Source organism: Shewanella sp. 10N.286.51.B8 (assembly GCF_041469325.1).
Classification (GTDB): Bacteria; Pseudomonadota; Gammaproteobacteria; order Enterobacterales; family Shewanellaceae; genus Shewanella.
On sequence record NZ_JBFRKG010000035.1, the window covers coordinates 115,343 to 173,013 of the forward strand.

General features: G+C 41.9%; 55 protein-coding genes (2 of these 55 running past the window's edge). 31 read left to right on the forward strand and 24 right to left on the reverse strand.

Translation table 11 applies throughout. The features are described 5' to 3' along the window. Nucleotides 1-164 carry the start of a TetR/AcrR family transcriptional regulator gene (locus AB4160_RS14105; RefSeq protein ID WP_102439372.1) on the reverse strand. The gene continues 478 nt to the left of window position 1, outside the view, so the window shows 164 of its 642 coding nt (coding positions 1-164); its start codon is at nucleotides 162-164; its stop codon lies beyond the left edge, outside the window. A 121-nt stretch (nucleotides 165-285) separates the two neighbouring features. On the opposite strand from AB4160_RS14105, the gene AB4160_RS14110 reads away from it, so the two are divergent. Beyond that, nucleotides 286-1,152: a LysR family transcriptional regulator gene (locus tag AB4160_RS14110; RefSeq protein WP_102439371.1), complete on the forward strand. Its 867-nt coding sequence runs from the start codon at nucleotides 286-288 to the stop codon at nucleotides 1,150-1,152. Nucleotides 1,153-1,255: 103 nt separating this feature from the next. Here AB4160_RS14110 and AB4160_RS14115 read toward each other — a convergent pair whose 3' ends face one another. Then, a complete protein-coding gene (locus AB4160_RS14115; protein WP_372005143.1) occupies nucleotides 1,256-1,609 on the reverse strand; it encodes a cytochrome c3 family protein in 354 nt (117 codons plus the stop codon). 28 nt (nucleotides 1,610-1,637) lie between these two features. Beyond that, complete coding sequence (locus AB4160_RS14120; RefSeq protein WP_372005145.1) at nucleotides 1,638-3,158, reverse strand: flavocytochrome c; 1,521 nt, start codon at nucleotides 3,156-3,158, stop codon at nucleotides 1,638-1,640. 349 nt (nucleotides 3,159-3,507) lie between these two features. Here AB4160_RS14120 and AB4160_RS14125 point away from each other — a divergent pair, with 349 nt between their 5' ends. Together AB4160_RS14125 and AB4160_RS14130 are read left to right on the forward strand one after the other, a co-directional pair. Beyond that, nucleotides 3,508-4,245 carry a hypothetical protein gene (locus tag AB4160_RS14125; RefSeq protein WP_102520416.1) on the forward strand — a complete coding sequence of 246 codons (738 nt, stop codon included), beginning with the start codon at nucleotides 3,508-3,510 and terminating at the stop codon, nucleotides 4,243-4,245. After that, on the forward strand, nucleotides 4,245-4,925 hold the full coding sequence (locus AB4160_RS14130; protein WP_372005147.1) for a type 1 glutamine amidotransferase: 681 nt from the start codon (nucleotides 4,245-4,247) through the stop codon (nucleotides 4,923-4,925). The genes AB4160_RS14125 and AB4160_RS14130 overlap by 1 nt, the downstream gene beginning before the upstream one ends. 31 nt (nucleotides 4,926-4,956) lie before the next feature. Here AB4160_RS14130 and AB4160_RS14135 read toward each other — a convergent pair whose 3' ends face one another. Then, nucleotides 4,957-6,684, reverse strand: a complete 1,728-nt coding sequence (locus AB4160_RS14135; RefSeq protein WP_372005150.1) for a diguanylate cyclase — start codon at nucleotides 6,682-6,684, stop codon at nucleotides 4,957-4,959. A gap of 418 nt (nucleotides 6,685-7,102) precedes the next feature. On the opposite strand from AB4160_RS14135, the gene AB4160_RS14140 reads away from it, so the two are divergent. Then, the gene (locus tag AB4160_RS14140) at nucleotides 7,103-7,528 is read left to right on the forward strand and encodes a hypothetical protein (RefSeq protein WP_372005152.1); all 426 of its coding nucleotides are present in this window, start codon (nucleotides 7,103-7,105) and stop codon (nucleotides 7,526-7,528) included. 109 nt (nucleotides 7,529-7,637) lie between these two features. Here the strand turns inward: AB4160_RS14140 and AB4160_RS14145 are convergent, their stop codons facing one another. The 3 genes from AB4160_RS14145 to AB4160_RS14155 all read right to left on the reverse strand — a co-directional run bounded on the left by AB4160_RS14145 (nucleotide 7,638) and on the right by AB4160_RS14155 (nucleotide 11,943). Then, nucleotides 7,638-9,416: a flotillin family protein gene (locus AB4160_RS14145; RefSeq protein ID WP_372005155.1), complete on the reverse strand. Its 1,779-nt coding sequence runs from the start codon at nucleotides 9,414-9,416 to the stop codon at nucleotides 7,638-7,640. Nucleotides 9,417-9,504: 88 nt separating this feature from the next. After that, a complete protein-coding gene (locus AB4160_RS14150) occupies nucleotides 9,505-10,149 on the reverse strand; it encodes an OB-fold-containig protein (RefSeq protein ID WP_102475978.1) in 645 nt (214 codons plus the stop codon). Between the two features lie 261 nt (nucleotides 10,150-10,410). Then, complete coding sequence (locus AB4160_RS14155) at nucleotides 10,411-11,943, reverse strand: DUF3612 domain-containing protein (protein WP_102475979.1); 1,533 nt, start codon at nucleotides 11,941-11,943, stop codon at nucleotides 10,411-10,413. Between the two features lie 196 nt (nucleotides 11,944-12,139). On the opposite strand from AB4160_RS14155, the gene AB4160_RS14160 reads away from it, so the two are divergent. Beyond that, complete coding sequence (locus AB4160_RS14160) at nucleotides 12,140-12,658, forward strand: malate synthase (RefSeq protein ID WP_102439356.1); 519 nt, start codon at nucleotides 12,140-12,142, stop codon at nucleotides 12,656-12,658. Between the two features lie 173 nt (nucleotides 12,659-12,831). Here the strand turns inward: AB4160_RS14160 and AB4160_RS14165 are convergent, their stop codons facing one another. Further along, complete coding sequence (locus tag AB4160_RS14165; protein ID WP_102439355.1) at nucleotides 12,832-13,248, reverse strand: MarR family winged helix-turn-helix transcriptional regulator; 417 nt, start codon at nucleotides 13,246-13,248, stop codon at nucleotides 12,832-12,834. Then, nucleotides 13,248-14,228 (reverse strand): CDF family Co(II)/Ni(II) efflux transporter DmeF, encoded by a 981-nt coding sequence (gene dmeF / locus AB4160_RS14170; RefSeq protein WP_372005157.1) that lies wholly within the window; start codon nucleotides 14,226-14,228, stop codon nucleotides 13,248-13,250. The genes AB4160_RS14165 and dmeF overlap by 1 nt, the downstream gene beginning before the upstream one ends. Nucleotides 14,229-14,514: 286 nt before the next feature. On the opposite strand from dmeF, the gene AB4160_RS14175 reads away from it, so the two are divergent. Beyond that, nucleotides 14,515-15,456, forward strand: a complete 942-nt coding sequence (locus AB4160_RS14175) for a YeiH family protein (RefSeq protein WP_102475981.1) — start codon at nucleotides 14,515-14,517, stop codon at nucleotides 15,454-15,456. Nucleotides 15,457-15,495: 39 nt separating this feature from the next. On the opposite strand, the gene AB4160_RS14180 is transcribed toward AB4160_RS14175, so the two are convergent. From AB4160_RS14180 to AB4160_RS14190, 3 genes are all read right to left on the reverse strand, one after another. Further along, on the reverse strand, nucleotides 15,496-15,714 hold the full coding sequence (locus AB4160_RS14180; RefSeq protein WP_102439350.1) for a hypothetical protein: 219 nt from the start codon (nucleotides 15,712-15,714) through the stop codon (nucleotides 15,496-15,498). 92 nt (nucleotides 15,715-15,806) lie between these two features. Continuing rightward, nucleotides 15,807-16,448: a paraquat-inducible protein A gene (locus tag AB4160_RS14185; RefSeq protein ID WP_102520420.1), complete on the reverse strand. Its 642-nt coding sequence runs from the start codon at nucleotides 16,446-16,448 to the stop codon at nucleotides 15,807-15,809. Nucleotides 16,449-16,480: 32 nt separating this feature from the next. Next, nucleotides 16,481-17,659 carry an HD-GYP domain-containing protein gene (locus AB4160_RS14190; protein ID WP_102530642.1) on the reverse strand — a complete coding sequence of 393 codons (1,179 nt, stop codon included), beginning with the start codon at nucleotides 17,657-17,659 and terminating at the stop codon, nucleotides 16,481-16,483. 401 nt (nucleotides 17,660-18,060) lie between these two features. Here AB4160_RS14190 and AB4160_RS14195 point away from each other — a divergent pair, with 401 nt between their 5' ends. The 3 genes from AB4160_RS14195 to AB4160_RS14205 all read left to right on the forward strand — a co-directional run bounded on the left by AB4160_RS14195 (nucleotide 18,061) and on the right by AB4160_RS14205 (nucleotide 20,947). Next, on the forward strand, nucleotides 18,061-19,362 hold the full coding sequence (locus AB4160_RS14195) for an isochorismate synthase MenF (protein ID WP_372005210.1): 1,302 nt from the start codon (nucleotides 18,061-18,063) through the stop codon (nucleotides 19,360-19,362). A 282-nt stretch (nucleotides 19,363-19,644) separates the two neighbouring features. Then, on the forward strand, nucleotides 19,645-20,310 hold the full coding sequence (locus tag AB4160_RS14200; protein WP_102475983.1) for a 7-cyano-7-deazaguanine/7-aminomethyl-7-deazaguanine transporter: 666 nt from the start codon (nucleotides 19,645-19,647) through the stop codon (nucleotides 20,308-20,310). Nucleotides 20,311-20,488: 178 nt separating this feature from the next. Continuing rightward, a complete protein-coding gene (locus tag AB4160_RS14205) occupies nucleotides 20,489-20,947 on the forward strand; it encodes a GNAT family N-acetyltransferase (protein WP_102475984.1) in 459 nt (152 codons plus the stop codon). Nucleotides 20,948-21,348: 401 nt separating this feature from the next. Here the strand turns inward: AB4160_RS14205 and AB4160_RS14210 are convergent, their stop codons facing one another. Continuing rightward, a complete protein-coding gene (locus AB4160_RS14210) occupies nucleotides 21,349-23,448 on the reverse strand; it encodes a cache domain-containing protein (RefSeq protein ID WP_372005212.1) in 2,100 nt (699 codons plus the stop codon). 45 nt (nucleotides 23,449-23,493) lie between these two features. Beyond that, nucleotides 23,494-24,876, reverse strand: coding sequence for a sigma-54-dependent transcriptional regulator (locus AB4160_RS14215; protein ID WP_372005160.1), 1,383 nt, complete (start codon nucleotides 24,874-24,876; stop codon nucleotides 23,494-23,496). A gap of 354 nt (nucleotides 24,877-25,230) precedes the next feature. Between AB4160_RS14215 and AB4160_RS14220 the strand changes: the two genes are divergently transcribed. The 8 genes from AB4160_RS14220 to mutM all read left to right on the forward strand — a co-directional run bounded on the left by AB4160_RS14220 (nucleotide 25,231) and on the right by mutM (nucleotide 32,251). Next, the gene (locus AB4160_RS14220) at nucleotides 25,231-25,992 is read left to right on the forward strand and encodes a substrate-binding domain-containing protein (RefSeq protein ID WP_241903543.1); all 762 of its coding nucleotides are present in this window, start codon (nucleotides 25,231-25,233) and stop codon (nucleotides 25,990-25,992) included. Then, a complete protein-coding gene (locus tag AB4160_RS14225; RefSeq protein ID WP_076542090.1) occupies nucleotides 25,992-26,699 on the forward strand; it encodes an ABC transporter permease in 708 nt (235 codons plus the stop codon). The genes AB4160_RS14220 and AB4160_RS14225 overlap by 1 nt, the downstream gene beginning before the upstream one ends. A gap of 2 nt (nucleotides 26,700-26,701) precedes the next feature. Further along, nucleotides 26,702-27,406, forward strand: a complete 705-nt coding sequence (locus tag AB4160_RS14230; protein WP_102475987.1) for an energy-coupling factor ABC transporter ATP-binding protein — start codon at nucleotides 26,702-26,704, stop codon at nucleotides 27,404-27,406. Further along, nucleotides 27,390-27,974 carry a molybdenum cofactor guanylyltransferase MobA gene (gene mobA / locus AB4160_RS14235; protein ID WP_102530644.1) on the forward strand — a complete coding sequence of 195 codons (585 nt, stop codon included), beginning with the start codon at nucleotides 27,390-27,392 and terminating at the stop codon, nucleotides 27,972-27,974. Before AB4160_RS14230 ends, mobA begins: the two co-directional genes overlap by 17 nt. 39 nt (nucleotides 27,975-28,013) lie before the next feature. Further along, nucleotides 28,014-29,828 carry a bifunctional molybdopterin-guanine dinucleotide biosynthesis adaptor protein MobB/molybdopterin molybdotransferase MoeA gene (locus tag AB4160_RS14240; RefSeq protein WP_102475989.1) on the forward strand — a complete coding sequence of 605 codons (1,815 nt, stop codon included), beginning with the start codon at nucleotides 28,014-28,016 and terminating at the stop codon, nucleotides 29,826-29,828. Nucleotides 29,829-29,851: 23 nt separating this feature from the next. Further along, nucleotides 29,852-30,838 (forward strand): GTP 3',8-cyclase MoaA, encoded by a 987-nt coding sequence (gene moaA, locus AB4160_RS14245; protein ID WP_102520422.1) that lies wholly within the window; start codon nucleotides 29,852-29,854, stop codon nucleotides 30,836-30,838. 124 nt (nucleotides 30,839-30,962) lie between these two features. Then, nucleotides 30,963-31,427 carry a hypothetical protein gene (locus tag AB4160_RS14250; RefSeq protein ID WP_102475990.1) on the forward strand — a complete coding sequence of 155 codons (465 nt, stop codon included), beginning with the start codon at nucleotides 30,963-30,965 and terminating at the stop codon, nucleotides 31,425-31,427. A gap of 11 nt (nucleotides 31,428-31,438) precedes the next feature. Further along, nucleotides 31,439-32,251 (forward strand): bifunctional DNA-formamidopyrimidine glycosylase/DNA-(apurinic or apyrimidinic site) lyase, encoded by an 813-nt coding sequence (mutM, locus tag AB4160_RS14255; protein WP_102439335.1) that lies wholly within the window; start codon nucleotides 31,439-31,441, stop codon nucleotides 32,249-32,251. Between the two features lie 140 nt (nucleotides 32,252-32,391). Here mutM and AB4160_RS14260 read toward each other — a convergent pair whose 3' ends face one another. After that, entirely contained in the window at nucleotides 32,392-33,861 is a 1,470-nt protein-coding gene (locus AB4160_RS14260; protein ID WP_102476014.1) for a capsule assembly Wzi family protein, read from the reverse strand. 88 nt (nucleotides 33,862-33,949) lie between these two features. Next, entirely contained in the window at nucleotides 33,950-34,453 is a 504-nt protein-coding gene (gene coaD, locus AB4160_RS14265) for a pantetheine-phosphate adenylyltransferase (RefSeq protein ID WP_372005164.1), read from the reverse strand. A 109-nt stretch (nucleotides 34,454-34,562) separates the two neighbouring features. On the opposite strand from coaD, the gene AB4160_RS14270 reads away from it, so the two are divergent. After that, nucleotides 34,563-34,853, forward strand: a complete 291-nt coding sequence (locus tag AB4160_RS14270; RefSeq protein WP_372005214.1) for a glycosyltransferase — start codon at nucleotides 34,563-34,565, stop codon at nucleotides 34,851-34,853. Nucleotides 34,854-34,948: 95 nt separating this feature from the next. After that, entirely contained in the window at nucleotides 34,949-35,263 is a 315-nt protein-coding gene (locus AB4160_RS14275; RefSeq protein WP_372005166.1) for a galactosyltransferase-related protein, read from the forward strand. 13 nt (nucleotides 35,264-35,276) lie between these two features. Here AB4160_RS14275 and AB4160_RS14280 read toward each other — a convergent pair whose 3' ends face one another. The 5 genes from AB4160_RS14280 to AB4160_RS14300 all read right to left on the reverse strand — a co-directional run bounded on the left by AB4160_RS14280 (nucleotide 35,277) and on the right by AB4160_RS14300 (nucleotide 40,826). Continuing rightward, nucleotides 35,277-36,026 carry a glycosyltransferase family 25 protein gene (locus AB4160_RS14280; protein ID WP_372005168.1) on the reverse strand — a complete coding sequence of 250 codons (750 nt, stop codon included), beginning with the start codon at nucleotides 36,024-36,026 and terminating at the stop codon, nucleotides 35,277-35,279. A 123-nt stretch (nucleotides 36,027-36,149) separates the two neighbouring features. Beyond that, the gene (locus AB4160_RS14285) at nucleotides 36,150-37,049 is read right to left on the reverse strand and encodes an adenylyltransferase/cytidyltransferase family protein (RefSeq protein ID WP_372005170.1); all 900 of its coding nucleotides are present in this window, start codon (nucleotides 37,047-37,049) and stop codon (nucleotides 36,150-36,152) included. Nucleotides 37,050-37,228: 179 nt separating this feature from the next. Continuing rightward, nucleotides 37,229-38,110 carry a hypothetical protein gene (locus AB4160_RS14290; RefSeq protein WP_372005172.1) on the reverse strand — a complete coding sequence of 294 codons (882 nt, stop codon included), beginning with the start codon at nucleotides 38,108-38,110 and terminating at the stop codon, nucleotides 37,229-37,231. 547 nt (nucleotides 38,111-38,657) lie between these two features. Continuing rightward, nucleotides 38,658-39,686 carry a CDP-glycerol glycerophosphotransferase family protein gene (locus AB4160_RS14295; RefSeq protein ID WP_372005174.1) on the reverse strand — a complete coding sequence of 343 codons (1,029 nt, stop codon included), beginning with the start codon at nucleotides 39,684-39,686 and terminating at the stop codon, nucleotides 38,658-38,660. Between the two features lie 111 nt (nucleotides 39,687-39,797). Next, on the reverse strand, nucleotides 39,798-40,826 hold the full coding sequence (locus tag AB4160_RS14300; protein ID WP_372005177.1) for a glycosyltransferase family 9 protein: 1,029 nt from the start codon (nucleotides 40,824-40,826) through the stop codon (nucleotides 39,798-39,800). A gap of 104 nt (nucleotides 40,827-40,930) precedes the next feature. Here AB4160_RS14300 and AB4160_RS14305 point away from each other — a divergent pair, with 104 nt between their 5' ends. Beyond that, nucleotides 40,931-41,644, forward strand: coding sequence for a 3-deoxy-D-manno-octulosonic acid kinase (locus AB4160_RS14305; protein WP_372005179.1), 714 nt, complete (start codon nucleotides 40,931-40,933; stop codon nucleotides 41,642-41,644). A 13-nt stretch (nucleotides 41,645-41,657) separates the two neighbouring features. Here the strand turns inward: AB4160_RS14305 and waaA are convergent, their stop codons facing one another. Continuing rightward, nucleotides 41,658-42,938, reverse strand: a complete 1,281-nt coding sequence (waaA, locus tag AB4160_RS14310; RefSeq protein WP_372005181.1) for a lipid IV(A) 3-deoxy-D-manno-octulosonic acid transferase — start codon at nucleotides 42,936-42,938, stop codon at nucleotides 41,658-41,660. Nucleotides 42,939-43,070: 132 nt separating this feature from the next. Here waaA and AB4160_RS14315 point away from each other — a divergent pair, with 132 nt between their 5' ends. The 5 genes from AB4160_RS14315 to glpG all read left to right on the forward strand — a co-directional run bounded on the left by AB4160_RS14315 (nucleotide 43,071) and on the right by glpG (nucleotide 47,556). After that, entirely contained in the window at nucleotides 43,071-43,727 is a 657-nt protein-coding gene (locus AB4160_RS14315) for a TetR/AcrR family transcriptional regulator (protein ID WP_102435876.1), read from the forward strand. 333 nt (nucleotides 43,728-44,060) lie between these two features. After that, on the forward strand, nucleotides 44,061-45,254 hold the full coding sequence (locus AB4160_RS14320; protein ID WP_102475999.1) for a glycine C-acetyltransferase: 1,194 nt from the start codon (nucleotides 44,061-44,063) through the stop codon (nucleotides 45,252-45,254). 12 nt (nucleotides 45,255-45,266) lie between these two features. Continuing rightward, nucleotides 45,267-46,292 (forward strand): L-threonine 3-dehydrogenase, encoded by a 1,026-nt coding sequence (gene tdh / locus AB4160_RS14325; protein ID WP_372005183.1) that lies wholly within the window; start codon nucleotides 45,267-45,269, stop codon nucleotides 46,290-46,292. A gap of 116 nt (nucleotides 46,293-46,408) precedes the next feature. Next, a complete protein-coding gene (gene glpE / locus AB4160_RS14330) occupies nucleotides 46,409-46,717 on the forward strand; it encodes a thiosulfate sulfurtransferase GlpE (protein WP_372005186.1) in 309 nt (102 codons plus the stop codon). After that, nucleotides 46,714-47,556, forward strand: coding sequence for a rhomboid family intramembrane serine protease GlpG (gene glpG / locus AB4160_RS14335; RefSeq protein WP_372005188.1), 843 nt, complete (start codon nucleotides 46,714-46,716; stop codon nucleotides 47,554-47,556). Before glpE ends, glpG begins: the two co-directional genes overlap by 4 nt. Nucleotides 47,557-47,559: 3 nt before the next feature. Here glpG and elbB read toward each other — a convergent pair whose 3' ends face one another. Next, nucleotides 47,560-48,213 carry an isoprenoid biosynthesis glyoxalase ElbB gene (gene elbB / locus AB4160_RS14340; RefSeq protein ID WP_372005191.1) on the reverse strand — a complete coding sequence of 218 codons (654 nt, stop codon included), beginning with the start codon at nucleotides 48,211-48,213 and terminating at the stop codon, nucleotides 47,560-47,562. A 385-nt stretch (nucleotides 48,214-48,598) separates the two neighbouring features. Between elbB and polA the strand changes: the two genes are divergently transcribed. Continuing rightward, nucleotides 48,599-51,361: a DNA polymerase I gene (gene polA / locus AB4160_RS14345; protein ID WP_372005193.1), complete on the forward strand. Its 2,763-nt coding sequence runs from the start codon at nucleotides 48,599-48,601 to the stop codon at nucleotides 51,359-51,361. A 626-nt stretch (nucleotides 51,362-51,987) separates the two neighbouring features. Here polA and yihA read toward each other — a convergent pair. Continuing rightward, nucleotides 51,988-52,656 (reverse strand): ribosome biogenesis GTP-binding protein YihA/YsxC, encoded by a 669-nt coding sequence (gene yihA, locus AB4160_RS14350; protein WP_372005195.1) that lies wholly within the window; start codon nucleotides 52,654-52,656, stop codon nucleotides 51,988-51,990. A 167-nt stretch (nucleotides 52,657-52,823) separates the two neighbouring features. On the opposite strand from yihA, the gene AB4160_RS14355 reads away from it, so the two are divergent. The 5 genes from AB4160_RS14355 to hemN form a co-directional block, all read left to right on the forward strand. Continuing rightward, on the forward strand, nucleotides 52,824-53,444 hold the full coding sequence (locus AB4160_RS14355) for a cytochrome c (protein WP_102435891.1): 621 nt from the start codon (nucleotides 52,824-52,826) through the stop codon (nucleotides 53,442-53,444). Between the two features lie 834 nt (nucleotides 53,445-54,278). Next, nucleotides 54,279-54,941 (forward strand): methyltransferase domain-containing protein, encoded by a 663-nt coding sequence (locus AB4160_RS14360; protein WP_102436160.1) that lies wholly within the window; start codon nucleotides 54,279-54,281, stop codon nucleotides 54,939-54,941. 55 nt (nucleotides 54,942-54,996) lie between these two features. Further along, nucleotides 54,997-55,554 carry a Der GTPase-activating protein YihI gene (gene yihI / locus AB4160_RS14365; protein ID WP_303445843.1) on the forward strand — a complete coding sequence of 186 codons (558 nt, stop codon included), beginning with the start codon at nucleotides 54,997-54,999 and terminating at the stop codon, nucleotides 55,552-55,554. Between the two features lie 102 nt (nucleotides 55,555-55,656). Beyond that, the gene (locus tag AB4160_RS14370; protein ID WP_372005198.1) at nucleotides 55,657-56,118 is read left to right on the forward strand and encodes a DUF2489 domain-containing protein; all 462 of its coding nucleotides are present in this window, start codon (nucleotides 55,657-55,659) and stop codon (nucleotides 56,116-56,118) included. 225 nt (nucleotides 56,119-56,343) lie between these two features. After that, nucleotides 56,344-57,671, forward strand: the 5' portion of a protein-coding gene (gene hemN, locus AB4160_RS14375; RefSeq protein ID WP_076542040.1) for an oxygen-independent coproporphyrinogen III oxidase. It continues 49 nt past the right edge of the window; only the first 1,328 of its 1,377 coding nucleotides appear in the window; it begins with the start codon at nucleotides 56,344-56,346; its stop codon lies off the right edge, out of view.

A 57,671-nucleotide genomic window follows, 5' to 3' on the forward strand; every position in this document is an offset into this window, starting at 1 on the left:
ACTATCAAATCAGCCTCAGTGGTGAAGTGATTGTAGATTGTCCCTTTGGATATTTGACTTGCTTTCACCAAGTGAGAACGGCATAAATCAAAGATTTTATGTCCTTTTAAGCACCTTTGAGAAACCTCAACTAAATAGTCTCCCCGCTGATCCCAACTGCTCATCCTGACCTCGGTATACTTTATGTAAATTTATTGTTTCAACTTCACATTCAAACAATAACAAGCTTTAAGGAAACCCTATACTGAGTAATACTAATACCACTATGAACAATTGTAATAGCCAATGTTAAAAGTTGAATTGTTAGAAAGTTTTATTGCGGTTGCCGAGTGTGGCAATTTATCTAAAGCTGCAGAAAAAATTTGCCGCACCCAATCAGCTTTAAGCCTACAAATCAAAAAGCTTGAAGAAAGTGTCGGTCAAACTTTGCTACTTAGAGATAACAAAGGGGTGTCACTGACTGAATCCGGTGAAACCCTACTTAATTACGCCTATAAGATGATCCAACTCAATTCACAAATATTGGATGAACTTAAAGATAATTCCAACAAACAAACTATTCGCTTTGGCGTCCCAACTGATTACATTAAACGTTATTTAAATAGTTGTTTATTAGAATTTATTCGTGAATTTACCCGCATTGAATTAGTGATCGATACCGATGTTAGCGGCAACTTATATAAGCGGCTGCAACAGGGTGAATTTGATGTGATTGTGGCCACCCACTGGCAGGCTCCCGTTAATGGTGAGTTGTTATTTGAACGCCAATTTCATTGGGTCGCAGCTAAAAATGGCAATGCCCATTTGCACAGTACCATTCCAATGGCGCTGTATCCTGAAAACTGCCCAATTCGAGCGCAAGTTTTTGCTAATCATCAATTATCGATGCGACCAATCAATGTATTGCTGTCTTCACCCTCACCTAATGCGCTGTGCATGGCGGTGGAAAATGACTTAGCCATTGCCCCTATTGCTGAATTTCGCATTAACGATAAGATGCAAATATTGGATCCTATTGAGCATGGTTTGCCGCCATTGCCGGTATTTAATGAGTCGGTGTACGTTAATCCAGAAACTCAAAGCCCTGTCACGGAGCAATTAGTCAACTTGATCAAAGCCAATGTGGTATCACTGGCATCTGCAAAGGTTTAACCCTCTCTTAAAACGTCTTTTTAAACACCTGCTACCGAAATAAAAACATAAAAAAGGAGCGATAAACGCTCCTTTTGTTTGGGGATAACACTAAGCTGTAAGCTTATTCTTTATGCTTGCCGTACTCAAAAGTATGACAATTACTGCACAGTGGCTTTTTCGCTTTATGCTCACTGTGACACTCTTGGCAAGGTAGCTCTTTGCCATAATGAAGATTATTGTGTGGGTTCTGCCACTTATCTTCTTCACTACGGGCTGTTTGCTCCGCTAAGTCATCAACATTGTGGCAAGATAGACACGATTCATCAGATGGATATTGCTTCATGCCTTGGTCATGGCACGCTTTACAATCTTTACCGATAACGTCTTTATGGTAGTCACGTATTTCTACTGCTTGAGCTGATAAGCTGGCGAAACTAAGCATAGCCAGTGCAAGCATAATCTTTAATGTTTTCATCAATAATTCCTCTTGTTTACTTGCTATGTTAAGCATTCATCATGCTACGAGCGGCAGTCATACCCATCACCATACATTCAGGTATCGAACAACTTCCTAAACGGCTGACCCCATGGATCCCACCACACACTTCACCTGCAGCAAATAAACCTGTTATCGCTTGTCCTGTGAAACTGTCTTTCACTTCAGCTTTAGTAGTAATTTGCACTCCACCTTGGCAGTAATGCACTTTTGGCCATAAACGCACCACGGTAAATGGTGCTTCAATGTACTTACCAGCAGCCTTGGTCATGTTCTTACCAAACTGCTTATCCTCACCAGATTTAACATATTGATTATATTCTTTAATCTGCGCTTTGAGTGCTTTAAGTGGCACATTAAAATGGCTCGCTAATTCATCAACCGACTCAAACTTCCAACCGACGTTATACTTAATCACCTTCTTGGTATTAGGATGCTTCTTAGAATCCTTATAGCTGGTAATAAGCAGTGGCGGATAAGCATTACCTTGCTCGTCACGACAACTTAACTCAGCATCGGCGCGTGTTTTACGGTCCGCAATTTCATTCATGAAACGCTTACCGGTTAAGCGGTTTACCGCCATTGAATGTGGGAAATTATAAATTGAGTAGTTAGACACATAGCCAAAACCCCCTTCATCAGGAGATGCCCATGGGCCAGATTGAATATGAGCTAAATGAACTGGCACCGCGCCTAAGCGGAACATTTCGTACATGCCTTCACCTGTTGCGCCGGGTGCGTTGGTACAACCCACTTCAGCAGTAAGTGTTGGATCTTGCGCCATACGTAAATTAACATTTTGAGCAAAACCACCAGTGGCCATGATCACCCCACGTTTCGCTCTCACATTAATCACTTTGCCTGGTTGGTCTTCTTCAAAGTGATAGTTTTGACGCATTTTAACGCCTAATACTTCACCTTTTTCACCGACTAAGAAGCCTTCAAACTTCGAACGGTTGTGGGTGTTAACACCTAACTCGCGGCATTTTTTAAGTAATGGCTGAGTGATCCCCGCGCCGCAACTTACGGTTGTTTGATAAGTACGAGCTACTGAGTGACCACCAAGTTGTTGTAAATAAGGATGATATTCAGAACCTGCATCTAAGGTCATTTGCAGTGCTTCAACAGCATGCTCTGCTACATGACGTAACAAGGCTTCATCTGCAATACCACGACCTGCTTTCATTTGATCGGCCACCATGCGCTCAACTGAATCGTCAACGCCTTCTTGTTGCTGCATTGGCGTTCCCGGCGCAGCAAACAGACCGCCATTAATGGCGGAGTTACCACCAAAGTAGGACATCTTTTCAAAAATATGCACATCTTTGGCGCCAAGCTTTTTCGCTTCGATTGCTGCTGCTAATCCGGCAAAGCCCGAACCAACAATCACAATTTCAAATTCTTCATCCCACTTAACACCTGCAGCTTTTTCTGATACTGCCATCGCAGGAGCAACCATTGCCGCGCCAGCTGCTACGCCTAAACCCGTGATAAATTTACGGCGTCCCAATAAGTCTATTTTAGTCATCGGTCATCACCCTTTTGTTTTGATTGACACCGATATAATAGAACTGGAATCGATTCCAAAATGGGAACCAATGTTAAATTATGTCGAAAGTGGTTACTTTTATGTCACTAATCAATTGTAGGTAGAGTTTTCAGGAAAAATGTAATGAGTAAATCATTTTGGAATGAGTTCCAAAAAACATAACCTTTATTTCACAGCGTACTGAACTGGGCAGCTTGTAACTAAGCTGTTAATACTAATTGTTTTTAGGTAACATTGTCTTTGAGGACGACCTCAGCAATTGCGCACAAGCCACAATTGATACCATAAGGGGACGGCCCCATCTGATAAACACAGATAGGAGCCCAACATGTTCAAACCTCATTTTATTCTCGCCATCATTACGCTATTAGTCAGTCTATTCAATCCAGCACAAGCTACTGAGCAACCATCATCCCATTATGGCATCCACGGTATGACGTTATTTGGCGGTGAAGATGGCCTGTTTGCCTCACACTTACCCATGTACCACCAACCCCACAACGTGCAGATGATCATGCAGTTTCACTTTGTCGACATTCAAGTTGATAACGCAGTAAAAAAACGGCTGCAACAGCAGGCAACCCAGCCGCAACAACTATGGACTATTGTGCCGCAGCCATTTGATTTGATGACGCTAAAACCCACCATCGATAATGCGTTACCTCAGTTAACCATTGACGTGGTTGAAGGCCACTTTGAACGTGGTGGTGTCAGTCAATTCTTCGAGCAAGCCATTATGATTGATAAAATCATGTTGTTTTCGACCTTAGATATGCAACAAGGCCAACCAAAATCCAGCATTACTGATTATCTTAATATTGCTGCAAGCCCCACTAGCCCCAACCAGTTTTTAATTAAACGCTTAGAAAGTAGGCCTGAAGCCGACCATTTATTGCGGGTAACCAGCCATGACTTATCTGATATATCTCAAATCACTGTAGCAACGAGCTCAATGCATCCATCTGTCACTGAGATTATTGCAGCGCTTAATGAGCAAACAAATCAGCCACAATTACAACAAGGTGATGTTATTGAAGTCTATCTTGAGACTGGCGAGTTACAGTAATGGCCGCATTATCACTAGCGGCGATCAAACACCACAGCGCTGAAGGCCCGGGGCGTATTCAAGATTGGTGTGACAGTCACGGCCATCAGCTAACCTGTTTTATGGCGCCTTTAGGCGCGCTGCCTAAGTTAACTAATTTTGATGGGCTAATTATTTTAGGCGGGCCTACGGATGTGGCAAATAACCCGGCATGGATGCAGGCCGAGCTTGAATTAATAAAGGATGCTATCGACATTGATATGCCGATTTTAGCCATTTGCTTAGGCGCGCAACTATTAGCCACAGCCTTGGGAGCCAGCCTGTATAAATTAGAACAGCCCGAACTCGGCTGGCATGAGGTTAAGCTGTTATCAAACGGATTAGTCGCTGAAACACTAATGGTGCCTCAATGGCATTTTTATGGGTTTGATTTTAATCAGCAAGCCCAAGAAAACAAGCCTATGAAACAAGTCAGTATTGAAGCCAGTTCAGTACTATGTCACCAGCAAGCCTTTCGCCACCAGCGTCAATTAGGGCTGCAGTTTCATCCCGAGTGGCATGAGCTACAAATACACTCCTTAATTGAACACTTTAAAGATGATTGCCCATTCGATACAGAAACTAAGCCACTATTGCAGCAGCAATTAGCGCTGTGGTTTATGTCATTATTGGACTCAATGTTTAAGCCTAATGACCACTAAGATTTTGTCGCTAGATTCTGCATTAACGATACTAGCACTGGCTAATAGTAATGTTGGGTATTAGTGGCTTATCTTTTTTCTTTTCCTGTTTGTGTTTATACATTCGTTGATCCGCTAGTGATAAGCACTCTGATTGATTTGCTGTTTCAAAGCTTGTGGCAATACCAAAACTTAAACCTATATTCTTCCACCTAGTTCGCTGTAATTCCTGCTCTGTTTTGAGCAGTGCTACTGACAATTGCGAAATCACTGAAGCTGTTTGTTGAAGATTTGTAATTTCAGCCACCAAAATAAACTCATCACCTCCAGATCTGAAAATAGTTCCCAAACCTTGAAGTTTTTGTTGAATAAGATTGACTGTGGAAATTAATAATTTATCGCCTTCATCATGGCCAAATGTATCGTTAATCTCTTTAAAACCATCAAGATCAATAAATGTTAGACAATAGCCCCCAGTTAGCTTGGCGAGCTTTTCATTTTGAGCATAGCGATTGCCTATTTTTGTTAATGGGTCTATCCGAGAAATAGTATAACTGCGATGATAGTCCTTCTGTTTTATTTGCAACCATTCAGTCAATGATAACAAAATACAAATACAATCAATTGTTAATGCAACTTGCACAATCAATTCTGTAGAGATATTCCAATCAAGTTTTAGGGCATGAGATAAAACATAAGCAAACAGAGACAAGCCATATAACAGGTTACCTATTAAATAATATTTGGCTTTAAAATCCAAAGTGGTGAGCATAAAGATGCCTGTCCCGATACTTATTGGGATCCATACAGCTGCAATAATATGGGATATTAAGAAGCTGTTATTAAAGGATAGAAAAGGCATCAATAAGCCAAGAGTAACGCTGACTATTGATAATAAATTAAATAGCTTTGCGAATTTACTATGCTCCTGAGGGCAATTAAACAGTAGCTTAGTAAATTGACTTGCAGAAGCGATAGCAAACGGAAATATCATGATGCCAATATAAACAGGGTTAAAAGCGCTGACACTAAACAGCTGCCCGAAACTTCCAGAGGCAACAAGCCAACCTAAACCATGAAAACCAACATATCCGGCGCAGGCTAAGGTCACTAAATATCGGGTTCTGAAATAGATAAAACATGCAATTAAAGCGAGTGTAATCATCACCGAGAAAGCCATAGTATTAATGCTATTGGTAATAAATTGTTTGTTATAGAAAGCCGCTTTACTATAAATATTAACGTCTACCGGTGTGGCGAATTTTTTGGCTTGTATAAAAATCCACAGTACACCACGCTCTTGTTGACTCAATATCAGTGAGAAGGTTTGTGAATGAGCTAATTTAGGGTTTGTACCAGTTATTTGCCCAAAGCTTGCTAAAGCAACAACTTCACCTTGCTCTGACTGCCAATATGCAGTCCCTATGTCTAAGTAATTTGTATATAAATTCACAAACCGAGTGTGCTGAATATCACGACTATTGGCTAGTGGTATCCTTGCCACAAAAGCCCCGTTTCCTCCCAAGGTAGAAGTCACTTGCTTGGCATCGGCATATAAGAGCACTAGATCGGTAAATCGAGGATCTGAAATCAGGGGCGAAGTTTTATACCAGAGATTTTCCTCAACAATTTCAATTTTATCGCGCTCATCTAACGTAACATAAGGGCTAGCACTTACCGTACCAACGGCAAGTGAGATAAGAAAACAAATAAAAAGTGCGGTAATTCTTGCTATATTATTGATAAAATTTAGTCCTTTAAATTTATTTTTATTCCGCATAACATACGTGTTATTAAATTTAATTGTAGCTGCTAATTATATATTTCGTAGCGGAAACCTTTTACTTTGTGAAGCTCTAATAATGGTTTTATTCCTAATCAGTTAACTCTACGCTCTATGCCACCATGAAACGTTAGCCAGCTCAAAAATTAACAGTTAAATAAAACGCTCACAAACCAGACTATTACAACAAGCTCATCCCAAACAAAATTTGCGGTAGATCTTCACTTTCTATTATCTATTACGCTAAGCTAACTACCAACAAAATACTGAATTATAATGGAATAATATAAAAAGCTATTTTAGATGAGTACGGCTCAGTTGCCAGTTGATTACTCTTCATAACAATAATAAAAGTAAGGGCACATAGAACATTTACCAGAATAAACAAGCTATCGCATTAGGAACTCTAGTATTTATGACCTTCACAGGGGTCATCATATTGATCTTAGCCTTGTGGGCTTGGCCAAAATACAACGTCTACAAAATGGAACTCAATGGACAGGCAGCGTTAAAAGAAGCCCAATGGTCAAAACAGATCCTTATTGAAGAATCCAAAGCCAGAGAACAAGCAGCTTTAATGCAAGCTAAAGCGAGAGTCACACTTGCCGAAGCAGAAGGTAAGGCGCTAATTGTTCGAGCAAAATCTGAGGGCGCAGCTGATATCGAACTTGCCAAGGCTGCAGCAGAAGCCAACAAGATCATTGGTGAATCATTAAAAGATAATGAAGCTTACTTACGTTATATCTGGATAAAAGGCTTACAAGACGGCAGTGGCGAGCGGATTTATATTCCTACCGAAGCGGGAATGCCAATTTTAGAAGCTGGCAAAGCTGGAAGCTAAATAATTTGCTGTAATTTCAGTGTTCAATATACTCAATAGAAAACAAAAAAGAGGATTATTAATCCTCTTTTTTAGGTTTAGATGCTAGCCCAAGTCTGAGCTAGTACAGTTAATTAGCCTTCGGCGCTAAAGCCTCTGAATTTTTACTAACATTTGCTGTTACTGGAGGCATATTACTTTGCTTAATTGCGCTGCGAGTTGCATCAGTTAAGAAGTTTTCACCACTCACTAAGTCATTTAACGTGCCAGATTTTGAGTCTACCAACCCAAGCTCTTGCAGCATTGAGTCTACCAGTGGTGCATTGGCACGATAATTAAGCGCTGCCGAGGTAATTTGCTCCGCCATACCTGACGTTCCTGTTGCTACGCTAGCATCGTTACCAGGCCCAGCACCATGGTAGCCTTGAAGAATCTTAATACCATCTATATTTTCTAAAGGTTTAACGGCATTAGCCACGATTTCAGGCAGTACTTTTAATATCGCGAGGGCTTTTTGCAGCTCAATTTGCTCATCTTTCAAGGTGTTTTCAGCTTCATACAAAGCTTGTTTACCAGCAGCTTCTACAGCAAACACTTTTTCATCTGCTTCTGCTCGCAGTTTCTTTGAATCTGAATCTGCTCTTGCTTCAGTTAATATCGCAATGGCTCTATCTTCAGCAGCTTGTTTCTCTGCCGCAGCTTGAACTGTCACCCCGACAGCTTCTCGCTCAGCTTCTTTCTTAGCGTCAATCACTTCAATTTCTTTACGACGGTTTGCTTCAGCAACCTGTCTTGCAGTAATAACCGCTTCTTCTTTTTCCACTTTGTCTTTTTCAGCACCTGCAGCTTTGGTTCTTGCTGCTGACTCTTCTTCTGACTTCACTGCGACAGCAATTTGCTTATCTTGTTCAGACACTTCAATGTCGCGCTGTTGTTGAATTTGCGCCTGAGCAAGAGCCCTTTTCTTATCAATTTGACGAGTTTCAATGTCTTTTGATTTCTCAATTTCAGCGGCTTCAATGGCTTGTTCTTTTGCAATTTCAGCTTCACGCTCTTCACGCTCATTACTCTCACGGGTTTTGGCAATTTCAGCTTTTTGATCCGCACGTTTAAAAGCAATTATTTGCTCTTGGTTTAGGCGTGCTTCCTCTTCTTCTTTTTTTATTTCTAGAGATTGGCGCTCAGCTTCTAAGTTTCTGCGCTGGATTTTTACGCGGTTTTCTTGTTCAATATCATTGGTTTCTTTACGTTTTTCTTCAATAATTTTAGCCAGTCTTGCGCGGCCTTCAGCATCAAAGGCATTATTTTCATTAAAGAATTGCAGGTCAGTTTGGTCAAATCCTGTTAGTGATACTGACTCCAGTTCTAAACCATTTTTCTCTAGATCATTAGCAACACTTTGTTGTACTTTTTGCACAAAATCAGTTCGTTGTTCATGCATTTCGGTCATGGTCATTTCAGCAGCAACGGCGCGTAGTACATCAACGAATTTGGACTCCATTAGCTTCTTAAGCTCTTCCACACGCATGGTTCTTGTACCCAGCGTTTGCGCTGCCATAGAAATGCCTTCTTGGCTTGGGGCCACACGCAAATAAAAATCTGCTTTAACGTCCACTCGCATTCTGTCTTTGGTGATCAACGCATCTTTTTGGGTTTTCTCGACTTCAATACGTAAGGTATTCATATTGACTGGAATGGTTTCATGCAACACAGGTAGGCAAATAGTACCGCCGTCTTTTACGACTTTTTCGCCACCAAAACCGGTACGTACAAAGGCAATTTCTTTTGAGGCGCGAATGTATAATTTAGCGAAGATTAATCCGATGGTGATAAAAGCAAGGACTGCTATACCGGCCATGATTAAGATAAACATGGTATTTGAACTTGAAGATATTTCTAGGGCGTCCATTTCTATTCCTTTAATAATTACAAATGATGGTTCTATCCGTGATTTAATTTTTGAAGCTTATTGATATTTCAGTGTTGAAACTTATTGCTTAAAACGGCTCAAGCCTAGCGACTAGCCAAATACTGCCAGACTTACGTAGCAATACGACCTGTTCATTTTGACTAAAGCTTTCTTCTGCGAATTCTGGCGCCACCATCACATAATGTTTCTGAGAATGTTGATCTACCAGTACCGCTTCTGCAGGACTATTTAGTTTGGCGGTGCCGACTGTAATTTTGGCTGACAGACCACTAAAACTGTCTGTAGATACCGCTAGTGACTCATTTTTAGGGAGAATTCTTGCCAAAGGTCGCCCAAGTATTGAGGTACTAAAAAGACTCGCGATTAGCACTATAGGCGTACTGATTATTGGGGAGGTTAAGTGGCCAGCATAAACGTAGCTCAAGAAATTTAAACTGTAGCCTAGGAGCGTAAAGCTGGTTAACAACAGCACTAACCAAATAAGTAATGGCAACTTATTAAGGCAAAGCCAACCCAGTAACGGCGTTAACCCTGTTTGAGCAACATCAATGCCTGCATCAAAATCTAAATCGATTGGGGATATGTGATCTAACAGGCTGGAAATACTGAAACCAATGACTAAGCCAACTCCCTCTAAAACAGCTAGGGTCAGCACTAAAGTCAATGCTATCGCATAGGGTGTATTGGCATTGATTAATAAAAATTCGAGCATAACTGTATTCCTTTACAGCAAACACCAAGCATCTAAATAGCGAATAGATGGTGTTAAATGAGGGTTTAAAGTCGTTTTGCATTAAAACGCTATTAACTCTCCAAAATTCAAGGTTAACAACAATATCAGAACAAAAGTATCAGAACAAAAGTATTTGTAAACAGTCACCTAATTGATTTATCACTCAAGTGAATCTGCAAGTTCTAGCTAAAGCGGTCAAATTGCCCTTTGCAGAGAATTTGACGCCTATTAACAACAGCGCTAGCTTTCTTCACACAAGGCTTTACCCGCAGCGTAGCAGCTTGGCTGGCGTGGACACACGGCGCCGCGAGAGCAAATCACCCGAGCATCATTGTCTATGCCGCGCTCAATCCAATTGATATTCAGAATTTTAGCCACACTGGTTAAATCAGCTTTGATGTGTTTTGGAATGGCCACCAAACCGCCATTATCAACACAGGCTTTCTTTAAATCGGCGGTAATGGATTTTGCATCCTTGCCTTGGGCTTCAATGGCAGGGTTGAGATCAATGCCCGCACATAGCACATGTGGATTGCCTGCAGAATCATCAACTTTGATTGATTCGCAACAGTAAATTCGCGGCTCGTTACCGACATTTAAAATCGAGATCTGCGCCGAGGTGCCATCAGTGCTAGGTTCATTAATTTTTCTAAACACTGCCCAGTGATGACATGGATCTTCAACAATGCGCATATTGCCCCACGGCAGTGGAATACCATTGCCACGATAAACCGCTTTTAGCTTTCCTGGCGCATAGGCATCAAAGTAATGCCAGTGTGGATAAGGTGACACTACCGTCATGCGGCGCATTGCCACTGATGCTGACACTTGCAGTTGTTTATGTACCGCAATTTCATAGCCATGACGGTCGAGTAATTGTCTAAATGGCACCTTGGGACATAATAAAGCGCCAGCAAAAAAGCTCGATTCAAAATCACGCCATGCATGCAAAATATCTTGAGCATTAAGGGTATTTGATTGCATTGAGCTGTCATCATCAATTTCTACCCGACGCCCTGAGGTCATCACACTTTTAAGGCCATCTTTATTGTGTAAAACACAATGGCCAATATGCACCGCCAAGTCATATTTTAATCGCGGTACATTGGCTTTCAGGGCTTTATTAATATAAATCGTCGCTGGCGGCTCAAAAAATGAGGTGGTTAATCGGGCTGAACTTGCGCCAGTTTCATCGATCACTTCTGTGGGGATTTCATCAATCCACTTGATTTTAAGCCCCATACTTTTAGCGATATTAAGCATTTCTTCAGCCGCTAGAGGCAGTTGTTTTTTACCAATATCTTCAGCGGCTCGTTCTAAATCTGGGAAGTGATTTTGATGATGCTCTTGATGGGCGCGAATAAGTAACTGGGCAAATTGCCTGCCTGATGTACCTGTTTGCGATAACATTTCTGGAATGGCAATTTGCAATATATCATTTGAAAACAAGAAACTAGGCTCAAGCGGCATGCCGCTAACACCGCCATGACGGCCTTTTTCAGGGGTGATTGACTGCTCTTCTGGCATGTCATCTAAAAACCATTCCACATCTTTTTGAAACACGGTTGCGATCACGGCCAGCATTCCTGCACTGGGGACACGTTTACCGCGCTCTATCATCGAAAGGTACGACACTGACGGCGCCGAACTGGAATCCACTCGAATACATCGAGCGGATAAATCTTCCATGGTCAGGTGATTGCGTTTACGTAAATTACGAATCTTAGTGCCAAGGAAATGTGACTTTCTCATCAAGCTTTGATCATTGCGCATTTTGTAAAATTCACAGTGTAAAATTTTTATTGTGAAATTGTAGTGAAAAATACACTAGACTACAAATTAAGCAATCGGGAAACAGTGTTTGTTTTAACAAAACCCGTTTAAGCCAGTAAATGTTAAACCAGTACGCAGGGCATTAATTGCTGAAAACAACCAGCAAGTGCCGACATCAAACGAAGAGGATAAGGTTATGATTATGACTACTATGAACCACAACACAGCCGCTCACGACCTTAACAGCTTCATTGAAGAACAAATTGTGGCCACCAGCACTAATGCAGATAAAATCACCAACGCGAAAATATTTTTAGATAATAACTTTCCATTGGCTAGCGGGACTCATGCCGATGTAAGTAGCTACGTGATTTACTACACTCATCTGCTAGCATTTATGAAAGATGGCAGCCAATGTGGATTGCAAAATCCTTGTCAATTTGTGGCGTTAACTGGTCATAAAAGCGACCCAACATCTATCGTGTTAAAAAATAACGATACCCATGTTGAAGTGAGCTTTGACCGAAACGGTGAACTGGGTGCTAACGACCCAGCGCATATTGAAGATATTCAAGTGGCACTGCCGATTAAGAATTTACCGACACCTTACAAGCAATGGGTAAGCATGCTGCATTCACGTTGTTTACCAACTGAAGGTAACTGCAAAGTGTTTACCGCCAAAGATGGCAGTGACTACGCTATGCATCAGCGTTAATTGTTACTCTCTATATCGCTTAAGATAGCAAAAATAGCCCATTAAAAAAGTCCAAGCTGTATTCATACAGCTTGGACTTTTTTATTTCTGGCATTTGTACTAAAACTAAACTCAAGCTTTAAGCCAGATTCAAGCCACACCGAGTTTAGAGCTATGCCAGAGTTAAGTAAACCCTAAAACTCTTGGTTCATCTTTGCTAAGCAGCTTTGTAAAACCTGTAGATGTTCTGGGTCGATATTGCGGCTCAAGTCAGCCACTAAATCTAAATGTAATTGATTATGCTGGCGATGAATCACTTGCCCGGCTTCTGTTAACACCACCACTATCGAACGTCTATCATCGGGGTGAGCGCAGCGTTCAATTAGCTGAGCTTGGACTAATTTATCCACCTGAACAGTTAAGGTGCCAGTGGTTATCGCCAGCTTTTGCGCCAACTCCTTCATGCGTAAAGGACCATGATTGCCCAACACTTCAATGGTATGGGTTTGCGCCAGTGAATAGCCGGTTTCTTTTACCACCGATTGCTCCCAAGAAGCCATCTTGTCGTAAAATTCAGTTAGTAAGTGATTTAGGTTTTGTAGATTTTTCATTATTTAACAGGATGAACCTCAAGGGTGAGATGATTAATTTTATCAAAATTCGCCAATAATTGTTTGTATTCAGCAATGCTTTTATCAACATGAGACTCAAGAATGATAGCCGCCGAGTAATGATCGCCACTGATTTTCCATATATGCATATCTTTGATGCTGGCAAAGGGCTGTAATGCTTGTGTTATCGCCTGACGATAATGCTGATCAATATTTTCATCCAGTAACACTGGGCTAGTTTGCTTTAATAGCCCTAAGGTCCACTTACAAATCACCACAGCGCCCACCATACCCATTACCGCATCAAGCCAGTTCCAGCCATAAAACTTACCAAAAATAAGCGCCACAATAGCCAGTACTGAGGTCAATGCATCGGCTAACACATGTAAATATGCCGCCCTTAAGTTGTGATCGTGATGCGGCTTATGTTGGTGATCATGCTGATGTTCTGCTTGCGCGGTTTCATCGCGGGAATGGTTATGTGAGTGCTGATGTGAATGATGATGTGAGTGGCTATCGGAATGAGCATGCCCGTGGGAATGATCGCCAAGCAAGAACATGCTGACAACATTTACCGCCAAACCAATAAAGGCCACCATAATCGCTTCATTAAATTGAATATTTTGCGGGTTAAACAGACGGTGAATCGACTCTGCCATCATCAATAACGCCACTACCCCAAGCACTATCGCACTGGTGTAACCACCTAATACACTGACCTTGCCAGTACCAAAGGAAAATTTATCACTGCCAGCATGTTTTCTAGCATAGCGATAAGTAAATAAGGTGATATAAAACGCCGCAGCATGTGTGCCCATGTGCCAACCATCGGCTAGTAATGCCATTGAACCGTACATCGTACCGGCGACAATTTCTACCACCATAGCGGTAACGGTTAAGATCAACACATACAAGGTGCGCTTCTCACCTGTATTGTGCAACGAACTAAATTGATGATGATGTTGATTTAAAAATTTCAAAAGCCACCTTTGTTTGACAATCAAACTATTTGTCATAAATAGTATTTTGACCATCAAGCAATGTCAATATACTCGTGAACAATAAAGCTGTGATTTTAGCGGCGATTAACAACAGGTAGCCGTTGAAATGCAGCATAATTAAAAACTTTCAGTTCAATTTAATCGTGCCATGGCAATCTAGTTGTTACACTCAAGCATCGACGCTGCGGGCAGACTTGGTGACGGCTGTCACAAGAGTTCGCCATAAACCGCTGCAACATTTAATTTCAGAGATCATCAAAGCCTCATGACAACTGCTTTTTCTTCGCGCTTTAAACTGTGGCTATTTATTGTTGTTGGCTTAGTTTGCTTAACGCCTGTTATCTCTTCTCCTGTTGCCTTGCTAATGGGTTTCACCCTTGCCAGTATTGGCATGGTGCCAAGCCATATTGACTTAAATAAGCTCACTAAAAAGTTATTAGCCTATTCAATTGTTGGTTTAGGTTTTGGAATTAATTTACCTGAAGCGCTTGCTGCCAGTAGTCATAATCTTGGCTTAATCGTCGGCTCTATTTTTTTTACACTCATGCTCGGCATTGGTTTAACCCGATTAATGAAATTAGAAGTTAAGACGGGCCATTTAATCAGTTGCGGCACAGCGATTTGTGGCGGTAGCGCGATAGCCGCCGTCGCGCCTGCTATTAATGCTAAGAACGATCAAATTGCGGTTTCACTGGCATGTATTTTCCTACTCAACTCTGCTGCATTATTTTTATTTCCCACCATTGGCCATGCGTTATCACTTAGCCAATATGATTTTGGTGTTTGGAGTGCGATTGCCATTCACGATACTTCATCTGTGGTTGGCGCCGCCTCTGCTTATGGTGATGAAGCCCTTAAAACCGCCACTACCATTAAACTGGCTAGAGCGCTTTGGATCATTCCTATCGCGTTATTGAGTGCAATAATTTTTGACGGTGATAAATCAAAAATATCTATCCCGTATTTTATTGGCTTTTATTGCTTAGCCATTCTTATTGCTTACTTTATTCCACAAGGCCAGCCCGTTTATAACGTGCTGTTTAGCGTATCCAAGCAGTTGCTTATTGTGTGTTTGTTTTTAATTGGCGCTGGTATCACGGTCAGTAAAATGCGCGCTAATGGGCCAAAACCGTTAATGTTGGGGATCATATTATGGCTGGCGATTGGCAGTACATCACTTGGGTATATTTTATTGACGGGAGATTAACTTGAGTAGCTGTTGCGGCAATGTCTGCGCGAAATGCTGTTAAAGGTCTTGTTGGTTATTCTGCTGCTTAATAACCTCTGACTGTTCTTGCTGAATATCAGGTTTAGCTAACGCCAGTGCAATCAGGCCACTAAATGCTAGTAGCTCAATCACAGCGCGGGTTAAACCCGTTGTTTGCACCGAGGCAACAATGGCAATAATGCACAGGCAAACTATCGCGCAGGCTTTAATGATTTTTGAATTTAGCAGCCGAAACATAATAATGAGATAACAACCTTTCTGAATATGAAAGGTTATTATCGGAACTGTCCGTTTAAGCCGCCAATATCTATTTTTACTATGTTATACAATTAACGCGACGGTTTACTGGTATGACGCTTGTTAACGCTACTGGCCATTAACCAATGACTGGCAATTGAAAACACACAATAAGCACTAAAATAATAAAAGCCTATTTCAAAGTGGGCAGTGGTTGTCAATAGTTCGCCCATACCGGCAGAAGCATTGCCCGCCATATAAACTATGATTAGCGCCACCACAAATACATCTGCCATTGACCACTTTCCAATCGCACCAATGAATCTCATTAATCCATATTGCAACGGCTTAAATATTGGCAGATTGACCATCAACATAGTCAGTAACTTAATCGCCGGAAAAACGATACTGAATAAACCCACTAATGCTGCAACTAAAATATTATTGGATTGATATAACTCATTGACGGTATCAACAATACTGCGGGTTTTATAAAAAACCTCTACCTCTCCTTCAATATTATCAAAGCCGAGCATACTCACCGCCATATCCAGCATACTGCGGGCATTACTGCGGTTATCTTCAGATAAGCTTTCGGTAAACATGGTCACGCCGGCTTCAACTAACTCCGACTTTTCGATGGAGCCTTGGATGGTCAAAATGGGTTGAGTCACCCCGGGAATTAATAGCGCCAGCGACAGGATTATCACAACAATGCTCAGTAGCGACTTCATCTACAACTCCATGGTATTGAGATTGGTATTGGCTAATAAAAAGGGCTTGGGTCCACAGCTAATGACCGTGGCGATACACCGCGGTCAATATTGAGGTTACATTTGCGTAAATCAACTAAGGTAACTTCGGTATAGCGCTGATGCTTTTGTGAATAAAAGCATTTTACCACTGGATGTAACGCATCTCTGCCTGCTGACTCCCATACAATGCCCACACGTTCATCAGACAGTTGCACTAATGAGCCCACAGGGTAAATGCCCACACAGCGGATAAATTCGTACACCAATGTTTGATCAAGATGGAACGGGGTCAAACTCATTAAAATTTTAAATGCAGCAGCTGGGCTCATGGCTTCTTTGTAGCAGCGGGTCGCGGTAAGTGCATCATAAATATCCACAATACAACTCATACGCCCATGTTGCGGGATCTCGTCGCCTTTAAGGCCTTTGGGGTAACCTTTGCCATCAAGCTTTTCATGGTGCATCAAACACACATCTTTACTCACCTGAGATATCTCTTGGGTATCACTCATGATGTCGATGGCATACACCTGATGCATCTTGATAAGTTCAAACTCTTCTGCCGTTAATTTACCTGGCTTGTTGAGTATTTTGTTATCCACTTGCACCTTGCCAATATCATGCAAGATCCCACCCACAGCAAGCTCTTTAAGCAGTGATGCATCAAGACCTAGGTGCTTACCAAAGGTCACTAGCAAAAATGCCACGTTAACTGAATGCTCAAGCAAATAAGCGTCTTTGGTTCTTAATGCTGACACACACCTAAGTGCATCGGCATCATCCATCACCGACTCGAGCATTTTGTCGGCCACATCTTCAAATGGTGCCACCTCGACAGCCTTGCCTTGGTAGGTTTCAGACAATACTTTACGCACTAATGTTTTTGCTTCAGTGAGGATTTTTTTAGCTTGAGTTTGTTTATATTCTCGGGTGTTGGTTATCTTTTTTACCAGTGGGGAATTGGGCTTTTTCTTTAAACCGCAGCCATCAGCTGAACGCTCAACATCAACCCATACGGTTTTAATACCGGCTTTGGCAAGCTTTACCATGGCGTCTTTATGCTTGATCTGCCCAGCATTACTAATCGCCACTTTGCTATCATTGCGATCAATCGCCACCACAAACATCCCCAGACTTAAGCGCTCTACCGGAATACGGATAATGTCTTGGGACTCAGGTAATACCGTCATTGATGGGGAACTCTCCTAAAAACCTTAATATCATGTAAATAATTGCTAACATGTTGAGTTTTATGTGCCCGACATGTAATTATTAAAAATGCATTTTATCCTTTTTAAGCAAAATTAACTAAAATAAATATAGCAAAGTGTAAGCTCATGTAAAAATAACGCAGCCAATGATAAGTAAGTTTAAAAACAGCCTAGTAACTGATGATATAAGCCATTATGATCACAGCATCGATGCCTGAAGATTGACAGTTTTTGAACCCTTAACTAACTTAAGGCATAATTCATATAAATCCTTTTACGCTTTTTCATTTCAATTATTTGAGATATTGACTCTGGAGTCTGCATTGGCTGGTCATATTTTTTTTGAGCACTTTAACGAGTTAATCAAAAAGTTACACGCTATGAAGTTGGCTCACGTCAAAGAGCCGATTGTGCAGGTCTCAGTAGAAGCTAAATCCTTGCCGTTGTTATCTTGGTTAGGGGCGCAAACTCAATATCCACGCATATATTGGCATGCCCGTGACAAACAAGAAGAAGTGGCCGCTGTAGGCGCCTGCAAAGACTTCAAGCAAGAACAAGAAATTAATGACGAGCTACTGGCATCGATTTACCAATCCCAGCGTGGAAAAAGCAGTAATCAAGATATTCGCTACTACGGCGGCGTCGCCTTTGACCGCACCGTAGAATGCTGGCCTGAATTTGGCCGCACTCGCTTTGTACTGCCTCGCATAGAACTGCGCCGTCATGACAACATCATCAAAATTTTAGTAAATTTAAATTTTGAAGATAATAGTCAAGATGATGAGTGTAATGCGGCCATTGAAGCCATCAATCAGCTCAAACCAGCCAAACCATTGTCACCACCTAATAAACTGCCTTTAATGGGCCGCAGTGACTTGCCAAATTACCCACGCTGGAAAGAATTGGTTGAGCAAGTGACTAACCCTAAATTTAATGCCACCACCCCTAAAGTGGTGCTATCGCGCCAAACTCAGTTAGAAATTAATGATGTGGTCGATCCTTGGATGGTATTAGCCTGCTGGCAAGGGCGCAACCCCTACAGCTTTCAATTTGGGTTTCAATTTAGCCCTGAGCGCACCTTTATTTCATGCTCGCCTGAGCGTTTATACTTACGCCGCCAAAAAGAGTTATTTACCGAAGCCCTTGCCGGAACGACTGTGCGTGGTTTAAACCAAGAAGAAGATGATTTTCTTGCCAATCAGCTACTAGAAGACAGTAAAAACAGCAATGAAAACCAACTGGTTAGGCAGCAAATTGTTGATGTACTCACGCCATTAAGCCATTACGTTGGTGCGGATGAGTCTGCCAAAATTTTTAAATTAACTCATATTCAGCACTTACATCGCTCTATTCGCGCTGAATTAAAAGCCGGTGTTAATGACTTTCAATTACTTCAAGGTTTACACCCAACCCCTGCCGTGGGCGGGTTACCGCGAGAATCAGCATTAAACTTTATCCGTCAACGTGAAGGCTATAATCGCGGCTGGTATGCGGGCGCATGTGGTTATTTAAATAAGTACGAGAGTGAGTTTTCTGTGGCCATTCGCTGCGCCTTAATTGAACCAGGGCGAATTAATCTGTTTGCTGGCGCGGGGATTGTTGCCGGTTCAGATCCACTGGCTGAATGGCAAGAATTAGAAAATAAACTCACCACTATTTTGTCCATTTTAGTTGAGCTGTAACCCAACTAAATAATCAACCAATTAAACAATCACTTAAAAGTCTTTCTGCACATAAATGTGCCGCTGACGGCTGGGTTTTAGTCACAAATAGCGCATTTGCGCTCCCTTGCTAGTTGCATCTTATTTTTTGCTCACTATAATGCGTCCTCCTTGGCGAAAATGACACCACTCAATAAACTCTTTGAGCAAGTTAAAGTCAGCTAAAATATATAATCAGCAACGCCAAGTACATACATATACGGGTTCCCTCACCCCGTCTAACCCAATAAAAAAGGCCATAACATGTTAATGCTCTCTCAGGCGCAATGTCGCCGTGCACTGATGTTTCTTGTCAGTTTTCATATCATCATTATTTGCGCAAGCAACTATTTGGTACAACTCCCGTTTCAGATTTTTGGTTATCACACCACTTGGGGGGCGTTTAGCTTTCCCTTTGTCTATTTAGCCACAGATTTAACCGTCAGAATATTTGGCCAACAAGCGGCTCGCAGTATTATTTTCAAAGCCATGTTACCTGCATTGGTGATCTCCTATGTCATGGGGGTGATTTTCCATCAAGGGGTTTTCCAAGGCGCTGATTCATTAGCCCAGTGGAATCAATTTGTGTTCCGTATCGCACTTGCCAGCTTTGTGGCTTACTTAGTCGGACAGTTAATGGATATCACTGTATTTGCTAAATTGCGTAAAGCTAAAGCCTGGTGGGTAGCCCCTGCCGCATCGACTCTATTTGGTAACTTGGTTGATACTGTCGTGTTTTTCAGTATTGCATTTTACGCCTCTTCAGACCCATTTATGGCAAATCACTGGCCTGAAATAGCCACTGTCGATTACGCCTTTAAACTTATGGTTAGCTTAGGGTTATTTTTACCTGCATATGGGGTATTACTGAAAGTGCTCACCGATAGGTTGGTTTTATCTGATACAACCCGCACCTCGACTGCGCTCTAATGTTACTAAATCACCGCGAGTCACTGCTGACAAAGCACACTTTCTAGTGAGTTTTTAAGCTATGCCGCATTATTAACTGGTACGATGAGTTAATATGCGGCCATATTTTTGCTGTTGTCAGCTCAATATCAGCCGTTCTGATATTGAGGCGGCATGGCCCGACCAAAAGTAACCTTACATGCTAACTATCCAAATTGAAGCTCATACTGAGCTAAGTGCTGAGGTGGCTATTCATATTGCCGCTATCAGTGCCCGCATTAACGAACTCGATCGCGCTCAAACTGTCGAATCATTACATAGCAAATTAGACAATCAAGCTTGTTTGATTTTATTAGCTTATGTTGAAGGTGAACTTGCTGGGTTTAAAATAGGATATCAGCTCGATAATCAGCGTTTTTACAGCTGGCTTGGCGGAGTTGATGCTGATTTCAGGCAACTTGGTTTAGCAAAATCTATGCTCGAGTACCAAGAAAAGTGGGCGACAGAGCAAGGTTATCAACGCCTTGAAGTTAAAACTCGCAACCAATTTAACGCCATGCTGACGATGTTGGTTACTAACCAATACCACATTACGCAGGTTGAATCAGCCACTGACTCGGCAGATAACAAGTTGTTTTTGCATAAAGAATTAGCTTAACAACCAAGATAGACAGTGTCGATTTGAACGATAAAAGTTAGTCGACTGCCCCAAAGAGCTTGCAGAGCATTTGTAAGGGGTTTGTAAAGTTGAAAATAATTTCATCAACAAGTTGCAAATCTAAATGATAATGATTACTATTTATCTGCGTTCCAAAACTCAGTTCTTATTAATAGCTTCATCTCCTATTAATACCCTCTGAGTCTGCAAGCACGACATTGCTCATACACTCTTAGTGGCCAGGCTCATCACCTGGCTTTTTTTTATCTGCGATTGACTCAATTACACTATTAATCCCAAACCAAGAAACTAACGCAGACTATCTAGTCGTCACTGCTTATAACAATCCATATTCAATGTCATATGCAACTAACGCTATAAGCAGCTAATACGATAAACAGCTAAGCGTCAGTATCTACGCGGCTATTATCTTCAAAATGCAGTCCATCATAGGGATTATTTTCCTGTTCTTCTTTCGCCTTATGATAAAGCCCGATAGTAAATACCGTACCTTTACCTAAGGTCGACTTCACCTCAATGGTGCCACCAATGCGCTTAATAATGCCGTAACTGAGCGATAAGCCTAAGCCTGTACCGTCTTTACGGGTAGTGTAAAAAGGGTCGAAGATACGGCTTAAGCGCTCAGGTTTAATCCCCATGCCTTCGTCTTCCACTTCAATTTTTACCCCGACAACCTCGTCATTTTCAAGCCAATCATTGGCTCTGACCCAAATTCGGCCTTTATTTTCAATGGCGTGGGCAGCGTTAACCACTAGGTTAATGAGCACTTGTAAGATTTGCGGCTGATTCACTTGTACCGTGCATTGGGTATTAATATCTTTGATGAGTTCGACTTCTTGCTTTTCAATCGAGTGCCTAACCAGTACTAACATTTCTTCGATCATCGGTTGCACTGGGTGCATTTCAAGCGGCGCATTAAACTCACCGGGGCGACTGTACTGCAACAAGCTGCGAATAATGGTGCTTATTCTACCTACCTGCTGAATAACCAGTTCAATTTCTTCTTCAACAGCAACAGCCTTACTGCCAAGCTCATACTTCATTAGTTCCATATTGCCTAAAATTACCGCGGTAGGATTATTAATTTCATGGGCAATACCGGCTGTAAGCTCCCCTAAGGCGGTTAACTTTTCATTGGTGACCAGTTGATGTCTTGTTTCATTTAGCAAGGCCACGTTACGTTGCAGCTCTTCGGTTTTATCTTGCAAGCTACGGGTACGTTGCTCCACTTTCACTTCAAGCTGCTCTGCCGCTAGCTGAATTTGGTTATTACGCCGCTGCAGTAAGTCCAGCATGTGGTCAAATTGCTCAGCCAAATTAGATAGCTCATTATCATGCTCTAATCCCAGCTCGCCGATACGTAAGTCTCGGCCTGACTGCACCGCTTTTACCACATGATGAATGCGCTCAATGGGCTCAAGTAAGCTATTAGCCCCTCGATAAACCAAGAAACCAGACACCAACAACACCAGCATTAAAATGGTGCCAAGCTCGAGGATATTGAGAATATAGGTGTGTATAAAAGGCGACTCAGAAAAACCTGAATAAATCATCCCAATACGTTTACCACGAATATCTTTAAGGGGGGAGTAGCCTGAAATAAACCAGTCATTTAATACAAAGGCACGGTCAACCCACGACTCCCCTTCAACCAAGACTCTCTGGCGCACATCTTCTGACACTAAGGTGCCTAATGCCCTCGATTGGCTCGCTGTTTCATGGGTCGAAAATAGATCCATAGGCACATTGGTACTAATGCGGGCATTATCAAGAAAAATAGTCACAGTACCAATTGAGCGCTCAGGCAAGGTGCCCTCGTCGTACACCAAGTCTCGAATATGATCGACTATAACCGTGTTGCGATTAAATAAAATCCCACCATCGAGATACCAATTCACTTGGCCATTTTCATTTAATATGGGCAATAAACTCCGGCTTAACATGCCACGTGTTTCTTCACTTTTGGTGGGCTCTTGCGCCCTTAAAGTAGCCGATATAGGAATGCGGGCGATACTGGCTAAATCGGGGTCGAGACGAGCCAAACGCTTGGCTGATAACACCATCAAACCAGACAAGGGTTGTTGCTGTTGGATTTTGGGTAACATTATCCGCAAATCGGGATCGGCCGCGGCTTGCTCAACTTTGATTAGCCTTAATATATCAAGTTGTAAAAACTGCTTTTGTTGTTCCAGGTATTGATTAATTTTGTCTATCTGGGATGAGTCGCCCTGCTTGATTTGCTGGAAGGCATTCTGAAAGTCCCATGATTGACTCACATTGAGCAATTGAATTTCTTGTTGGCGCTGAACCTCTTCAAGGGTATTGGTGGCCACAGTCAAATCAGCCTTAACCTTCATAAACAACTGTTTACCGGTATAACTGATATTCCAGTAAATGGTAATGAACACTAGGCTTATCAGGGTCAGTAAGATGGGCAGCAATGTCAGGATTAAAATCCGATAACGCACTTTGGCCTGCATTTGCTGCCAGCTGACTCCAAATATTTGACTAAATACCGACACGATTTACGCTTCCTTATCCGGTTCAGCATCAAACCATTCTTTATATTTTCGATCTAAGGTTTTTCGAGACACCCCTAAATCGCGGGCGGCGGCTGATTTATTACCATTGTTAGCATCAACCACGCTCATAACATGTTGTTTTTCGACTTCTTTGAGTGGCCAACTCAGTGGGTAACCAGCTTGGGTTATCACCTCTTCTTCAGGTGCTTTTTTCCAATACTCTGCAGGTGGCTTACCCAATAAAATACAACGCTCAATCATATTACGCAGTTCACGAATATTCCCTGGCCACTCATGCTGCTGCAGTACCTGTATATCTTCGTGGCTCCAAATCACTTCTTTAACCCCTAACTCTCGGGCTAATTGCCAAGTAAAATGATGAGTGAGTTCAATCACATCCTCGGGACGTGTGCGTAAAGGGGGGATCAAGATATTGAGAACATTGAGTCGATAATATAAATCGCTTCTGAAGTTACCAGCAGCTACCTCTTCTGATAACAAGCGGTTTGTTGCCGCCACCACTCTGACATCAATGGCGACTTCTTTTTCACTGCCCACGGGCCTGATAGATTTTTGCTCTAAAACCCTCAATAGTGCCGTTTGCATTTTCATTGGCATTTCACCAATTTCATCTAAGAAAATCGTTCCGCCTGACGCAAAACTAAATAAGCCTTCACGGGCGCCTTTCGCGCCAGTAAAGGCACCTGCGGTATGGCCAAAAAGTTCACTACTCAGCAACTCGGGGGCAATGGCGCCACAGTTAACTGGGACAAATGCGCCAGTACGGCCACTTAGCTGGTGTAATTGCCTTGCCACCAGCTCTTTACCAGTACCTGACTCACCTTCGATGAGCACCACGGCATTTGTTGGCGCAACGCGTTCAATGACTTGTTTCACTTCCATCATGGCATCGCTGTTGCCAATCATGGTGGTTGAGTGGCCAGTTGAAAGCTCACGACGAAGCATGAAGTTTTCACGCTTTAATAACCTTCGTTCAATACAACGGTCAACCGAAGTCATCATTTGCTCGAGATGAAACGGCTTCATAATGAAGTCTGAAGCGCCCGCTCTTAAGGCTTTAATCGCCACATCCATATCGGCATAGCCAGTCATAAAGATAATGTCCGATTGGCGGTCAGGTTCATTTAGCGCCTCATGCCAATCGATACCAGAGCGATCAGGCAAGCGAATATCGACAATTAATAAATCAAAATGGCCACGGCTACGCAGCTTTTCTGCCTCGCCAATGGTGGAGGCAGTTTCTACTAAAGCGAATTTTTTTGACAACGCCTTTTTGAGAAAGCTACGCATTCCAGGCTCATCATCCACAATCAATACCGAAACAGCAGTTGGTAACGATTTTTCGTTTGAGTCATTGGTGTTCATATGAGGGCCTACTTTGGACATTTTGACTATATTTAAGCTTATCGTATCACTAAAAATCTATTGCTGGGTCAGTTTGCCCACCAGAATTAGCTTACTGGGACAATATGTCTGTAAAAACATAATTCGCACGCGATCTAGATCACAATTTTAAATTTAGTCGTGATCCAAATTTTCAGAAACGCCCTTGGCATATTATTTGCTGTATCTATTTGTAACTAAGATAAGTTAATGTAAATGTTGTTTTTTTAACCATAAATATGATGTTTTAATGATTATCTCTTCAAGGAATTAAAAATGTTTAGTCTAAAATCAGCTTTAACGGCAACATTCAGTGTCGCATTATTAACTAGCACCATGATGAGCGCGACAGTAAATGCTGAAGAAATTATTAAGCTTGCGACCACCACCAGCACTGATAATTCAGGTCTTTTACGCGCTATTTTGCCGACATTTGAAGCTGAATCTGGTTATAAGGTACAGGTTATCGCCACAGGTACTGGTAAAGCACTAAAACTGGCCAGTCAAGGTGATGTAGACGTGGTAATGACCCATGCACCTGCTGCTGAAGCTAAGTTTGTTAAAGACGGTTATGGCACTAATCCTCGCGGGATCATGGAAAACGATTTTGTGGTTTTAGGCCCAATTGCTGATCCCGCTAAACTAGCAACAAGCGATGATGTCGTTGAAGCGTTTCAAAAAATCGCAGCATCGGGCAACAGTTTTATCTCACGCGGTGATAATTCTGGCACCAATATGAAAGAGCTCGCAATTTGGAAACAAGCTTCTGTAACGCCAGATTTTTCAGGCTATACTTCAATTGGCCAAGGTATGGGTAAAACGTTACTGATGGCCAATGAGAAACAAGCCTATACACTGACAGATCGTGGAACGTTTGTTGCTTACAAAGCTAAATTAGATTTGGCAATTACATTCGAAGGCGGCGCCGATTTAGCAAACCCTTATCAAATTATCCTAATTAACGCAGAAAAATACCCTGAATTGAATCATCAAGGTGCTAAGGCATTAAGCGATTGGTTTATTAGCCCAGCGGCTCAGCAGATGATTAATGACTTTAAAGTTCAGGGAGAGCAATTATTTAAGGCAACATATAAGTAATGAATGAAGGCTGGTTAGCCCTACTGCAGCAAGCATTTAGCTTGCTGCTTTCGTTAGACCCTGATGTATGGTCTATCATAAGTGTATCTTTTTCCGTCTCTTTTGCGGCGCTGCTCATCACCTTGATCCCATCAATTGTGTTGGGCTTTTTGCTGGCATCTTACCAATTTCCTGGTCGCTGGTTTGTCACCAATATTGTGCAAACCTTACAATCAATCCCCACAGTTGTGATCGGCTTACTGGCTTATTTGCTGCTCACCAGAAATGGGCCAATGGGCGACTTACGCTGGTTGTTTACCCAACAAGGAATGATCTTAGGACAAATGATGATTTGTGCCCCGGTACTTATCGCATTATCCCAAGCGGCATTTAGTAGTGTAGACCGCCGTGCATGGGAAACCTCCCGCACCCTTGGCGCATCGTGGCAGCGTGCTATTTGGACCGTATGTCGCGAACTTCGCGTACCGTTATTATTGGCCATTATTGCTGCTTTTAGCCGAATTTTGACTGAAGTGGGTTGCTCAATGATGGTGGGGGGCAATATTTTACACCACACCCGTAATATTCCCACCGCCATTGCCTTAGAAACCAGTAAAGGCGACTTTGCCCAAGCTATCGCACTAGGATTAGTGCTGCTGATTTTAGCGATTGTGATTAATTTTGCCATCGGCTCACTGCGTGGCAAAGCCATGCCAAGGAGTCAGTAATCATGGTTAAAGTGACCGCGAAAAACATTCAGGTGCAATTTAAAGCAAGAAAGTTGTTTGCTTTTGACAGCCTAAGTTTTTGTGAAGGCGATGTCATATACCTGCAAGGGGACAATGGCAGTGGTAAATCCACCCTTATGAAACTATTAGCTGGGATCGTAAAACCGTCATTAGGTAAGGTAACAGCTGAAGGATTTGCCGCGCCAAAATGGTGGCAACCAAGTACCTTACTAGGCAAAGCGGTTTATCTTCACCAACATGCCTACCTGTTTGATGGTAATGTGGACTACAACTTGCGCTACGCCTTACCAAAGGACAAGTTTAGCGCCGAGCAGCTTCAACAGCGTATTCGTCAAGCTATTGATATGGCGCAGCTGGGGGCATTATTACACAGTAATGCCACTGATTTATCTGGCGGTGAACGCCAACGATTAGCGCTAGCCAGAGCTTGGATAAGCCAACCCAAACTGTTAATGCTAGACGAGCCAATATCTAATATGGATAAGCAATCGCAAAAACTGGTTTTAGCGATGATTAACCAATTAAAACAAGAAGGCACAGGTCTAATTATTAGTAGTCATCAAACCTGCGGCTTAACAGCCTTGTGCAAAAAGCATTGGCATATTGCTGACAACAACGTTGTGGCCAGCAATCATATCCCTAGCGTTGAACAATCACAGGAGTTTCAATATGTCAGTGCAAATTGATGCCGTTATTTTAGCCGGCGGCATGGCCAGAAGAATGGGCGGCATAGATAAAGGCTTAGTTGAGCTCAATAATAAGCCAATGATCTGCCACACCATTGAGCGAGTTCAACCACAAGTGAATCGCATCATCATTAATGCCAATAGAAGCCAGCAACAATATGCTGAGCTAGGTTTTGAGGTTATCAGTGACAATGACAGTGGTTATTTAGGCCCACTCGCAGGCATGGTCACCGCGATGGCGCACACTGATGCTGAGTTATTATTAGTGGTTCCTTGTGATAGCCCAATGCTACCAACAGATTTATGTGAGCGCATGTATGCCTCGTTAAAAGAAGCCGATGCTGATATCGCGGTAGCCAGCGATGGCGAACATCACCAACCTGTGGTGATGTTATTAAAACCTGAATTAAAACAATCGATGCAGGCCTTTTTAGATGCCGGCGATCGAAAAATATTTTTATGGTATGAAAAGCAAAAACACGTTGTAACCAGCTTTGCCGATCAACCTAATGCATTTGTTAATGTGAACACACTTGAACAAAAACTTGTCATCGAGAATGCCAAGTAAGCTGTGGCAACACAGTAACAAGCCAACAATGAGGTCTTTATGAGTATACCGTTTTCCAATCCGCTGAGTATTCCTGTTCTTGGATTCTGTGCCTATAGCGGCACCGGTAAAACCACCTTGTTAAAACAACTTATTCCCGAATTAAATCGTCGAGGGTTACGTTTAGCAGTAATTAAACACGCACACCATAATTTTGATGTGGATATTCCGGGAAAAGACAGTTACGAAATGCGTAAAGCAGGTGCTAAGCAAATGCTGGTTGCCTCCCATATTCGCTGGGCATTAATGACTGAAGATGCGGTTGATGGTGACCCACAATTACCGCACTTACTAAAGCAAATTGAAACGGACAAAGTGGATATCGTGCTTGTTGAGGGCTTTAAAAAGCTGCAACTGCCTAAAATTGAGCTGCACCGCGCCGCCCACGGCAAGCCACTGATCCATACCCATGATGAAAACATTGTCGCTATCGCGTGTTGTGACGACACCGAAACACCGGCCGAGTTAACCCGACTCGATTTAAATAACGTCGGCCAAATTGCCGACTTTGTAATTGAATACAGCCAAAAGTGGCAAACGCCTGAAGTGGCTTTACCGATCCCAACCGTTGCAACACCTGTAAGCGATGAGCAGAAATTTTTATCAGTTGCCCAAGGCTTAGAGCAACTCATGACCATGGTGACGCCGCTTACCGCTAGTGAGCAAGTCACCATCGATGACGCAGCAAATCGAGTACTAGCTAGCGATGCGATTTCACCTGTTAACGTGCCCCAGCAAACCAATTCAGCAATGGATGGTTATGCTTTTGCTTATAGTACTGATAACAGCCCAAGCAACCCAGTTGCGCCATTAAAATTGATGGGTGAAGTGCTTGCTGGGCACCAATATCCAGGCACATTAAACCCCGGTGAAGCCGTACGCATTATGACAGGCGCAACCGTGCCAACTGGCGCTGACACTGTCGAAGCACGTGAATTGGTGGTTGAACAAGATGGCCAAGTGCAATTACAAGGCAAAGTGGATGCGGGTCAGCATGTCAGACTTGCAGGTGAAGATATTGCCAAAGATGCCTTAGCATTAGCAAAAGGTCATCGCTTACAAGCCGCTGAACAAGGCTTATTAGCCTCATTGGGTTTAGCCTCTGCAGATGTTGTTAAACAACCGGTTGTGGCGGTGTTTTCCACTGGCGATGAAGTGAGTCAACCGGGCGAGCCGTTAAAAGCCAACTGTATTTACGACTCTAATCGCTACACCATTAAATCAATGGCGCAAAAGTTAGGCTGTAAAGTCATTGACTTAGGCATTATTGAAGATAGCGAAGCATCATTAACGGCTGCGCTACAACAAGCCAGTGTTGATGCCGATATTGTGATCAGCTCCGGTGGAGTTTCTGTCGGAAATGCTGACTACATCAAAACAGTATTGGCTAAAATTGGTAAAATAAACTTCTGGCGCATTAATATGCGTCCAGGTCGACCATTAGCCTTTGGCCAAGTCAACGACAGTTTGTTCTTTGGCTTACCGGGTAATCCCGTGGCGGTAATGGTGTCGTTTTTACAATTTGTGCAACCTGCAATTCGTAAACTGGCTGGCGAAAGTAATTGGCAGCCACAATATTTACCAGCAATAACAGATAGCATCTTAAAAAGCCGCACAGGTCGAACAGAGTTTGTGCGCGGTGTTTACTCGTTAAGCAATGATGGACGGTTACATGTGACCTCAACAGGGGCACAGGGTTCAGGGATGTTGAACTCCATGGTTAAGGCAAATTGTCTGGTTATTATCGGTGAAGCCGAAGATGCCGTCATGCCTGGCCAGCAAGTCTTCATTCAGCCTTTTGCTGAACTGTTATAACTAACCATAAGATGTACTAATTCATGAGTTTGATCGTCGACAGTTTTAATCGAAAAGTAGAGTACTTACGTTTATCGGTCACTGACCGCTGTGATTTTCGCTGTGTATATTGCATGAGCGAAGATCCAAGCTTTCTGCCTAGAGAGCAAGTACTTACCTTAGAAGAACTCGCATGGATTGCACAAGCCTTTACCGAACTCGGAGTAAAGAAAATCCGCTTAACTGGCGGCGAACCTTTAGTAAGAACCGATTGCGATAAGCTTATTGAGTTATTAGGTAAATTGCCTGGTTTAGATGATTTATCGATGACCACCAATGGCTCACGCTTAAGTAAACTTGCTCAGCCCATGCATGATGCTGGTTTAAAGCGCTTGAACATCAGCTTAGATACCCTCAACCCTGAGCTATTCACTGAAATGACTCGCAACGGTAAAGTTGAACGAGTCATTGCTGGTATTGATGCCGCTAAAGCCGCAGGCTTTAAGCATATCAAAATCAATGCCGTGATTTTACGTGGCAAAAACGATCATGAAATCTTAGATTTAATCGACTTTTGCCGTGATCGTGAACTAGACATCACCTTTATTGAAGAGATGCCACTAGGGGTTATTGATGAGCGTAAACGCAGTCGTCATTGTTCTAGCGAAGAAGTCAGAGCCCTTATTGAAGCCCGCTATCCGTTAGTGCCGTCAAGCAAACGCACTGGTGGGCCAGCACGTTATTTCAAAATGGCAGATCACAGTATTCATATTGGCTTTATCTCGCCCCACAGTAATAGCTTTTGCCATGAATGTAACCGCGTCAGAGTGACAGTCGAAGGCCGTTTATTGCTGTGTTTAGGTAATGAAAACTCGGTTGATTTAAAAGCGATTGTTAGAGCGCATCCAGGTAATATTAATAAGCTAAAACAAGCGATTTTGGATGGCATTCAACAAAAACCCAAAGAGCACTACTTTGGCACCGATGATGACGTGCAAATTCTGCGATTTATGAACACCACTGGCGGTTAAGCCATTTTTACTTACGCAAATCAACCGCCTTCATTAACTAGCCTTAGCAGATAACCACCAAGGGTTACCCACTAAGGCTAGCTTTGATATACACTAAGACTAACAACCACTAGCACGTTAGTTTATGGCCTTATCTCGAAAAAAATGGAATAACATCCTGATCATTGCCTGCGTTTTCATGGTGGCAGTGCTAACCTTTATCGACTCAAAAACCAATCAAATGCCCGATGATGCCCAAGCATTATTTGATGAAACTAACCAGTTAACCCAATTGCAATTCGATGATATTTGGCTTAATAAAGGCGCTAACGGCTGGGTCTGCTCTGCAAGTGTTTTAAACTGTAGAACTTTAGCCGAGGCTTGGAGCCAATTAGCAATCTCCCCCACCAGCATAAGTGATGCAGAGCGCCAACAGTTACCGGCAGCGCAATCGTTAGTGATTGCGATAAATCACACCCCACAAGGACAACTTTGGCAATATTACCCCCAGTATGGGTTATTGCAGTCAGCCGCCGATAATTGGTACCAAATCCCGCCAAGCTTACGTACTGAACTCATCCCAATCATTGCCAGCCAAACACAAGAATAATAGAGAGTCCTATGCCTGAATTACCGGAAGTTGAAGTCACTCGCCAAGGAATATCACCCTACCTCGTCGATCAAACCGTTCGCGACCTTATTATTCGTAATGGTTCGTTACGTTGGCCTGTGCCTGACATTTGCCGCAATATTATCGGCCAAACTATCCGAAATGTACGTCGCCGCGCTAAGTACTTACTGATAGATACTGACGCGGGGATCACCATAGTCCATCTAGGTATGTCTGGGAGTCTGCGAATTTTACCAGCCAACACCCCAGCAGAAAAACATGACCACATTGATTTGGCGTTAGAAAATGGCCGCATTCTGAGGTTCAATGACCCAAGGCGCTTTGGTGCATGGCTATGGTATGAATTACCTGAAGAAGCACATCCATTACTATCAAAATTAGGCCCAGAGCCACTGTGTGAAGACTTTAATCCAGTGCAACTACACAATGCCCTCGCCAATAAGAAAAAGGCCATCAAACTGTGTTTAATGGACAATCACATTGTGGTCGGTGTGGGGAACATTTATGCCAATGAAGCCTTGTTTGCCGCAGGTATTCATCCTCAAGCAGCTGCTGGCTCAATTGATATTGAACGCTTAACAATTCTGGTTGCTGAAGTGAAACAGATTTTAGCCCAAGCCATTAAACAAGGCGGCACCACCTTAAAAGATTTTACCAATGCCGATGGTAAACCCGGTTACTTCGCCCAAAAGTTACATGTTTATGGCCGTGGCGGCGAAAACTGCACTGAATGCGGCAATCTATTAAGTGAAATACGTTTAGGTCAACGCACCACGGTATTTTGTGGGCTATGTCAGACATAAGATTGTTGAGGGTAAAATAGCGCTGAACAAGCCTTACCCCAGCTTGAAAGTATTTAGCGGCAATAAATCAAAAAGCCTCGATAGCATAGCTATTGAGGCTTTTTATTGAACAAATTAAAACAATAAATTTAATAACTTAATTAAAATTTATACTGGTAACGAGTATATAAAGTGCCATCTACTTCACTGTCTTCCACTTCAAACTCTGATTGCGATACGCTACCACCAAAGGTCATCATGCCGCTTAATAATGGCATACGATAAGACAGCTCTAGCATGAGTAAATCTTCTTTCGGTGGCTGCGGCGCCCAGCCATGACTTGGACTTTCGCCATCTTTATTTAATTGGGCATAACGTAAAATAGTGGTAAATGCATGGCTATTTGAAAACTGGCCAATTAACCCCAGTGCATACACCTGAGCATCACTGTCGTAGGTGCTGCCAATAGCGCGACCATAATTTCGAGATCCACTTTTATAGGTGCTGTGCTCATAGAAGCAATTAAAGGCATTCGGGTCTTCACCGCAAAACACCATAGTATCTGTATATTCAAAAAATAGCTTATATTGCTGCGAGGCAAAACTAAAGCGGGTGTCTACACCATACATTTTAGCGCAGTCGACTATTTGCCACGGTTCACCTTTTGAGTCTTCGCAGGTGCGCTCAAGAAAAAGTCCCACAGGCACATCCCAAAAAGTATCTGAATAGCGTACATCAAAGCCCGCCATTTGATTGCCGTAATTTGAGCAACCACTACCCGTATCATTGCGACAATCACGCTGGCCAGTAATCGACTTCCAGGCGGAGTCCCAATCGCACTCTTGACCTTCACCACAAAACTGCGCCGTCCAAGAAAGGCCGATTTCTAATTGCCTTAATGGCTTTATTGAGCCGCGCACATTCCACAATAACGCATTGGGGGCATAACGATCTTCATCCATCATGCTTACTCCACCAGTGAGGTTCCACGCGCCCAGCCACGAAAGCCATGGGGTTTCAAACGCCTCAGCATTGTTGCGACTCACCATCAGTGATGGCATAGGTCGGGCATTATTGGATTTGTGTAATCCCGAATCAAAACCAGGCCCCCACCACTGCTCAAAGCTGCCTGCAGTGACAATCCAGTTACCCAATACTACCGCCATATAAGAGTCGTCTAACCGAAATTCTTTATCATCTTGGGGATCGTAGTTAGCTGAAGCAGACACTTTATAAGCGAAGCGCTCACCCATATATTCATAAGAGGCTTTGAGTTCAGCTTTTTCACGATAATCAGAGCCAAAGTGTTGAAACCTTGCTTCATCGGTCGCAGCAGTTGCTGTAATACTGGTGTTCCCTTTATTGCCAACAGCATTTTGATAATAAAAGTTCACTCGAGCAAACGCATCGACTAATGCGGGCTTCATTAATGAAGGTTCTGCTGAAGATAAATCCTTTCCAATACCCGACCACATCAGTGGAAATGTATTGATAGGTACCGTGATCACACCAGCATCTGCCAGCGCCTGAATATCTGCCCGTAGGTAAATATCTGAGGTATCAACCCAAGGCGCAGCCGAAAGTGCCGAACTTAAGCATAAACTGCCAAAGCCAAGCCCTAAAAAGCGCATTGTGAATGAACGGTGTTTAAATAGCGACTGCGATGATTTCATTTTAGGCTTATGTTTTGATGTGATGAATAACGGCATTAGCAGGCGATTACTTCGTCTGCTGTAATTTAATTGAAGCAATTTTTTGCAGCAAAGAAGCGGTGACATCCTGATGGACAAATTGACTAACGTCACCGCCATGCAGGGCAACTTCTTTTACCAAGGTAGAGGAGATAAATGAGTTTTCTTCCGCTGGGGTCAAAAAGACACTTTCTAAATCTGGACTTAAACGACGATTCATATTGGCTAATTGAAATTCATATTCAAAATCTGACACAGCTCGCAGGCCACGCACTAATACACTCGCCTGTTGCTCTTTAGCAAAATCAACTAATAAGCCAGTAAAGCCAACCACTTCCACATTGTCTAAATGGGCGGTCACTAAATTAACTTGCTCTACACGCTCTTCAAGGGTAAACATCGGCTGTTTGGACGGGTTTGAGGCAATGCCGATAATGACGTGACCAAATAATTTTGCCGCACGCTCAATTAAATCTGCATGGCCATTAGTAACGGGATCAAAAGTACCTGGGTAAATTGCGCGTCTATGCATTTGAATATTCACTGTGTAAAGTATTGCCAGCTAGTTTATCAGTATCAAATACTCGCATCAAAGTTTGATTTGATACTGGTCGTGTTTTACCATATTTCCCACTGAAGTCATTATTGCTGATGATGGTTCTAAACAAGAAACCAAAGCACTTATAGACTCTTATCGTGCCCAAAAGCTGCCCTTTACTTTAATCCATTGTTGGCAAGAAGATTTAGGCTTTCGAGCAGCAAAGAGTCGCAATAATGCCATCCAAGCATCAACAGCTGACTATGTTATTTGCATCGATGGCGATATTATTTTGCATCCTCGCTTTGTTGAAGATCACCTGAGTAATGCGAAAAAGAACCAAGTCATCGCCGGAAAGCGTGTCAGGCTATCTCAAAATTTAGCCAAAAGATAATAACTTCTGACAAGCCAATATCACCGTTACCAGCTTTATTTGCTTTTGAAAGTGGCCATAAAAATGCCCTCCGCTCTAACGTGTTAAGTCACTACTTGAGTAAAACAAACCAGAATGCAGACAGCGTGTTTAGTTGTAACTTTAGCTTTTGGCGTCAAGATGCGATAAACGTCAATGGCTTTAATTGTGACTTTGTTGGTTGGGGCGCTGAAGATAAGGAATTTTGTATTCGCCTCATCAATGACGGAGCATCAAAAAAGCAATTGAAGCATTTAGCAGTATGTTATCACCTGTACCACCCAGAATTGTCTCGAAAAATGGCACAAGTAAATCAACAGATTTATGATGACGCCATTTCAAAGAAATTAACTTATTGTCAAAATGGCATCAAAAAATACATTCCAAGCTAAAACTCACTCAAAGCTAAAGCTGGCTTGGCAATTTGGGGAGCTTACTTCGATTAATTCTTACCTTGATCTCAAAACATAACTTTTGCCAAATGCGTTTTAGGGGATGTTTTTTAGTGGTATTTCGGTTACCTAAAGTACATATTTCACTTTCAAAGTCAGCCTCTTGCACAGGAAAAGGCCGAACAACAAAGCATCTTAAGTCCTTTTCAAACCAAAACTGAATATCGATATCCACCGGCCTTGCAATAGGCATTGCCGTTGCAAGCAACTTGTTAGCCCCAGATAACGACACAAATTGACCACGGGTAGAAGAAGGCAGTTTCAAGCAGGTCGATAATGAAAAGTCATCATCAAGCTCAAGGGTATCAATAACCGCTTTTTGTTTACTGCCGTGACATAATTTAATGTAGTCCCATTGAGCTGATAATTGACTCACGCTTTTTAATAATGATAATAAATCAGGGTTTAATATCGAGTCATCTTCTAAAATAAGCGCGAAGTCCAATTGCTGCTCAAGCATCATATTCCAGCAATTCACATGGCTCAAATAGCAGCCAATTTCACCGACATTCAGCACTTTATCGTATTTAGCTAAATTTGTTGGCTCATCAAAAACCGCAGCAATTTCAGCTTCAGTCAGTGCTTTACCGTATACCGCAGGCACTCGTTCAAACTCAATATTGAGCAGCTCAAGTTGTTGCTGCATAAAAGCCATTCTTTCAGTGCTTTTATCGAGATTGATTACAAATACTTTAAACTTCATAAAGCGTCTTGATTCCGTCCTTGGTAGTACCTAAATTAATAACCCAAAAATAGCTCGATGAAACTGCAACTCAACTTTTCCGGCACAGTCTCATTCGATCGCCATGTATTATATGCCTGCCACTTATTTAGGCGTAATGTTCAATTTCTGCTTTAGCACCGTGGAGCTGACATTAGGAGTGTAATCAAAGTAGACCATGTCACAACTCACTGGAGGGTATTTCCCCTTCCAATCAGAACCCACTGATATTGCATCGATATTATATTGTTCAACGATTGACTGCTTATCCTTATCAATCTGAGGGATCACTTCATCCACATAGCGGTTAGCTTCTAAAATGGAAATTCGCTCTTCAAAAGGAATAACTGGCGGTCTACCTTTAGAATTAATAATCACTTCATCGGTAGAGACACCGACAACTAAGTAGTCACACAGCTCTTTAGTCTTTTTAAGAATGTTTAAATGGCCTTGATGAAAAATATCGAAACAACCAGAAGTGTACATTCGGCGATATTTTTTAGCCGTAACCACTGTTTTGAGAGAAATGAAATCACTCTTCAAGGTTTTCAATAGCTCTTGCTGGTAGATACTATCCAGCTGCAGCTCATCTCCTAAGCTAGGAGGATTTGGCCAATGACTATCTTCAAAAACTTTGTCACAAAACTCAACTGGAGAATCATAGCGAGGAATAATATGAAAATGCACCGCTGGATCAACCATCATTAACATTAAATAGTTAATTTTGCTGTAATCAAAGCGCTTCTTTAATACTCTCTCAATATCAGCAATTATGAGCGCTTGCTCAGCTGCCGCTTCTTTAGAAATCGCTGAATATTGGTGCACACTCTCTTTGCAAATAAGTACCATTGAACCTAAAGTGGGTTGCATGGGTCTGAGCAATAAATCCCAATGTTGATATGATTTAATCAGGCTTTGTGGATAAGCAAATTTTTTGAGCGTTACTTGAGGCATGAATTCAGTACACGGTAGAATTGTGATTAACATTTTAATCCAATAATCCATACTCGTCTATGAGTTAGTTGGCCTGGTCAGTTTGTTTTTTTTGTCATTTAACACCTCAATAATTGGATTATATTCCATTATTAAAGTGTCCAGTTTGATTAAAGCAGATTCAGTTAAACATGTTGTGTGAGTAAAGGGCAAAGAAGGCGAGTATTCGTCGTAAAAAGTCTACACACTTATTACAGCCTATTGAATTCCCCTAATTTTTTAATTTTTATTAACACATTTACTTTAAATTTAGCTAAGATTTTATATGGCTTCATATATAAATTCCTCAAGAAATAAACGAATTTATAGCGATAGATGACCATTAAACGTTTATTGGTCATTTTCCCCGTATTATTAATCCTTACATGCTTAAAATAAAAAGATAAATAGCGCCGATTACGGGTTCGCTGATAAAAATAATCGCTATTGATATCACCTTCCCTATACTCTAAAACAACAGAAGATAGCATACCTAAATTCAACAATGCCCTTGGAATACGATGACCAACACCAGTGATGGTTAATGCTTTAACACAATGACTAAAACGTCTTTTATGTAGTTTATCTCGCAAAGATAAAGGGTCATAGATAATTGTTAATGCTGCATTACACTGGCTAGCATCCAAACCTCGCTCACTTTTTAATTCAGCAGCTTTGTGTACCCATGGTGCAATAATAGGATTGTACGTACTTAAAGGCATCAATAATAATGCTCGGTCAATTGCTAACTTATTTGCATGTAGTGCAACAGCAAAACCACCTCGACTGGCTCCGTAACCAATTCTACTTGGGAAAATAGCTAAATCGGCTCTTAATTTATCGATAAAGCATTCAAATATTGGTGATTCAAATAAATTATTTTTACCAATATGAACAAAAGAAATAACATTCATTTGACGTTTAGCAAAAAAATCGAAACCCCATGCGGATTGACCTGATGAGATATCATGTTCATTAAACGGCTTAGAACCAGGCGGAAAAGTAACCATGATAGGCTGATTAATATCAAATATATGATATTGGATAAATACATCGTCAACTTGGATTCTAACTTGCTGATTAAGTTTAAGCATTAGCTCGCTCTATTGCTACACAAACACTTTAGGTCAGTGCTTACAAAAATATATTGAATTTGATTTTTGCAAAATAAAAAACTAAATAGAATTTCATTCCGTCTCACGTTAACCATTAACAAACCAACCTAAACACTAACATCTAACCTCAACCGCAGAAAGCAAGCGGTAACAAGTAAACCTTTACCTCAACAATAGTAACACCCTTAGATTTCCACAGTAAATTTTGTCAGATAAAATAATGGAACACAACAACCGCTTAAGTCATCAGCATATGAGGTGGTACCTCAAGTTAATTATGATAGATTAGAGGCATGAAGTAACCTACCATTTTATCACATGTTTATCGGTGAAGACAGGAGATACATTGAAAGAGGAATAACATCTAAGCTGAATTTGATATCCCTTATTTTATATACACTTATCACACCACAAAACTTGATTGTTCAAGAAACACTCAGCAAAACCTATACTACATAATAAGATTCAATGGTGCTTGAGAATATCGCACCACTGAATATCATCTAAATAACCATAAACTCTTCAATTAAGACATCCGATAATACTTTAGTTCTTTACGAATTTTAAAACGTCGAATTAAATTTAATGGCTTTTTCTTTAAATGGGCTGTGCCTTTTTGAATTAAAGACTCCATAGCATCCAATGCTCTTTCGCTCGACAAACCATCTTTGTATGGATGTATTGCACCTGAATGGCTTTTTACTTCAGATAATAAATCATTACTATCAAAAAGCGCTTTATCCAATACTTTTTCTAAATCATCAGCTTTTTCAAAGTTGAGCATCCACTTTTCAGGCCTACGATTCTTAAAGGCCACTACGATTTTTTCTTGTATCGCAAACTCAGCAAGAATAGACGAGGTGTCAGATAAAATGATGTCCGCCGCTTGTAGTAACGGAATAACATCGCCCGTTTCTATAAAGCGTAAGTTTTCAGATGATAAGGCTTTATACATGGCAACTTCTTCACTGGTCGCTTTTGGATGCAGTTTTACAATCCATTGCCAATCTCGCGTTTTAGTTAATCGCTGAATATTAGAATAAAGTTGTTCAGTACTGGTCAATTTGGGCGAAAAAGTAGGCGCGTACAAAATAACCGGTTTATCAGACTGAAACTGAGCGGTGTTCGCATGCAAAGTAAATAATGGATCTAGTTTTGACCAACCAGTCTCAACGATTTCACAGGTTCCGTCATTTATTGCTTCAAAGCCCTTAGTAATATTAGGCCCTTGGGTGCAATATAAATCAAATAAGCCTCTAATGTTAAACTTACCTTTTTTCCCGGAGTCGAAACCATGGAACACCTGCACCTTGATCCCTGGAAAAAAATCAGGAATCAAGTTCCCAGGTGCCAGTGTCGCATCTGCAGAATATTGCTTAACCGCAGGCACATCAGTTAGACGCTTATCCGTAGGCTGTAAAAAAGATTCTGCTTCACTCCCTTTGGGAATATACCAAGCGACAGAGCCACCACGTTGCTTTACCACTTTCTCAATAGGTCTTAACACACTAAAAGAATAAGATAAAGTCACATAAAACAAATAACGCATAGACATAAAAACCTTTTTAAAATAACGCTTTAAAACGCCAAACACCGTTCACAGCAATATCGTATCGACCAGCACTATTGGCTTAATTTACATTTTGGTCTAACAGTACTACTAGTTTCAAATACGATCAAATTGCTTTTTGACCGTTTCAACAAAAATCATTGCCATTAAATTACTCCCCTTTGCCCTTTTACCCCAAGCAACCTTACTATCAGGAAATTGCTGCTTAATCACTTGATCATACACGCTGACGACCGAGTCTAAACTGCTATAAGGCCCTGTTCGGCCTGGATTTGAATGGGCGTATAAACCAATCACTGGCGTACCTTGAGTCACCGCCATATGGGCGGGACCGGTATCAGGCGCAATCACCAGACTGGCTCTTTTCAATAGTGCCAATAATTGCGTTAGGCTGGTTTTTCCAATCATATTGTCGATATCGCTATGACTGTGCTTAATGATGTTAGCCGCCAAATCGACTTCCAATTGACTTGGGCCGCCGCAAACTATCACCCGATAGCCTTTTTCGACCGCATGATCTGCCACTGCTGCGTAACGCTCTGGCAGCCAATTACGCTCAGCTTTACTGGCTGCGGGGCAAATCACTAACACTTTTTCATCATCTGTGATGACTTGTTTGGCGAACTCGGTATCGGTTTCAGGTACCGGAATATTCCAGCTTGGGGTTAAATCTTTAACGCCAATGGCTTTGGCAAAGCCCATAAACCCTTCTAACACATGGGGCGTTGCTAGCGGCTCCACCCTATGATTAGTCACCAACCACTGACCCTCTTTGGCTCTGGCTTTATCAAAGCCCACTCTAACTTTGGCTGAAATCATCAATGATGCGATGGTCGCTCTCAGCGCCACTTGCATGTGTAGTAAAACATCAAAGCGTTGACCAGCGAGGGCTTTTCTCAATTGGCCATAACTGCGCCAACCTTGGGATTTATCAAAGATCACAAACTGAATACCGGGCATATGTTTAACCAATTGATATTCAACTTTACCAATCACCCAAGTAATGGCTAAATCAGGATATTGACGCTGAATCGCTTGCACCATGGCTACCGCATGACACACATCTCCAATCGCGGATAAACGAAGTAAACATAAGGATTGTATCGATGAAAAGTCTGCTTTCATGGGTTACCACTAACGATTTAAAGGGAATTAAGTACAAGTATTCGATCTTAATGTAGAATATTGTTTTTAGCCACCGACAAATCGACGCTTTTACTCATTGGCCTATGCAATTTGAATCAACAGATACTGGGATCATTGCTTGGTGCGAGCCACTCGCGCAGCAATTAACTCCCGCACAATTCCAAGCTGACTATTGGCAGCAACAAAATGCCATTATAGGCCAGTCAAAAGGTCGCTATACCACCTGGTTCGTGGAAAATAACCACCAGCGCTGGGTATTACGCCATTATTGGCGTGGTGGCTTGATGGCAAAATTCAGCCGTGATGCTTATGTTTTTACTGGTATGTCTCGCACTAGAGCCATTGCTGAATTAGCATTATTAGAGAAGCTATTTGATGAAGGCTTTCCAGTGCCTAGACCCATTGCAGCCAATGTTGAACGCTTTGGTATTTGGTATCGCGCCGATTTGATTATTGAGCTGATTGATGGCGCGAAAGATTTGGTGGCCTATTTATCCACAGCAGCCATGAGCGATATTCAATGGCAGCAACTGGGCGGCCTCATTGCCAGATTTCATAATCGGGGCGTATATCATGCCGACCTTAACGCAAAAAATATCTTACTGGCCGAGGCGCAATTTTACCTTATCGATTTTGACCGTGGGGTAATAAAAACACCCGCCAAGCAATGGCAGCAAGCAAATTTAAACCGATTACTGCGCTCGTTTAATAAAGAGCAAGCGAAACTGCCAACATTAAATTTCAATGAATCAAATTGGCAGCAGTTACTTTACGGTTACCAACAAGCCATTAATTAACTGAATTTAGCGATTAGCTGATTAACTGAGTAAAGCGCAATTGCTGCTCAACTATTTCAAACTGCTTTTGCAATGCGCCGCGATTTTGAGACACCACCGCTAAGCTCGCTTTGGCGGCGCCATCATGCAATTCGACGTTAGCAAACAGCTGTAATAGCATGTCAGCGAGTTCATCGGCGTTATTCACCACGGTTAAGCCACCAGCTTGCTCAAGCAAGTGGGTGATTTCAGCAAAATTCCAATGGTGCGGGCCAACACTTACTGGCAAGCCCATTGCTGCAGGCTCTAAAGGGTTATGCCCGCCACTTTCAATCAGTGTGCCGCCAATAAAGGCAACATCGGCAGCCCCATACAACATCAACAGTTCACCCATGGTATCGCCCAGCAGCACTTGGGTGTGCTGATCGACCGCCTCATTCATACTGCGCCTTGCTAAATTTAACCCTTGTTGAGTGGTCGTCACAGCGGCAACATTAAATTGTTCAGGGTGTCTTGGCGCCATAATCAGCAGCGCATCAGGATATTGCTCCAACACTTTTTTATGGGCTTGCAACATCATATCAAACTCACCAGGATGAACACTGCCAGCAACCCATACAGGGGCTTGGCTTCGGTTCCAATCAGCTCTTAAGGTTTTAGCTTGTTGGTATTTGCTGTCATCAATCTGTATGTCAAACTTTAAACTGCCGCAAACATGCAATGACTGAGTGTTGGCCCCTAACGCCGCAAAGCGGGCAGATTCAGCCTCGGTTTGCACCGCAATAGCATCAAGCGCCGTTAACATGGGTAAACTTAGCCCCATTTGCTTATGGTATTTATCGGCAGATTTTTGCGATAAGCGCGCATTAGCTAACACCAAGCGAGTATTATTCTTCTTGGCAAAATGAAGCAGGTTTGGCCACAATTCAGTTTCCATAATCACGCAAAGTTGCGGATTAACCTGCTTGATAAAGCGACTAATACAAAGGTTAATATCAAACGGAAGGTAACAATGCTGCACACTATCGCCAAAAGCCTTTTTAACCTCAGCAGATCCCGTAGGGCTTGTGGTGGTAACCGTAAATGACAGTTGTGGGTACTGTTTCATTAAGCGTTTTATTAACGGTATTGCTGCTAAGGTTTCCCCCATCGACACACTATGAATAAGTACATCAGTTTGCTTTAAGCGCATTAATCCAAAACGCTCGCCCCAGCGGCCGCGATAATCAGGGCTTTTAAACGCACGAAAAGCCAAATATGCCACGATGAGAGGGGATAACAGCAAGAGTAAAACAGAATATACGCCACGAGTCATGAAAACTACTTGATCAATTTTGCTTGTCAGATATCCACAATGTTAACATAATCTAAATTCATAGGGATATGAGCTTAGTCGTACCTAGTTAAGAAATGATTTCTTCATGAGCCTCTGATAATTGGAACTGATATGAAAACCCGCGATAAGATAGTTTTTGCCAGCCTTGAACTTTTTAACGAACATGGTGAACGTAATATCACCACCAATCACATTGCGGCTCATTTAAATATCAGTCCTGGAAACCTGTATTACCATTTCCGCAATAAAGAAGACATTATCAATTCTATCTTCACCATGTATGAATCTAATCTTGAAAATGGTTCAAAGCCTTATGAAGACGTATCAATTGACGTTGAATTATTATTGGGCTATTTCGATGCGATGTTTTATACCATGTGGCAATACCGATTTATGTACGCCAACCTAGCCGATATTTTAAGTCGAGATGAAGCCTTAAAGCAGCGCTATACTCTGGCACAAAAAAGCGTATTAGCACGCTCAAGTAACGTCCTTAAACAACTTAAACAAGATGGTTTTTTAAACGTTGAAGACGATAACATCGTCGAACTTGCAGATACCATGAAGATGATCGTTAGCTATTGGATTAGCTATCAACTGACCCAATCGGGTGCATCAAAAATCACCAAACCTGCAATTTACAAAGGTTTATTACGGGTGGTTATGCTGTTTAAAGCGTATTCAACGCCAATTTCTCAACCTACCTTTGCACGACTTGAGCAGCACTACCGCGAGTTAGTCTCTCAAGACGCCTGCCCAGAGCTTTAATTCAGGTAAATTAAACCGCCCTTACAATCCCATTGCTGGCAACTATAATAATAGCGTTGGCAAAAGGGATTGGCAGTATTTTAATCATAAAATACCGTTTTACTGCCACTTATTAATACTTCCCCAGTTAATGAAAGTTGATTAGTTTTATTTATCCGAAATCACCCCAAGCCCTAATCAATTTTATGTAACCACTGCGCTTAAAAAAAACGCTGTGGCCTTATAAAAATTAAGGGTAGAATGCCGACAACTCCCGATCAGAAATCAGCGCATGTTTTACTTAAACAGCCAAAGGTTGCGATTAACATAATAACCATTATTAGGAGAAATCAGGTGGCCTCTACCTCATTTTACGACCGCATAAATCAACAACTTGTCGATGTTAAAGCTGAAGGCTTATACAAGAGTGAACGTGTCATTGCGTCTGCCCAGCAAACCTCTATCAATGTAAATAGCGAAGAAGTGATTAACTTCTGTGCTAATAACTACTTAGGCTTGGCAAATCACCCTGAATTAATTAATGCTGCTAAGAATGGTTTATCAAGCCACGGCTTTGGTATGGCATCGGTTCGTTTTATTTGTGGCACCCAAGATATTCATAAGCAATTAGAAAATAGCTTAAGTGAATTTTTAGGAATGGAAGATACCATTCTTTACTCTTCATGTTTTGATGCCAATGCGGGTTTATTTGAAACTCTGCTAGATGCGAACGACGCTATCGTCTCTGATGCGCTAAACCATGCCTCTATTATTGATGGTGTGCGTTTATGTAAAGCTAAGCGTTTCCGTTATGCCAACAACGATATGGCCGATCTTGAAACCCAGCTGATTGCCGCGCAAGCTGCGGGCGCACGAAACATTCTTATCGCCACTGATGGCGTGTTCTCAATGGATGGTGTGATTGCCAACTTACAAGGTGTGTGTGATTTAGCCGATAAATACGATGCACTCGTCATGGTTGATGACTCTCACGCTGTGGGTTTTGTTGGTGAAAATGGCCGTGGCACCCACGAGTTTTGCCAAGTAATGGATCGCGTCGATATTATTACCGGTACTTTAGGTAAAGCCTTAGGCGGCGCTTCAGGTGGTTTCACTTCTGCTAAAAAAGAAGTGGTTGACTGGTTACGTCAGCGCTCTCGCCCTTACTTATTTTCAAACTCTTTAGCGCCTTCAATCGTGAGTGCATCAATCCATGTGTTAGAAATGCTAAAAACGGGTCACGATTTACGTGAAGCCGTATGGGAAAACAGCCGTTACTTCCGTGAAAAAATGACAGCAGCAGGCTTTACTTTAGCAGGTGCTGATCACGCCATTATCCCGGTAATGATTGGTGATGCTAAATTGGCAGGTGATTTCTCAAACCGTCTATTAGCTGAAAATATCTATGTTGTCGGTTTCTCATTCCCGGTTGTGCCAAAAGGCCAAGCCCGTATTCGTACCCAGATGTCAGCGGCGCACACTAAAGCGCAAATTGATAAAGCAATCGAAGCCTTTACCCGTATTGGTAAAGAAATGGGCATTATTTAGGACTCACTACACATGAAAGCACTAAGTAAATTAAAGCCTGAACAAGGCATTTGGATGGTTGATGCGCCTAAGCCAACAATGGGCCATAACGATCTATTAATTAAAATCCGTAAAACCGCCATTTGTGGCACCGATGTGCATATCTACAACTGGGACGAATGGTCGCAAAATACCATTCCTGTGCCTATGGTTGTTGGACACGAATATGTCGGTGAAGTGGTCGATATGGGCCAAGAAGTTCGCGGCTTTACTGTCGGCGACCGTGTTTCAGGTGAAGGACACATCACTTGTGGTCATTGCCGAAACTGTCGTGGTGGTCGCACTCACTTATGTCGCAACACCTCTGGTGTTGGGGTGAACCGCGAAGGTGCCTTTGCTGAATATTTGGTGATCCCAGCATTTAATGCCTTTAAAATCCCTAGCGATATTTCAGATGACCTAGCGTCTATCTTTGATCCATTTGGTAATGCTGTGCATACGGCATTATCTTTTGATGTGGTCGGCGAAGATGTACTGATTACTGGCGCAGGTCCTATCGGGATTATGGCTGCCGCTGTATGTAAGCACGTTGGCGCCCGCCATGTGGTTATCACTGATGTAAATGAATACCGTCTTGATCTAGCCCGTAAAATGGGCGCGACTCGCGCAGTAAACGTCGCAACCGAAAGCTTACAAGATGTGATGACTGAATTAGGCATGACTGAAGGTTTTGATGTTGGCTTAGAAATGTCAGGTGTCCCATCAGCATTCCATTCAATGCTCGATACTATGAATCACGGCGGTAAAATTGCCATGCTAGGTATTCCTGGCGGTGAAATGGCGATTGATTGGAGTAAAGTCATCTTTAAAGGCCTTATCTTAAAAGGCATTTATGGTCGTGAAATGTTTGAAACCTGGTATAAAATGGCCAGCTTAATTCAATCTGGATTAGACTTGTCGCCAATTATCACGCATCACTTCAGCGTTGATGACTTCCAACAAGGCTTTGACGCTATGCGCTCAGGTCAATCAGGTAAAGTGATATTGAATTGGGATTAATCACCATATAGCGGATTTATTCTCATCTAAAAAGGGGTTGTATACGTACAACCCCTTGTCACATACTAAAGGCTCTATTTTCATTTTTACTATCGTCATTTTTTAAAGGATTAACCATGTCAGCGTTTAAGCATTTATCGATTAATGAACTCATTCACATGCAAGAAGATGCCAGTGATGTTCAAATTGTTGATATACGTGATGCAGCCAGTTTTGCAGCAGGGAATATTGAAGGCTCTGTGCACCTTACCAATGAAAATATCTCACACTTTATGGCAGGTGCTGATATGGATAAAGCCCTAGTTGTTGTCTGCTATCATGGTATGAGTAGTCAAGGCGCTGCAGGTTACCTTATCGAACAAGGTTTTGATGATGTTTATAGTCTTGATGGTGGTTATACAGCTTGGAGTGCAGCTCACGCATGATTGAAATCGGCCAATTACCTAACGCTCGCGCAGCACAGGCATTTATAGACTATTTAAAAGGTCTTGGTATTGAATGCTACCCCGTAGTGATTGAAACGGGCGTATCTTTGGTCGTTGATCAACAATCTCAGGCAGAACAAGCCAAATATGAGTTTGAACAGTTTAGACAAAACCCTTATCAGAAAAAGTACTTACAAGCTTCTTGGGATAATGGCACCACCGAAACAAAATTAGATTATGGTTCCTCCAGCTTGGGGCTTATCCAACAGTTTATTACTGGTGCAGGGCCGCTAACTCTTATTACCTTCTTCGCCTGTGTGCTGGTATATGCCGGCATGAACCTTGGCTTTGCCAATAGCATTTTTAGCCAGTTATCATTTTTTGGCGCTGTGCCCCAAAGTGACATTAGCCAAATATGGCGCGTATTCACCCCAAGTTTAATGCATTTTTCATTAATGCATATCGCCTTCAATTTATTATGGTGGTGGTATCTAGGCGGCAAGATTGAAACCAAGCTAGGCAGCAAGCCACTGATAATATTACTCGTCGTTGCAGGGAGTTTACCCAGCATCGTGCAATACATGATGACAGGGCCTAACTTTGGCGGCTTATCAGGCGTGGTATACGCCGTAGTGGGCTACACCTGGATAATGGGGCAACGCCAACCCCAATCAGGTATTGGCATCCCTAATAGCTACATGGGCTTTATGCTTGTTTGGCTGGTACTGGGCTTTACCGATTTACTTGGTATGCCCATCGCCAATGGTGCTCATATCGGCGGATTATTGATTGGTTTAGCTCAAGGCGCTTTTGATAGCCGTAAATCAGCCGCTAAATAACCACTAACACATCCCCAGCACTTCTGTAACGAGCTTTTTAATACCCACATTAGCCTCAGCTATGGACGTCGCCAACATATAGGCTGGGGTGGTTACCAGCCTATTTTGCTTATCAATAACGATATCAGCGCAAGTACTCTCTAAATGCTCACCACCCATTTCATTAAATGCCTGAGCCGTCGCGCGATCATTACCTATGGTGCCCTTAGGAGAATTTTTAAATATTCGCGGTAACATGATAGGCGCTATACACATAAAGCCCATTGGCTTGCTGGCAAGCACAAATTCTTGAATGAAGCTTTCCACTTGTGGCTGGACCACGCAATCACCACCAGCAATAGCAAAGTCACAAAGATTTTTGGCTGCGCCAAATCCACCAGGGACGATTAAGCCATCAAATTGCGCAATATTAAGCGCACTAACATCACTGATGTCACCACGGGCAATACGCGCTGATTCCTGTAATACATTTCTTTGAGCATTCACTTCAACTTCACCGGTTAAATGATTCACCACGTGCAGTTGATTAATATTTGGCGCAAAGCAATGATAACTCGCCCCTGCCTGAGATAATGCCAATAAGGCTAATACTGACTCTTGAATTTCTGCTCCGTCGAACACCCCGTTCCCACTGAGTAATACCGCAATATTTTTCATTAATGATCCCTTACCATTGTATTAATTTAACTTTTTTTCAACAAACCTATTGATCTGTTCAAAAAACATGCTAACTTAGTTTCTCGAATTCACACCATGGTTTAAAATCTGTACCAAGATTCGAGTTAATTCAATAAGAATATTAAAAAAGTCCACAAATTAGGAATATATTTTAAAACTATAATTCAACTCACAAAAAATATAATTAATACAATAAATCAAAGGTTTAACTGTTTTACTCCCAGCCGTATTTAAAACACCTCTAATTGATTAATTAATTCACTCACAGACTTATCCACAGCCTGAGATGAAATTTGCCGTGGCCGAAAAGCCGTGTATGTGGCATTCTAGAGCCATCTCAGAACACTGAATATGAAACCAAACTATGCCAACAATCCCCAATAACCCACTCGTCCTTGTGGATGGTTCTTCGTACCTTTACCGCGCTTATTATTCTCCACCGCATTTAACCAACTCTAAAGGTGAAGCGACGGGTGCAGTTTACGGTGTAGTGAATATGCTTCGTAGTTTAATGAGCCGCTATAACCCTAGCCATATTGCCGTGGTATTCGATGCCAAGGGCAAAACTTTCCGAAATGATATGTATAGCGAATATAAAGCACAGCGCCCGGCTATGCCTGATGACTTGCGCACTCAAATTGCACCACTACATGCCATTATTCACGCTTTAGGTTTGCCACTTATTTGTATACCGGGTGTTGAAGCTGATGATGTCATCGGCACGATTGCACTTAAAGCCAGTAAAGAAGGTCGCGCGACGCTTATCAGCACAGGTGATAAGGATATGGCGCAACTTGTTGATGAAAACGTCACCTTGATTAACACCATGACCGATACCATAATGGGCCCAGAAGAAGTCACCACTAAATTTGGTGTTGGCCCTGAACTTATCATCGATTTATTGGCAATGATGGGTGATAAAGCCGATAACATACCTGGCTTACCAGGTGTTGGCGAAAAAACAGCTTTAGCTATGTTAACGGGAGTCGGCGGTGTTGATAAGCTCATTGCCAATCCAGAAAGCGTGTTAGATGTGACTTTCCGCGGCTCTAAAACCATGCCAAAGAAAATTGCCGAAAATAAAGACATGCTGCAGCTGTCATACGATCTTGCCACCATCAAAACCGATGTGGAGTGGGATAATGACTGGGATAAATTAGCCACCAAACCACAAAACCGCGATGAATTGGTTAAGCTTTATGGTGAAATGGAATTCAAGCGCTGGTTAGCAGAAGTATTGGATAATAAATCAGGCTTTAATACATCAAGCAAGTCTAACACCACAGAGGAAATCACGCCTGTCGCTGCGGCCATTGAAGTTGAATATGACACCATATTAACCGAAGCGCAGTTAACCCTTTGGATTGAAAAGCTATCAAAAGCTAAATTAATTGCCATCGACACCGAAACCACCAGCCTAAACTACATGGAAGCAAAGCTGGTCGGTATTTCATTTGCAATAGAAGCAGGTAAAGCGGCTTATTTGCCGTTAGCCCATGATTACTTAGACGCACCACAGCAACTTGCTATGGAGTACGCACTTGAGCAATTAAGACCGATTTTAGAAAATGACCAACTTGAAAAAGTCGGCCAAAACCTAAAATACGATATCAGTATCTTTGCCAATGCAGGCATCAGCCTTAAAGGTGTTCGCTTTGATACCATGCTTGAGTCCTACGTGTTTAACTCTGTCGCCTCTCGTCATGATATGGACGGATTAGCCCTTAAGTATCTTGGTCATAAAAATATTAGCTTTGAAGAAATTGCCGGCAAAGGCGCAAAACAGTTAACCTTCAACCAAATTAATTTGGATGTAGCTGCGCCCTATGCAGCAGAAGATGCCGACATCACCCTGCGTTTACATCAGCACCTATGGCCAAGAATAGAGAAAGAGCCAACACTCAGCTCAGTATTTAATGAACTTGAATTACCGCTAATCCAAGTATTATCAAATATCGAACGTCAAGGCGTACTCATTGACAGCATGCTGCTCAGTCAACAAAGTGATGAACTTGCACAGAAGATTGACGATCTTGAAACTAAGGCTTATGACATCGCCGGTGAGAAGTTTAACCTCGGCTCTCCAAAGCAATTACAGGCATTATTTTTTGATAAACTTGGCTATCCGGTCATCAAAAAGACCCCAAAAGGTGCCCCGTCAACCGCAGAAGATGTACTGGTTGAATTAGCCCTAGATTACCCGCTTCCTAAAATTATTTTGCAGCACCGCAGTCTGTCAAAATTAAAGAGCACCTATACCGACAAATTGCCATTAATGGTTAATCCTGTTACCGGGCGCGTGCATACCAGCTATCATCAAGCCAATGCCGCCACAGGACGTTTATCATCAAGCGAGCCAAACCTGCAAAATATCCCTATCAGAACCGAAGAAGGTCGCCGCATTAGGCAAGCTTTTATCGCCGCTGAAGGCCGTAAAGTATTGGCTGCCGATTACTCGCAAATTGAATTACGCATCATGGCGCATCTTTCACAAGATAAAGGCTTATTGACAGCATTTGCTGAAAATAAAGATATTCATAAAGCCACCGCAGCAGAAGTATTTGGGGTGCATTTTGAAGAAGTGACTACCGAGCAACGCCGCCGAGCTAAAGCGGTTAACTTCGGTTTAATCTATGGCATGTCAGCGTTTGGCTTGGCCAAGCAGCTAGATATCCCACGTAAAGAAGCTCAAACCTACATTGATACTTACTTCGCCCGCTATCCTGGCGTATTGAAGTACATGGAAGACACCCGCGCGTTAGCCGCTGATGTTGGCTATGTCGAAACCCTTTACGGCAGACGACTGTACTTACCTGATATTAAAGACAGAAACGCCATGCGCCGTCAGGCGGCTGAGCGCGCAGCGATTAATGCGCCAATGCAAGGCACTGCCGCTGATATCATCAAAAAAGCGATGATAAAGATCGCCGCTTGGATTGAGAACGACACTCAAGGTGAGATCACCATGATGATGCAGGTGCACGATGAATTGGTTTTCGAAGTGGATGCAGATAAAGCAGAAGCCTTGAAGAGCAAGGTCTGTGAACTGATGGCCGAAGCGGCCTCCATTGATGTGATGCTATTAGCTGAAGCAGGACTTGGAAACAATTGGGATGAGGCGCACTAGGGTTTAACGACTCACATATACACCTAAACAGATGATGAAACGGATGCGGCTAAACAGATAGTCATTGCCGAATACAAAATACCTGTAATGAAAAATTTACAGGTATTTTTTTACCTGCTTGTTTACCACTTAGTCTTTTGCACAAAAAACGCTGATAAACCCAGCATAAATTGTGTTGCTGCTCACAATATTGTTCATTTTAACGAAAAACAGTTTTTCATTTAAAGGCTAATACCGTATTATCTTCGCTGTAGGGTACAGAGGTTAAGATGTTCCATCTTTCAGACCTTTTTATTTCACTAGAAATAGTGACAAGCCGAATTATGGCGCTCCAGCATCTATATATGTTGGAGCTTTTTTTTGCCCAAAATAAATTTTAGAGTAAATACTTTAACTACATTTAAGAAACAGGTATTATGAGCTTATTGAGCGTCATCAATGAGTAGATGGCACTTGAGTCTTGTTGAATTTAGCTTCTCCCCAAAAGAGCTAATTTTTTTAACCGATAGCTATTTAGTTATCGGTTTTTTTTTGCCATTTTTCGAAACTCGATTTTTAAATGCAAAAAAGGCTACTAAGTACAAAGTCTTAATAGCCTTTTTAAACTGAATAAGAATTAGTTATTCTTATTCAGCCTGCTCTTGCGATGCTTGCTCCGCTTCAGCTTCAGTGAGCCAGCTTGGGTTACACCACTCATTTAAAATGCCTAGCACTTTAGGTTTACCAGTCCCTTTAGTAGAAGAGAAAGGTTCAACTTTAACCCAATCCCCATACTCAGCTAACTCTTTACGCACCGCATTAACTGTCTTCATTTTGACGTTTTGCGCGAGCTTATCAGACTTAGTAAGCAAAGCTAACACTGGGATTTCACTCAGCACAGCCCACTCAATCATTTGCAAATCGAGATCTTTAAGCGGATGGCGAATATCCATTAACACCACAACACCGCTTAAACAGGCGCGCTCTTGTAAATATTCACCTAAAGCTTTTTGCCATTTATTTTTTAATGCTAAAGGCACCTTAGCAAAACCATAGCCAGGCAAATCAACTAGACGACGGTTTTCTTCAAGTTCAAAAACATTAATAAGTTGAGTACGACCGGGGGTTTTACTGGTTCTTGCTAAGCCTTTTTGATCCGTTAATGCATTCAAGGCGCTTGACTTACCTGCATTAGAGCGGCCAGCAAACGCTATTTCTACTCCGGCATCACCAGGTAAGTACTCATTTAAGTGTGCAATGTCTGGCGCACTAATTAAAAACTTGGTTTTTCGAAAATCTATACGCGTTTCTGGCACGATTTACTCCAATAATTTTTAGGTAATACCTTAATTATGTAAGATTTGCTTACTTTTCCACATTTTCGTGTAAAATATTACCCGGATCACAGTTTGTAGATTTTACCACGCTTGCAGGTCACCCTAGTAAGCTCAGGACAATAAATTAAACAAGAAGTTGGAACGCCATGAAAAAGTTAGCTCTTGCGCTGTCTGTATTTGCCGCTATATCAACCCCTGCAATCGCTGAAGGTAATGTGGAAGCGGGTAAAACTAAATCAGTTATGTGTTCAGCCTGTCACGGTGTTGACGGTAACAGCATTGCTCCTATTTGGCCTAAACTGGCCGGACAGCACGCATCTTATCTAGAAAAGCAATTACATGATTTCCAAGCGGCGGCTAAAAGCGGCGGCAAAGAAGGTCGTAATGATCCTACCATGATAGGCATGTCAATATCCTTATCTGAACAAGATATTAAGGATGTTTCTGCATATTATGCTAGCCAAACATTAAATGTAGCCGATGTGGCGAGTATTCCTGCTGAAGGCGAAGCCCTTTATAAAGGCGGCGATATGGATCGTGGTATCACTTCATGCATGGCATGTCATGGACCAGATGGTAAAGGCGCAGAGCTTGCAGGCTTCCCATCAATTGGTGGTCAACATGCTGATTATGTCAAAATCCAGCTAAATAAATTCCGCGATACAAATCGTAACAACGATCTCAATGGCATGATGCAAGATGTTGCTAAAAAGCTAACTGACAGTGATATCCAAGCATTATCTCAATATATTTCAAGCCTTAAGTAAATTTTACTGCTCGCGCTGACAACGACAAAAAGGGTGACAATTCACCCTTTTTTATAACCTCAAGTTTACGTTTACGTAAACTTGAGGCTATTGAGGCTTGACAGAGATCGCTCTTTTAGGGTTAAATAGCCCCGTACCGAAATGAACCCAACTGTCAGAACAAAAATATCAATTCTATCTCACAGATTTCGGCTACGTTTACATTTAAGATATAAGAATAATATTTACCAATAACAATAATATAAATAAGACCACTCACTAAAAATAATAAGAGTAGTGATTTCAGCTTGAAGTCCAGGTCATATAGAATTTGTAAGGATTAGACCGAATGGTCGACACGCTTAAATAGCACTCCCTTACGCAACAGAGATAAAACCCCATAAGGACACTACTTTAAGGATTAAAGTAGCGGCAAAGGAAGCTAATTGCTTAGGATGCACTTGCGGAGGCTTGATATCACTGGACGGTACTTTAAACATGGATTGTTTACTAATGTCATTGAAGACAACTAGGAAATTGATGTGTCATTGAAGACCATCTACGGAAGCTGTGGTCAGGACGGCAACAGGATTTAAATAAAGTGTCATTGAAGACCGATAACAACTAAAAAAGCATGGAAAGCGCTAAAAACAAGAAGGATACTGACCGGGATAGTCACATAGCAAGTACGGATACTTGGAATCAGAATATAGTGTGATAAGCACTGTTTTACGAGGTGGCAGTTTACTGCCACCTTTTTTTATTTCCGCTTTTTGTAATCACTTTCATAATCAACCTAAATCTGCTATTGATTGATATATATCTTTGTTTTTGTTCAGGTGCCTGCTTACTTCAATGATAAAATGTCCCTTGTGCCGTTATCGTGCTGAATTTTTTCTACAAGATAAAAAAAGAGCCTTTTACCGCTGCGATCAATGCGGCCTTGTTTTCGCTAACCCCCAATCCCACCTTATGCCGGCAGCGCAATTACAGCGTTATGGCCGAGCCAATAAAGCCAGCAAGCAAAAGCAACTAATTCAATTTATCAAACCCTTGCTGTCACAGATAAGCGCCCAGCAAAGTGGTTCATTGACAGGGCTCAATTTTGGCAGGGTGCTAGACAAAGCCAGCCTCGACAAAATTGAACACGCGGGTCACCGCCTTTATCAGTACGACCCATTTGTTAAAGCCGATCAACAACTTTTCAATCAGCAATACGATTTCATTTGCTGCTATCGGGTACTAGAGCATTTCCAGCAACCAGGTAAAGAATGGCAATTACTGTCAAAATTGCTAAAACCTGGTGGATGGTTAGCAATAAGTACGTCTTTAATGACTGATTTAAATCACTTTTCTAAATGGCATTTCAAGAATAACCCCACTCACGTTAGCTTTTATCAGCAACAAACTTTCGAGTATTTGGCACAACACAGCGAATTTACGCTATTATTTGCAGCAAAAGAGCTCGTATTGATGCAAAAAACATCAAAGTCTGATATAAAGCGCATCCTTATTTAGTGCAAGGTGGATATGAATCCGTCTAGCCAAATTTTACAACCTAATGAGATCACCAATGGCTCGTAGTAAAAAATCGCGCAAGGGCGGCGAAAATGGCCCTAAACAAGCACCAAGAGTCAAAAAGTCTGAGCGCAAAGTCATCGGCGGCAAGAAGAATGATTCTGGTCGTAAATCAGGTAGCCGTCATAACGAAGCCCTGATTGAAAAAGAATCACCACATGTGAAAACGCAAAAAAATAATGACCCTCGTCATGGTAGCAAGAAGCCTGTTGCGTTATCGTTTGCACCAGCTAAAGAAGCAACTGTTGCTGCTAGTGCAAAAGTGAAACAGCCTAAACTGACTGACGAGCAAAAATTATTAAAGCTTGAAGAAGATCCAAGGTTTAATGACTTGCTTGATTTGCTAGAAGAAGGCAAAGACTTAGCCGCTGACGATCAGAAATGGTTAGATAGCCAATTATCTAAAATTGAATCGCTGATGGAAAAATTAGGCATTTCGGATGCTGAAGAATTACCAGCACCAGCCGCTCCGAGTAAAAAAGCCGCTTCAGATGATGATTTATATGAGCGCTTTGAAACAGGCGCGGATGTATTAAAAGACTACCAGTCTTAATCATTACTACTTTTAAATGGCATATCTATTTCAGATATGCCATTTTTCTATTTATTCTAAACTAAGCCTTATTCAAGCCTAACATCACTTTAAGGATAAACTGTGTCTAGCATTGTTATTGTTGTCGCTGTCATCATTGTATTACTTTTAGCTTCTTACGCCGGATACTTGCTATTACAAGTCAAGAAACAACAACAGGCATCACTAGCAGCCAGTAAGCAGTGCACAATAGAAGCCAGAGCCAAAAAACAACAAGTATTAGATGATATCAAGTATATCGCAGCAGCCATGTTAGAAGAGCGCTGTGAGCCTTCTGAAGGGGTAATGCGAATCGCTAAGTTATTTGATACCTTATCCATGTCTGAAGCAATGGCCGTTGAATTCCCGCATATCTTCGAGCATTACGCCTGTATTAAAGATCATCCCATAAAAGATGCACGCAGCGCTTTACCTAAACAGCAGCGAATGAAATTGGACTTAGCCAGAATGAAATCTGAAGCAAAGTTAGAACAAAGCTTGCTTGAAGACGCTAAGAAGTTGAAACAGTTTCATTTCATGCATTAATAACCGACAGTTTTTAACAAATCCCTTAGTTATAAGACAGATAACAGCCTCAACATGGATATTGAGGCTGTGAGCTATGCCACAAATCTACCTAAATGCTAACTTTTCCTGCAAAAATGCACCTAATTGCTAATGAGAAATTTCAAATTTACAACGTAGATCAAGGTTATTTGTTAAAGATACTTGCATACTTCGTACATTGCTAATTTACCCGGAGGACACGCCTTGAAGCAGCCCACACAAATAAGTTGGGATCAGTCAATGATCGAAAAGTATAACTACAGTGGTCCACGCTATACGTCGTATCCAACGGCTTTAGAATTTGACGATACTTTTACTGAGCAAAATCTACTTTCAGCGATTGAAACCAGTAAAAGTGACAAACTGTCTTTATACATCCACATCCCATTTTGTGCCAAGCTTTGTTATTACTGCGGATGTAATAAAGTCATTACTCGTCATGCACATAAAGCTGACCAGTACATTGAATACCTTGCAAGTGAAATTGTTAAGCGTGCCCCGTTATTCAAAAATTACACTGTGACCCAAATGCATTGGGGTGGCGGTACACCTACATTCTTAAACCCAGAGCAAATCTTAACCTTATCAAAGCTGATTAAAAGTCATTTTAATTTTGCTGATGTTGGCGAATTCTCTATTGAAGTAGACCCTCGTGAAATCGAATTAACCATGCTTGATACATTAAAAGAAGCTGGCTTTAACCGTATTTCTATTGGTGTACAAGATTTCAATAAAAAGGTACAAGTTGCCGTAAACCGCGAACAAGATGAGCAGTTTATTTTTGACTTAATGGCTAAAGCAAAAGACATGGGCTTTGTATCGACCAACGCAGATTTAATCTACGGTCTACCGCACCAAACCCCTGAAACCTTTGCAGAAACCATTAAGCGTGTGATTGAGTTATCACCGGATCGTTTGTCTATCTTTAACTATGCGCACTTACCATCTCGTTTTGCCGCTCAGCGTAAGATTAAAGATGAAGATATGGCTTCGCCACAGCAAAAGCTAGATATGTTGCATCAAACCATTGAATCATTAACCGGTGCAGGTTATCAGTTCATTGGTATGGATCACTTCGCTAAGCCAGATGATGAGCTTTCAAAGCTTCAAAATGCCGGTAAGCTTCATCGTAACTTCCAAGGTTATACCACTCAGGAAGAATGTGACCTATTAGGTTTAGGTGTGTCTTCAATTAGCCAAATTGGCGATTGTTATGCCCAAAACCAAAAAGATATCCGTCCATACTACGAGTCGATTGACGAAAAAGGTCACGCATTATGGAAAGGCTGTAGCTTAAATCGTGACGATGAAATTCGTCGTGTAGTGATTAAACAAATGATTTGTCACTTCGACCTCGATTTAGCCAAAATTGAACAGCAATTTGATATTAATTTTGAAGAGTACTTTGTTGAAGATTTAAAACTGCTACAAACCTTCATTGATGATAAATTAGTTGATATCACAGACCGTAAGCTTACCATTAGCCCTACCGGTCGTCTGTTGATCCGCAATATCTGTATGTGTTTTGACGT

Bases quoted from the DNA above. Each gene is read 5' to 3' on its own strand.
- AB4160_RS14110 (WP_102439371.1), top strand. From the start codon at position 286: ATGTTAAAAGTTGAATTGTTAGAAAGTTTTATTGCGGTTGCCGAGTGT.
- AB4160_RS14115 (WP_372005143.1), bottom strand. From the start codon at position 1,609: ATGAAAACATTAAAGATTATGCTTGCACTGGCTATGCTTAGTTTCGCC.
- AB4160_RS14120 (WP_372005145.1), bottom strand. From the start codon at position 3,158: ATGACTAAAATAGACTTATTGGGACGCCGTAAATTTATCACGGGTTTA.
- AB4160_RS14125 (WP_102520416.1), top strand. From the start codon at position 3,508: ATGTTCAAACCTCATTTTATTCTCGCCATCATTACGCTATTAGTCAGT.
- AB4160_RS14130 (WP_372005147.1), top strand. From the start codon at position 4,245: ATGGCCGCATTATCACTAGCGGCGATCAAACACCACAGCGCTGAAGGC.
- AB4160_RS14135 (WP_372005150.1), bottom strand. From the start codon at position 6,684: ATGCGGAATAAAAATAAATTTAAAGGACTAAATTTTATCAATAATATA.
- AB4160_RS14140 (WP_372005152.1), top strand. From the start codon at position 7,103: ATGACCTTCACAGGGGTCATCATATTGATCTTAGCCTTGTGGGCTTGG.
- AB4160_RS14145 (WP_372005155.1), bottom strand. From the start codon at position 9,416: ATGGACGCCCTAGAAATATCTTCAAGTTCAAATACCATGTTTATCTTA.
- AB4160_RS14150 (WP_102475978.1), bottom strand. From the start codon at position 10,149: ATGCTCGAATTTTTATTAATCAATGCCAATACACCCTATGCGATAGCA.
- AB4160_RS14155 (WP_102475979.1), bottom strand. From the start codon at position 11,943: ATGCGCAATGATCAAAGCTTGATGAGAAAGTCACATTTCCTTGGCACT.
- AB4160_RS14160 (WP_102439356.1), top strand. From the start codon at position 12,140: ATGATTATGACTACTATGAACCACAACACAGCCGCTCACGACCTTAAC.
- AB4160_RS14165 (WP_102439355.1), bottom strand. From the start codon at position 13,248: ATGAAAAATCTACAAAACCTAAATCACTTACTAACTGAATTTTACGAC.
- AB4160_RS14175 (WP_102475981.1), top strand. From the start codon at position 14,515: ATGACAACTGCTTTTTCTTCGCGCTTTAAACTGTGGCTATTTATTGTT.
- AB4160_RS14180 (WP_102439350.1), bottom strand. From the start codon at position 15,714: ATGTTTCGGCTGCTAAATTCAAAAATCATTAAAGCCTGCGCGATAGTT.
- AB4160_RS14185 (WP_102520420.1), bottom strand. From the start codon at position 16,448: ATGAAGTCGCTACTGAGCATTGTTGTGATAATCCTGTCGCTGGCGCTA.
- AB4160_RS14190 (WP_102530642.1), bottom strand. From the start codon at position 17,659: ATGACGGTATTACCTGAGTCCCAAGACATTATCCGTATTCCGGTAGAG.
- AB4160_RS14195 (WP_372005210.1), top strand. From the start codon at position 18,061: ATGAAGTTGGCTCACGTCAAAGAGCCGATTGTGCAGGTCTCAGTAGAA.
- AB4160_RS14200 (WP_102475983.1), top strand. From the start codon at position 19,645: ATGTTAATGCTCTCTCAGGCGCAATGTCGCCGTGCACTGATGTTTCTT.
- AB4160_RS14205 (WP_102475984.1), top strand. From the start codon at position 20,489: ATGCTAACTATCCAAATTGAAGCTCATACTGAGCTAAGTGCTGAGGTG.
- AB4160_RS14210 (WP_372005212.1), bottom strand. From the start codon at position 23,448: ATGCAGGCCAAAGTGCGTTATCGGATTTTAATCCTGACATTGCTGCCC.
- AB4160_RS14215 (WP_372005160.1), bottom strand. From the start codon at position 24,876: ATGAACACCAATGACTCAAACGAAAAATCGTTACCAACTGCTGTTTCG.
- AB4160_RS14220 (WP_241903543.1), top strand. From the start codon at position 25,231: ATGATGAGCGCGACAGTAAATGCTGAAGAAATTATTAAGCTTGCGACC.
- AB4160_RS14225 (WP_076542090.1), top strand. From the start codon at position 25,992: ATGAATGAAGGCTGGTTAGCCCTACTGCAGCAAGCATTTAGCTTGCTG.
- AB4160_RS14230 (WP_102475987.1), top strand. From the start codon at position 26,702: ATGGTTAAAGTGACCGCGAAAAACATTCAGGTGCAATTTAAAGCAAGA.
- mobA (WP_102530644.1), top strand. From the start codon at position 27,390: ATGTCAGTGCAAATTGATGCCGTTATTTTAGCCGGCGGCATGGCCAGA.
- AB4160_RS14240 (WP_102475989.1), top strand. From the start codon at position 28,014: ATGAGTATACCGTTTTCCAATCCGCTGAGTATTCCTGTTCTTGGATTC.
- moaA (WP_102520422.1), top strand. From the start codon at position 29,852: ATGAGTTTGATCGTCGACAGTTTTAATCGAAAAGTAGAGTACTTACGT.
- AB4160_RS14250 (WP_102475990.1), top strand. From the start codon at position 30,963: ATGGCCTTATCTCGAAAAAAATGGAATAACATCCTGATCATTGCCTGC.
- mutM (WP_102439335.1), top strand. From the start codon at position 31,439: ATGCCTGAATTACCGGAAGTTGAAGTCACTCGCCAAGGAATATCACCC.
- AB4160_RS14260 (WP_102476014.1), bottom strand. From the start codon at position 33,861: ATGCGCTTTTTAGGGCTTGGCTTTGGCAGTTTATGCTTAAGTTCGGCA.
- coaD (WP_372005164.1), bottom strand. From the start codon at position 34,453: ATGCATAGACGCGCAATTTACCCAGGTACTTTTGATCCCGTTACTAAT.
- AB4160_RS14280 (WP_372005168.1), bottom strand. From the start codon at position 36,026: ATGAAGTTTAAAGTATTTGTAATCAATCTCGATAAAAGCACTGAAAGA.
- AB4160_RS14285 (WP_372005170.1), bottom strand. From the start codon at position 37,049: ATGGATTATTGGATTAAAATGTTAATCACAATTCTACCGTGTACTGAA.
- AB4160_RS14290 (WP_372005172.1), bottom strand. From the start codon at position 38,110: ATGCTTAAACTTAATCAGCAAGTTAGAATCCAAGTTGACGATGTATTT.
- AB4160_RS14295 (WP_372005174.1), bottom strand. From the start codon at position 39,686: ATGTCTATGCGTTATTTGTTTTATGTGACTTTATCTTATTCTTTTAGT.
- AB4160_RS14300 (WP_372005177.1), bottom strand. From the start codon at position 40,826: ATGAAAGCAGACTTTTCATCGATACAATCCTTATGTTTACTTCGTTTA.
- AB4160_RS14305 (WP_372005179.1), top strand. From the start codon at position 40,931: ATGCAATTTGAATCAACAGATACTGGGATCATTGCTTGGTGCGAGCCA.
- waaA (WP_372005181.1), bottom strand. From the start codon at position 42,938: ATGACTCGTGGCGTATATTCTGTTTTACTCTTGCTGTTATCCCCTCTC.
- AB4160_RS14315 (WP_102435876.1), top strand. From the start codon at position 43,071: ATGAAAACCCGCGATAAGATAGTTTTTGCCAGCCTTGAACTTTTTAAC.
- tdh (WP_372005183.1), top strand. From the start codon at position 45,267: ATGAAAGCACTAAGTAAATTAAAGCCTGAACAAGGCATTTGGATGGTT.
- glpE (WP_372005186.1), top strand. From the start codon at position 46,409: ATGTCAGCGTTTAAGCATTTATCGATTAATGAACTCATTCACATGCAA.
- glpG (WP_372005188.1), top strand. From the start codon at position 46,714: ATGATTGAAATCGGCCAATTACCTAACGCTCGCGCAGCACAGGCATTT.
- elbB (WP_372005191.1), bottom strand. From the start codon at position 48,213: ATGAAAAATATTGCGGTATTACTCAGTGGGAACGGGGTGTTCGACGGA.
- polA (WP_372005193.1), top strand. From the start codon at position 48,599: ATGCCAACAATCCCCAATAACCCACTCGTCCTTGTGGATGGTTCTTCG.
- AB4160_RS14355 (WP_102435891.1), top strand. From the start codon at position 52,824: ATGAAAAAGTTAGCTCTTGCGCTGTCTGTATTTGCCGCTATATCAACC.
- AB4160_RS14360 (WP_102436160.1), top strand. From the start codon at position 54,279: ATGATAAAATGTCCCTTGTGCCGTTATCGTGCTGAATTTTTTCTACAA.
- yihI (WP_303445843.1), top strand. From the start codon at position 54,997: ATGGCTCGTAGTAAAAAATCGCGCAAGGGCGGCGAAAATGGCCCTAAA.